The sequence below is a fragment of the Methylobacterium haplocladii genome, assembly GCF_007992175.1.
GTDB classification, from domain to species: Bacteria; Pseudomonadota; Alphaproteobacteria; order Rhizobiales; family Beijerinckiaceae; genus Methylobacterium; species Methylobacterium haplocladii.
Genome location: NZ_BJZT01000043.1, coordinates 1 through 52,526, shown reverse-complemented (window position 1 = coordinate 52,526; position 52,526 = coordinate 1). Strand labels below are relative to the sequence as shown.

General features: G+C 68.1%; 64 protein-coding genes and 2 tRNA genes (1 of these 66 running past the window's edge). 38 read left to right on the top strand and 28 right to left on the bottom strand.

Going from position 1 to position 52,526, the window contains the following annotated elements; translation table 11 throughout:
• Both MHA02_RS19435 and MHA02_RS19430 read right to left on the bottom strand, forming a co-directional pair.
• A protein-coding gene (locus MHA02_RS19435; protein ID WP_147081818.1) for a formylmethanofuran dehydrogenase subunit A crosses the window boundary here: on the bottom strand, positions 1-407 show its 5' end (the start). 1,237 nt of this gene lie to the left of the window's left edge; 407 of the gene's 1,644 nt are visible here — the first part of the coding sequence; its start codon is at positions 405-407; its stop codon lies beyond the left edge, outside the window.
• Entirely contained in the window at positions 401-1,477 is a 1,077-nt protein-coding gene (locus MHA02_RS19430; protein ID WP_147081816.1) for a molybdopterin-binding domain-containing protein, read from the bottom strand. The genes MHA02_RS19435 and MHA02_RS19430 overlap by 7 nt, the downstream gene beginning before the upstream one ends.
• A 383-nt stretch (positions 1,478-1,860) precedes the next feature.
• Here MHA02_RS19430 and MHA02_RS19425 point away from each other — a divergent pair, with 383 nt between their 5' ends.
• From MHA02_RS19425 to MHA02_RS19385, 8 genes are all read left to right on the top strand, one after another.
• Positions 1,861-2,862, top strand: coding sequence for a beta-ribofuranosylaminobenzene 5'-phosphate synthase family protein (locus tag MHA02_RS19425; RefSeq protein WP_147081814.1), 1,002 nt, complete (start codon positions 1,861-1,863; stop codon positions 2,860-2,862).
• A gap of 112 nt (positions 2,863-2,974) precedes the next feature.
• Complete coding sequence (locus tag MHA02_RS19420) at positions 2,975-3,868, top strand: NADP-dependent methylenetetrahydromethanopterin/methylenetetrahydrofolate dehydrogenase (protein WP_147081813.1); 894 nt, start codon at positions 2,975-2,977, stop codon at positions 3,866-3,868.
• Positions 3,869-3,882: 14 nt separating this feature from the next.
• On the top strand, positions 3,883-5,097 hold the full coding sequence (locus tag MHA02_RS19415) for an ATP-grasp domain-containing protein (RefSeq protein ID WP_174804691.1): 1,215 nt from the start codon (positions 3,883-3,885) through the stop codon (positions 5,095-5,097).
• Positions 5,027-5,998 (top strand): methenyltetrahydromethanopterin cyclohydrolase, encoded by a 972-nt coding sequence (gene mch / locus MHA02_RS19410; protein WP_147081811.1) that lies wholly within the window; start codon positions 5,027-5,029, stop codon positions 5,996-5,998. Before MHA02_RS19415 ends, mch begins: the two co-directional genes overlap by 71 nt.
• Before the next feature lie 235 nt (positions 5,999-6,233).
• Positions 6,234-7,151 carry an ATP-grasp domain-containing protein gene (locus MHA02_RS19400; protein ID WP_147081807.1) on the top strand — a complete coding sequence of 306 codons (918 nt, stop codon included), beginning with the start codon at positions 6,234-6,236 and terminating at the stop codon, positions 7,149-7,151.
• Positions 7,151-8,014: a triphosphoribosyl-dephospho-CoA synthase gene (locus MHA02_RS19395; RefSeq protein ID WP_147081805.1), complete on the top strand. Its 864-nt coding sequence runs from the start codon at positions 7,151-7,153 to the stop codon at positions 8,012-8,014. The genes MHA02_RS19400 and MHA02_RS19395 overlap by 1 nt, the downstream gene beginning before the upstream one ends.
• A gap of 232 nt (positions 8,015-8,246) precedes the next feature.
• Positions 8,247-8,759 carry a 5,6,7,8-tetrahydromethanopterin hydro-lyase gene (gene fae / locus MHA02_RS19390; protein ID WP_147081803.1) on the top strand — a complete coding sequence of 171 codons (513 nt, stop codon included), beginning with the start codon at positions 8,247-8,249 and terminating at the stop codon, positions 8,757-8,759.
• A 168-nt stretch (positions 8,760-8,927) separates the two neighbouring features.
• On the top strand, positions 8,928-9,890 hold the full coding sequence (locus MHA02_RS19385) for a UDP-glucuronic acid decarboxylase family protein (protein WP_147081801.1): 963 nt from the start codon (positions 8,928-8,930) through the stop codon (positions 9,888-9,890).
• 10 nt (positions 9,891-9,900) lie between these two features.
• On the opposite strand, the gene MHA02_RS19380 is transcribed toward MHA02_RS19385, so the two are convergent.
• Entirely contained in the window at positions 9,901-10,578 is a 678-nt protein-coding gene (locus MHA02_RS19380; protein WP_147081799.1) for a HisA/HisF-related TIM barrel protein, read from the bottom strand.
• Between MHA02_RS19380 and MHA02_RS19375 the strand changes: the two genes are divergently transcribed.
• Positions 10,577-11,659 carry a hydantoinase/oxoprolinase family protein gene (locus tag MHA02_RS19375; protein WP_147081797.1) on the top strand — a complete coding sequence of 361 codons (1,083 nt, stop codon included), beginning with the start codon at positions 10,577-10,579 and terminating at the stop codon, positions 11,657-11,659. The two genes, MHA02_RS19380 and MHA02_RS19375, sit on opposite strands and share 2 nt — an antisense overlap.
• A gap of 78 nt (positions 11,660-11,737) precedes the next feature.
• Here the strand turns inward: MHA02_RS19375 and MHA02_RS19370 are convergent, their stop codons facing one another.
• Complete coding sequence (locus MHA02_RS19370; protein ID WP_238180406.1) at positions 11,738-12,304, bottom strand: phospholipase A2 family protein; 567 nt, start codon at positions 12,302-12,304, stop codon at positions 11,738-11,740.
• 132 nt (positions 12,305-12,436) lie between these two features.
• Between MHA02_RS19370 and MHA02_RS19365 the strand changes: the two genes are divergently transcribed.
• Positions 12,437-12,619: a hypothetical protein gene (locus MHA02_RS19365; RefSeq protein WP_147081795.1), complete on the top strand. Its 183-nt coding sequence runs from the start codon at positions 12,437-12,439 to the stop codon at positions 12,617-12,619.
• 52 nt (positions 12,620-12,671) lie between these two features.
• Here MHA02_RS19365 and MHA02_RS19360 read toward each other — a convergent pair.
• A tRNA-Sec gene (locus MHA02_RS19360) sits at positions 12,672-12,764 on the bottom strand.
• Between the two features lie 200 nt (positions 12,765-12,964).
• Here MHA02_RS19360 and MHA02_RS19355 point away from each other — a divergent pair.
• Complete coding sequence (locus tag MHA02_RS19355) at positions 12,965-13,441, top strand: VOC family protein (protein WP_147081793.1); 477 nt, start codon at positions 12,965-12,967, stop codon at positions 13,439-13,441.
• A gap of 105 nt (positions 13,442-13,546) precedes the next feature.
• Entirely contained in the window at positions 13,547-14,314 is a 768-nt protein-coding gene (locus tag MHA02_RS19350) for a cobalt-precorrin-6A reductase (protein ID WP_147081791.1), read from the top strand.
• A gap of 193 nt (positions 14,315-14,507) precedes the next feature.
• On the opposite strand, the gene MHA02_RS19345 is transcribed toward MHA02_RS19350, so the two are convergent.
• Positions 14,508-15,104, bottom strand: a complete 597-nt coding sequence (locus MHA02_RS19345; RefSeq protein ID WP_147081789.1) for an NnrU family protein — start codon at positions 15,102-15,104, stop codon at positions 14,508-14,510.
• A 114-nt stretch (positions 15,105-15,218) separates the two neighbouring features.
• Here MHA02_RS19345 and MHA02_RS19340 point away from each other — a divergent pair, with 114 nt between their 5' ends.
• Positions 15,219-16,385, top strand: coding sequence for a hypothetical protein (locus MHA02_RS19340; protein WP_147081787.1), 1,167 nt, complete (start codon positions 15,219-15,221; stop codon positions 16,383-16,385).
• Positions 16,386-16,586: 201 nt separating this feature from the next.
• Here MHA02_RS19340 and MHA02_RS19335 read toward each other — a convergent pair whose 3' ends face one another.
• Together MHA02_RS19335 and MHA02_RS19330 are read right to left on the bottom strand one after the other, a co-directional pair.
• Positions 16,587-16,997 (bottom strand): hypothetical protein, encoded by a 411-nt coding sequence (locus MHA02_RS19335; protein WP_170249355.1) that lies wholly within the window; start codon positions 16,995-16,997, stop codon positions 16,587-16,589.
• 34 nt (positions 16,998-17,031) lie between these two features.
• Positions 17,032-18,057, bottom strand: coding sequence for a Y4kA family protein (locus MHA02_RS19330; protein WP_497801054.1), 1,026 nt, complete (start codon positions 18,055-18,057; stop codon positions 17,032-17,034).
• A 576-nt stretch (positions 18,058-18,633) separates the two neighbouring features.
• Here MHA02_RS19330 and MHA02_RS19325 point away from each other — a divergent pair.
• Positions 18,634-19,413 carry a lysophospholipid acyltransferase family protein gene (locus tag MHA02_RS19325; protein ID WP_147081781.1) on the top strand — a complete coding sequence of 260 codons (780 nt, stop codon included), beginning with the start codon at positions 18,634-18,636 and terminating at the stop codon, positions 19,411-19,413.
• Between the two features lie 284 nt (positions 19,414-19,697).
• Here the strand turns inward: MHA02_RS19325 and MHA02_RS19320 are convergent, their stop codons facing one another.
• Entirely contained in the window at positions 19,698-20,603 is a 906-nt protein-coding gene (locus tag MHA02_RS19320) for a LysR family transcriptional regulator (protein WP_147081779.1), read from the bottom strand.
• A gap of 95 nt (positions 20,604-20,698) precedes the next feature.
• Between MHA02_RS19320 and MHA02_RS19315 the strand changes: the two genes are divergently transcribed.
• Entirely contained in the window at positions 20,699-21,949 is a 1,251-nt protein-coding gene (locus MHA02_RS19315) for an MFS transporter (RefSeq protein WP_238180401.1), read from the top strand.
• Positions 21,950-21,997: 48 nt separating this feature from the next.
• Complete coding sequence (locus tag MHA02_RS19310; protein WP_147081777.1) at positions 21,998-23,335, top strand: MATE family efflux transporter; 1,338 nt, start codon at positions 21,998-22,000, stop codon at positions 23,333-23,335.
• A 77-nt stretch (positions 23,336-23,412) separates the two neighbouring features.
• Here MHA02_RS19310 and MHA02_RS19305 read toward each other — a convergent pair whose 3' ends face one another.
• From MHA02_RS19305 to MHA02_RS19290, 4 genes are all read right to left on the bottom strand, one after another.
• The gene (locus MHA02_RS19305; protein ID WP_147081775.1) at positions 23,413-23,694 is read right to left on the bottom strand and encodes a hypothetical protein; all 282 of its coding nucleotides are present in this window, start codon (positions 23,692-23,694) and stop codon (positions 23,413-23,415) included.
• A complete protein-coding gene (locus MHA02_RS19300) occupies positions 23,695-23,940 on the bottom strand; it encodes a hypothetical protein (protein ID WP_238180400.1) in 246 nt (81 codons plus the stop codon).
• Between the two features lie 144 nt (positions 23,941-24,084).
• Complete coding sequence (locus MHA02_RS19295) at positions 24,085-24,474, bottom strand: hypothetical protein (RefSeq protein WP_147081771.1); 390 nt, start codon at positions 24,472-24,474, stop codon at positions 24,085-24,087.
• Positions 24,475-24,606: 132 nt separating this feature from the next.
• Entirely contained in the window at positions 24,607-25,818 is a 1,212-nt protein-coding gene (locus tag MHA02_RS19290; protein ID WP_147081854.1) for an MFS transporter, read from the bottom strand.
• Positions 25,819-25,958: 140 nt separating this feature from the next.
• Here MHA02_RS19290 and MHA02_RS19285 point away from each other — a divergent pair, with 140 nt between their 5' ends.
• Positions 25,959-26,855, top strand: coding sequence for a LysR substrate-binding domain-containing protein (locus MHA02_RS19285; protein ID WP_147081769.1), 897 nt, complete (start codon positions 25,959-25,961; stop codon positions 26,853-26,855).
• Here MHA02_RS19285 and MHA02_RS19280 read toward each other — a convergent pair.
• A complete protein-coding gene (locus MHA02_RS19280) occupies positions 26,839-27,228 on the bottom strand; it encodes a tautomerase family protein (RefSeq protein ID WP_147081767.1) in 390 nt (129 codons plus the stop codon). The genes MHA02_RS19285 and MHA02_RS19280 overlap by 17 nt on opposite strands.
• A 180-nt stretch (positions 27,229-27,408) precedes the next feature.
• Between MHA02_RS19280 and MHA02_RS19275 the strand changes: the two genes are divergently transcribed.
• Positions 27,409-28,305 carry an HpcH/HpaI aldolase/citrate lyase family protein gene (locus MHA02_RS19275; protein WP_147081765.1) on the top strand — a complete coding sequence of 299 codons (897 nt, stop codon included), beginning with the start codon at positions 27,409-27,411 and terminating at the stop codon, positions 28,303-28,305.
• Positions 28,306-28,398: 93 nt separating this feature from the next.
• Here the strand turns inward: MHA02_RS19275 and MHA02_RS19270 are convergent, their stop codons facing one another.
• The 3 genes from MHA02_RS19270 to MHA02_RS19260 form a co-directional block, all read right to left on the bottom strand.
• Positions 28,399-28,782, bottom strand: a complete 384-nt coding sequence (locus MHA02_RS19270; RefSeq protein ID WP_147081763.1) for a hypothetical protein — start codon at positions 28,780-28,782, stop codon at positions 28,399-28,401.
• Positions 28,783-28,955: 173 nt separating this feature from the next.
• Positions 28,956-29,237 carry a hypothetical protein gene (locus MHA02_RS19265; protein ID WP_238180399.1) on the bottom strand — a complete coding sequence of 94 codons (282 nt, stop codon included), beginning with the start codon at positions 29,235-29,237 and terminating at the stop codon, positions 28,956-28,958.
• Between the two features lie 118 nt (positions 29,238-29,355).
• The gene (locus tag MHA02_RS19260; protein WP_147081759.1) at positions 29,356-30,030 is read right to left on the bottom strand and encodes an HAD family hydrolase; all 675 of its coding nucleotides are present in this window, start codon (positions 30,028-30,030) and stop codon (positions 29,356-29,358) included.
• Positions 30,031-30,164: 134 nt separating this feature from the next.
• Between MHA02_RS19260 and MHA02_RS19255 the strand changes: the two genes are divergently transcribed.
• From MHA02_RS19255 to MHA02_RS19240, 4 genes are all read left to right on the top strand, one after another.
• A complete protein-coding gene (locus MHA02_RS19255) occupies positions 30,165-31,544 on the top strand; it encodes a Wadjet anti-phage system protein JetA family protein (RefSeq protein ID WP_147081757.1) in 1,380 nt (459 codons plus the stop codon).
• Positions 31,537-32,172, top strand: a complete 636-nt coding sequence (locus tag MHA02_RS19250; RefSeq protein ID WP_147081755.1) for a DUF4194 domain-containing protein — start codon at positions 31,537-31,539, stop codon at positions 32,170-32,172. Before MHA02_RS19255 ends, MHA02_RS19250 begins: the two co-directional genes overlap by 8 nt.
• A gap of 184 nt (positions 32,173-32,356) precedes the next feature.
• Positions 32,357-32,641: a hypothetical protein gene (locus MHA02_RS19245; protein WP_147081753.1), complete on the top strand. Its 285-nt coding sequence runs from the start codon at positions 32,357-32,359 to the stop codon at positions 32,639-32,641.
• Positions 32,642-32,786: 145 nt separating this feature from the next.
• Positions 32,787-33,482, top strand: coding sequence for a GntR family transcriptional regulator (locus MHA02_RS19240; RefSeq protein ID WP_147081752.1), 696 nt, complete (start codon positions 32,787-32,789; stop codon positions 33,480-33,482).
• Positions 33,483-33,848: 366 nt separating this feature from the next.
• On the opposite strand, the gene MHA02_RS19235 is transcribed toward MHA02_RS19240, so the two are convergent.
• On the bottom strand, positions 33,849-34,667 hold the full coding sequence (locus MHA02_RS19235; protein WP_147081750.1) for an enoyl-CoA hydratase/isomerase family protein: 819 nt from the start codon (positions 34,665-34,667) through the stop codon (positions 33,849-33,851).
• Positions 34,668-34,849: 182 nt separating this feature from the next.
• On the opposite strand from MHA02_RS19235, the gene MHA02_RS19230 reads away from it, so the two are divergent.
• A complete protein-coding gene (locus MHA02_RS19230; RefSeq protein ID WP_238180398.1) occupies positions 34,850-35,335 on the top strand; it encodes a hypothetical protein in 486 nt (161 codons plus the stop codon).
• Here the strand turns inward: MHA02_RS19230 and MHA02_RS19225 are convergent.
• Together MHA02_RS19225 and tenA are read right to left on the bottom strand one after the other, a co-directional pair.
• On the bottom strand, positions 35,329-35,607 hold the full coding sequence (locus MHA02_RS19225) for a hypothetical protein (protein ID WP_238180397.1): 279 nt from the start codon (positions 35,605-35,607) through the stop codon (positions 35,329-35,331). The two genes, MHA02_RS19230 and MHA02_RS19225, sit on opposite strands and share 7 nt — an antisense overlap.
• A 103-nt stretch (positions 35,608-35,710) precedes the next feature.
• Positions 35,711-36,370, bottom strand: coding sequence for a thiaminase II (gene tenA, locus MHA02_RS19220; RefSeq protein ID WP_147081747.1), 660 nt, complete (start codon positions 36,368-36,370; stop codon positions 35,711-35,713).
• Between the two features lie 84 nt (positions 36,371-36,454).
• On the opposite strand from tenA, the gene MHA02_RS19215 reads away from it, so the two are divergent.
• The 3 genes from MHA02_RS19215 to MHA02_RS19210 all read left to right on the top strand — a co-directional run bounded on the left by MHA02_RS19215 (position 36,455) and on the right by MHA02_RS19210 (position 37,452).
• A complete protein-coding gene (locus MHA02_RS19215) occupies positions 36,455-36,661 on the top strand; it encodes a DUF1289 domain-containing protein (protein WP_147081745.1) in 207 nt (68 codons plus the stop codon).
• Between the two features lie 136 nt (positions 36,662-36,797).
• Positions 36,798-36,950, top strand: a complete 153-nt coding sequence (locus MHA02_RS22290; protein ID WP_170249353.1) for a hypothetical protein — start codon at positions 36,798-36,800, stop codon at positions 36,948-36,950.
• An 88-nt stretch (positions 36,951-37,038) separates the two neighbouring features.
• The gene (locus MHA02_RS19210; RefSeq protein ID WP_147081743.1) at positions 37,039-37,452 is read left to right on the top strand and encodes an FKBP-type peptidyl-prolyl cis-trans isomerase; all 414 of its coding nucleotides are present in this window, start codon (positions 37,039-37,041) and stop codon (positions 37,450-37,452) included.
• 3 nt (positions 37,453-37,455) lie between these two features.
• Here the strand turns inward: MHA02_RS19210 and MHA02_RS19205 are convergent, their stop codons facing one another.
• Positions 37,456-37,953 carry a DUF427 domain-containing protein gene (locus MHA02_RS19205; RefSeq protein WP_147081741.1) on the bottom strand — a complete coding sequence of 166 codons (498 nt, stop codon included), beginning with the start codon at positions 37,951-37,953 and terminating at the stop codon, positions 37,456-37,458.
• Positions 37,954-38,035: 82 nt separating this feature from the next.
• Between MHA02_RS19205 and otsB the strand changes: the two genes are divergently transcribed.
• Positions 38,036-38,791 carry a trehalose-phosphatase gene (gene otsB / locus MHA02_RS19200; protein ID WP_147081739.1) on the top strand — a complete coding sequence of 252 codons (756 nt, stop codon included), beginning with the start codon at positions 38,036-38,038 and terminating at the stop codon, positions 38,789-38,791.
• Between the two features lie 72 nt (positions 38,792-38,863).
• Positions 38,864-39,859: a glucokinase gene (locus MHA02_RS19195; RefSeq protein ID WP_147081737.1), complete on the top strand. Its 996-nt coding sequence runs from the start codon at positions 38,864-38,866 to the stop codon at positions 39,857-39,859.
• On the opposite strand, the gene MHA02_RS19190 is transcribed toward MHA02_RS19195, so the two are convergent.
• The 3 genes from MHA02_RS19190 to MHA02_RS19180 form a co-directional block, all read right to left on the bottom strand.
• Positions 39,860-40,345 carry an MmcB family DNA repair protein gene (locus MHA02_RS19190; RefSeq protein ID WP_147081734.1) on the bottom strand — a complete coding sequence of 162 codons (486 nt, stop codon included), beginning with the start codon at positions 40,343-40,345 and terminating at the stop codon, positions 39,860-39,862. It lies immediately after the preceding gene.
• A 116-nt stretch (positions 40,346-40,461) separates the two neighbouring features.
• Positions 40,462-41,256 carry a cobalamin-binding protein gene (locus tag MHA02_RS19185; RefSeq protein ID WP_147081732.1) on the bottom strand — a complete coding sequence of 265 codons (795 nt, stop codon included), beginning with the start codon at positions 41,254-41,256 and terminating at the stop codon, positions 40,462-40,464.
• Between the two features lie 5 nt (positions 41,257-41,261).
• Complete coding sequence (locus tag MHA02_RS19180) at positions 41,262-41,783, bottom strand: DedA family protein (protein ID WP_147081730.1); 522 nt, start codon at positions 41,781-41,783, stop codon at positions 41,262-41,264.
• 214 nt (positions 41,784-41,997) lie between these two features.
• On the opposite strand from MHA02_RS19180, the gene MHA02_RS19175 reads away from it, so the two are divergent.
• From MHA02_RS19175 to MHA02_RS19160, 4 genes are all read left to right on the top strand, one after another.
• Positions 41,998-42,462 (top strand): hypothetical protein, encoded by a 465-nt coding sequence (locus MHA02_RS19175; protein ID WP_147081728.1) that lies wholly within the window; start codon positions 41,998-42,000, stop codon positions 42,460-42,462.
• A gap of 116 nt (positions 42,463-42,578) precedes the next feature.
• Complete coding sequence (pdxY, locus tag MHA02_RS19170; protein ID WP_147081726.1) at positions 42,579-43,430, top strand: pyridoxal kinase PdxY; 852 nt, start codon at positions 42,579-42,581, stop codon at positions 43,428-43,430.
• 33 nt (positions 43,431-43,463) lie between these two features.
• Positions 43,464-44,384 carry a PhzF family phenazine biosynthesis protein gene (locus tag MHA02_RS19165; protein WP_147081724.1) on the top strand — a complete coding sequence of 307 codons (921 nt, stop codon included), beginning with the start codon at positions 43,464-43,466 and terminating at the stop codon, positions 44,382-44,384.
• Positions 44,377-45,093, top strand: coding sequence for an NUDIX hydrolase (locus tag MHA02_RS19160; RefSeq protein WP_147081722.1), 717 nt, complete (start codon positions 44,377-44,379; stop codon positions 45,091-45,093). Before MHA02_RS19165 ends, MHA02_RS19160 begins: the two co-directional genes overlap by 8 nt.
• Before the next feature lie 22 nt (positions 45,094-45,115).
• Here MHA02_RS19160 and MHA02_RS19155 read toward each other — a convergent pair whose 3' ends face one another.
• A complete protein-coding gene (locus tag MHA02_RS19155; RefSeq protein WP_147081720.1) occupies positions 45,116-46,072 on the bottom strand; it encodes a TAXI family TRAP transporter solute-binding subunit in 957 nt (318 codons plus the stop codon).
• A 79-nt stretch (positions 46,073-46,151) separates the two neighbouring features.
• Positions 46,152-46,502, bottom strand: coding sequence for a hypothetical protein (locus MHA02_RS19150; protein ID WP_147081718.1), 351 nt, complete (start codon positions 46,500-46,502; stop codon positions 46,152-46,154).
• A 455-nt stretch (positions 46,503-46,957) separates the two neighbouring features.
• Between MHA02_RS19150 and MHA02_RS19145 the strand changes: the two genes are divergently transcribed.
• The 5 genes from MHA02_RS19145 (at position 46,958) to MHA02_RS19125 (ending at position 50,762) form a co-directional block, all read left to right on the top strand.
• Entirely contained in the window at positions 46,958-48,514 is a 1,557-nt protein-coding gene (locus MHA02_RS19145) for a 2-isopropylmalate synthase (protein ID WP_147081716.1), read from the top strand.
• A gap of 101 nt (positions 48,515-48,615) precedes the next feature.
• Positions 48,616-48,691: transfer RNA gene (locus MHA02_RS19140), tRNA-Lys, on the top strand.
• 333 nt (positions 48,692-49,024) lie between these two features.
• Complete coding sequence (locus MHA02_RS19135) at positions 49,025-49,348, top strand: hypothetical protein (RefSeq protein ID WP_147081714.1); 324 nt, start codon at positions 49,025-49,027, stop codon at positions 49,346-49,348.
• Between the two features lie 230 nt (positions 49,349-49,578).
• Entirely contained in the window at positions 49,579-50,046 is a 468-nt protein-coding gene (locus tag MHA02_RS19130) for a MarR family winged helix-turn-helix transcriptional regulator (RefSeq protein ID WP_147081850.1), read from the top strand.
• Positions 50,047-50,303: 257 nt separating this feature from the next.
• Positions 50,304-50,762 (top strand): NUDIX hydrolase, encoded by a 459-nt coding sequence (locus tag MHA02_RS19125; RefSeq protein WP_147081712.1) that lies wholly within the window; start codon positions 50,304-50,306, stop codon positions 50,760-50,762.
• A 7-nt stretch (positions 50,763-50,769) separates the two neighbouring features.
• Here MHA02_RS19125 and MHA02_RS19120 read toward each other — a convergent pair whose 3' ends face one another.
• Complete coding sequence (locus MHA02_RS19120; RefSeq protein ID WP_147081710.1) at positions 50,770-51,741, bottom strand: ABC transporter ATP-binding protein; 972 nt, start codon at positions 51,739-51,741, stop codon at positions 50,770-50,772.
• Between the two features lie 13 nt (positions 51,742-51,754).
• On the bottom strand, positions 51,755-52,036 hold the full coding sequence (locus MHA02_RS19115; protein ID WP_147081708.1) for a hypothetical protein: 282 nt from the start codon (positions 52,034-52,036) through the stop codon (positions 51,755-51,757).
• 140 nt (positions 52,037-52,176) lie between these two features.
• On the opposite strand from MHA02_RS19115, the gene MHA02_RS19110 reads away from it, so the two are divergent.
• Positions 52,177-52,524 carry a DUF2293 domain-containing protein gene (locus MHA02_RS19110; protein WP_147081706.1) on the top strand — a complete coding sequence of 116 codons (348 nt, stop codon included), beginning with the start codon at positions 52,177-52,179 and terminating at the stop codon, positions 52,522-52,524.
• The last annotated feature ends 2 nt before the right edge of the window (positions 52,525-52,526 follow it).

Here is a 52,526-nt window from a genome sequence, read left to right as displayed (position 1 = left end):
GCGCCGCGGTCGAGCAGGGGGATGTCGGCGAGTTCGAGATGGGTGGCGAGGGCGTTCGAGGGGGGCAGGGCCGGCTCGACGGCCGTGGTGTAGCCCATACGCGCATAGTTCGCGCCGACCCACGAACCCGAGCCGCCGGCATGGGCGAAGGGGTGGCCGTTCGGGGCGGATTCACTGACGTAGAGCTCGGGCAGCAGCAGGCGGCTCATCACGACGTTGCCGCCGGCGATGTGCGAGTGAACCTCGACGCCGCCCGCCATCACGACGCAGCCCGCTGCGTCGATGGTGCGGTCGGGCTTGCGCTCGGAGGGGGCGACGACCCGGCCGTTCTCGATCCAGACGTCGCCGACGGCGTCGCGCCCGTCGGTCGGATCGACGACCCGGCCGCCGTGGATACGGGTCAGCATGAGGCGCCCTTCTCTGCGATTTTTTGGGAGATCCCGGCGATCACGCCGGCCGCCGTCGCGGCGACGGCGTTGCCGCTCGCCGGCACATAGCCGATGACGCCGCGGCGCTCGTTCCAGACGGCACCCCCGGCCGACGAGCCCGGCACGCCGACGGTGATGACGATCTCGGCGGTATCCGGCCGCGCGTCGGCGCTGTCCTCGCCGACGATGGCGATCGCGGGGAACTGCACGAGCCAGTCGGGGCGCGGCGCGGGGAGGGCGGCGAGCCAGAGGGCGGCATCGGCCTCGCCGTCGGCGACCTGGCGTGCGCTGTCGAAGCGCCAGGGATCGTGCTCGGGCAGGTGGCGGCCAAAACCGACGCGGGGCGCCTGCCCGGTGGTCCAGGCCGCGAGTTGCAGCACCGATCGGCCCTGGAAGGGATCGGCCAGTCCCAATGCGAAGAAGCGAGTCTTTTCGTTCAGGTCCTTGAGCAGGCCCTGCAGCATGTCCACGCCGGCTTCGCCGATCTCGCCCGCGTCGTAGATCACGACGCCGAACTTCGCGCTCGCGAGCTTCTGCGCAAGGTCTCCGAACGCTGCCTCGCCGGCGAGATGGCCGCGCACGAAGGCGCGGAGATGGCCGATGGCGACATCGAGCCCGACATTGCCGATGCCGTAGGCGACGTGCCGGCTGGTTCCATTCCGCGGCCCGCCCAGAGCAAGAACCGTACGCTCGTCACCCGCGGAGAGACCGCGCACGGGCTTCGTATCCGCGATTTCGGACACGAGGTCGCCGTCCCAGGGTCGGCTGCCGACGACGAGGACGGTGTCGGCACGTCCGAGCGTCTCGGGCGCCGTCGTGGTCAATGCTCCACCGGCACTCAGCGAACCGAGCTCGGCATAGAGGCCGGGACCGGCGACGGGGTCGAGCGAGGCGCCGATGCGGTCGGCGAGGCGGTAGGCGGCGCGAACCGCGGCGACGTCGGCGCAGAGCCCCGCGAAGACCGGCATGCGCGCAGCGGCGAGCAGAGCGGCGGCGGCCTCGACGGCGGCGTCCGTGTCGGCCGCGTCTCCCTTGACCCAGGCTGCCATGGTCCTCCCCGTCAAAACGTCGTCACCGACCATCTGGACGGGCCGGCCGAGCCAAGCCCGCCGCGAGAGGCACGCTGCGAAAAAGTCATTCCGCGACCGGCGGTCGGCAGAGCGGGCTTTTGCATCCGCGGATGACGTCCGGCAAGCCCCGCCGGGGAGATTTCGCAAGCGCGCGCCGTATGATCGGCGCGGGTCCGAGGCTCGAAGAGATCGGCCGGACGCAAGGATCTGCATCCGCTCCACAGGTGCGATCTTGGCCCATCGGACCGGTTGTTCCTGCGGCTCCCGCGTGGGACAAGCCCCGCGATATCGGCCGCTGCGACACCCTCGCCCGGCTGCGCTGGATAGTGAAGGGAATCGTCGTGGCCGAGTCCGCGGAGAGGATGGGCGCGAGCACGACGGGTTCGGTACGGACGCCGCAGGGCGGCGACGCGCGCCCCGGCGCTCCAGCCGTCGTTCGGGTACGCGCCCCGGCCCGTCTGCATTTCGGCTTCCTCGATATGCACGGTGGCCTCGGCCGCCGCTTCGGAAGCATCGGCCTCGCGGTCGATACGCCGGCCCTCCAGATCAAGGCGACCGCCGCCCCGCGGGCCTCCGCGAAGGGTCCGGAAGCCGAGCGCATCCGCTCGTACCTGCTCGCCGCGGCCGCCCACCTCGACGTCTCGGAGGCCGTGGCCATCGAGGTCGAGGAAGCAATTCCGGCTCATGCCGGCTTCGGCTCGGGCACCCAGCTCGCACTCGCCGTCGCCGCCGCCTTGGCCCGGCTCAACGGCCGCACCGTCGATCTTCTCGACTTCGCCGACGTGCTCGACCGCGGCAACCGCTCCGGCGTAGGCCTCGCGGCCTTCACCGAGGGCGGCCTCATCGTCGACGGCGGCCGCGACGGAACGGGCGCACCGCCCCCCGTCATTTCGCGCATATCCTGGCCCGAGGCGTGGCGGGTCGTCCTGATCCTCGACGAGGGTGCCACCGGCGTCCACGGCGGGCGCGAGTCCGAGGCATTCCGCGATCTCCCGCCCTTCGAGGAGGCCCGCGCCGCCGAGATCTGCCGGATCGCGCTGATGCAGGTTCTTCCGTCCGTGGCGACGGGAAATCTCGACGGCTTCGGCCGGGGGATCACGACGATCCAGGAGCGGATCGGAGACTATTTCGCCCCGCACCAAGGCGGCCGTTACGCCAGCGCCGACGTCGCACAGGTGCTGCAGGCGGTCGCTGCGCGCGGCGTCTCCGGCTACGGCCAGAGTTCCTGGGGGCCGACGGGCTTCGCGCTCATGCCCACCGAGCATGATGCTCAGGAGCTCGTCGCATCCCTGGATCGGCCCGGCCGCCTGCGCTTCGTCATCGCGAAGGGGCGCAACGAAGGCGCAACCGTTTCGGCGCTTTAGAAATTTTGTCTAGGGCGCTCAAGAATCCTGCGCTTGACCGGCGCCGGTCTCATCGGCTTTGCACGGCGCGCGGTTCGCGAGAGACGCGCCCGGGACAAGAGGACACTCGACCATGGCCCGCTCGATCCTGCACATGCTGACGCCGCTCAAGCACATGAGCCCGTTCGACGTGAACATGGCGATCGACGCCGGCTTCGAGACCATCGTCACCTACACCGAGGTGAACCTCGCCGACGTCGTCTCGCTGACCCAGGATTCGATCTTCTCGCGCGCGCCCGGCGACGGCGTGCGCACCGGCATCTTCATCGGCGGCAAGAACGCCGAGGACGCCCTCGACATGGTCGACCGGGCCAAGAAGGCCTTCGTGCCGCCCTTCGCCAACCACCTCTTCGCCGACCCGGCCGGCTCCTTCACCACCGGCGCCGCCATGGTCGCCGAGGTCTCCCGCGCCCTGAAGTCCAAGTTCGGCACCGACCTCAAGGGCAAGCGCATCGTCATCTTCGGGGGCGCCGGCGTCGTCGCCTACGTTGCCGCGGTGATCGGCGCGCTCGAAGGCGCGAAGTCCGTCCTCGTCGGCCATGACGGCGAGGAGCGCGTCTCCAAGATCGCCTTCACCATGAAATGGCGCTTCGGCATCGACGTCGACGCGGTCGACGGCACCACGCCAGAGGATCGCCGCAAGGCGATCGAGAACGCCGACGTGATCCTCTCGGCGGGCCCCGCCGGCATCCCGATCCTGTCGGCGACGGATCTCGAATCCGCGCCGAAGCTGCTCGTCGCCTCCGACGTCAACGCCGTGCCGCCGGCCGGCATCGCCGGCATCGACGTCAACGCCAAGGACGTGGCGCTCCCCACCGGCAAGGGGGTCGGCATCGGCGCACTCGCCGTCGGCAACGTGAAGTACCAGACCCAGTGCCGGCTCTTCCGGCGCATGCTGGAGGCGGACCAGCCGCTCTGCCTGGATTTCCGCGATGCGTACACGCTCGCGGTGGAGATCGCGGGCTGAGGGATACCGCTGCCATGCGGGAGGGCGACGCGGTCCTGATCGCGGCCCAGTCCGGGCGCGCGCTGGCGCAGTCCGCGCGCCGGGCGGGCTTGCGTCCCTACGTGCTCGACCTGTTCGGGGATGCGGACACGCTCGATCTGGCCGAGGCGCATCGGACCCTGCCCGGCCGCTTCGGCACGGGCCGGCATGGCACCGACGCCGTGTTGGCCGGGCTCAACGCGCTGGCGGGTCTTGTGGGCAAGCGCGTTTTCGGTGTGATCCTCGGCAGCGGCTTCGAGGGGTCGCCCGCGTTGATGGCGCGCATCGCCGCCCATTATCGGCTCGTCGGCGCAGGCCCTGGCACGGTGGCGGCGCTGAAGGATCCGATGCTGTTCGCAGCCCTCTGTGAGCGCCTCGCGATCCCGCATCCGCGGGTGACGACGGCGCCCGTCTCCAACCGCTATGCGTGGCTGACGAAACGCTCCGGCGGCTCCGGCGGCTCTCACATCCGCGCTGCCACGGCGGGCGCTGCTCCGCCCGGCCACTACTATCAGGCTCGCATGCGCGGCCGCGCTTGCGCCTTGAATTTTCTGGCCGACGGCCGCGACGTCGCCGTGCTGGCGCTCACCCAGCAGTGGAGCCGTCCGAGCGCGCTGCGCCCGTTCCGCTTCGCCGGAGCGGTCGCGCCGGGACGCGACGAGCCTTCGCACGTCTCACCAAACATGCTTGCCGCCATCACCGGCGCGGTTGCCGGCCTCGTCAAAGCGACGGCCCTGCGCGGCCTCGCCAGCGCCGACCTCCTCGTCGACGGCGACGCGTGGTGGCTGCTGGAGATCAACCCGCGTCCCGGCGCGACGCTCGACGCCTTCGATCGCCGGCCGACGCCGCTGCTCGCCGCGCATATCGAGGCAAGCCTCGGGCGCATGCCTCGGCTCGATGCGCCGCCGGTGGATGCGGCGGGCTCCGAAATCTGTTACGCGGCGCGGCGTTACACCTCCGTACCGCCGCTCGACTGGCCTGATTTCGCGCGGGACCGTCCCCGCGACGGCTCGTCCGTCGCGGGCGACGCACCGTTCTGCACGGTGACCGCGCAGGGGCCGGATACGGCAGCGGTCAGACACACGTTGCGAGAGAGGGCCGGCACGATCGCCGCCCTCCTCGATGGGAGAACCGAGAGTCATGGGTACCGATATCAAGCCGCCGAGCATCAACAGGCTGACGGCCCCGCTGATCGACCGGCTGGTCGCTGACGCCGACGTCCTGCGCCTCGCCGTCGCCCACGAGAGCGGCGCCCGCATGGTCGATGCCGGCTCGCAGGTGCGCGGCTCGCTCGAAGCCGGCCGCCGGATCGCCGAGATCTGCCTCGGCGGCCTCGGCACCGTCTCGATCGTGCCGACCGGCCCTGTCGCCTCCTGGCCCTACTCCGTCGTCGTCCACTCGGCCGATCCGGTGCTCGCCTGCCTCGGCAGCCAGTATGCCGGCTGGAGCCTCGCCGACGAGACCGGCGATTCCGGCTTCTTCGCCCTCGGCTCCGGCCCCGGCCGCGCGGTCGCGGTGGTCGAGGAGCTCTACAAGGAGCTCGGCTATCACGACTCCGCCGAGAAGACGGTGCTCGTCCTCGAATCCGCCAGCGCCCCGCCGGCCTCCGTCGTCGCCAAGGTCGCGGAAGCCACCAAGCTGCGGCCCGAGGACCTGACCTTCGTCTACGCCCCGACGCAGAGCCTCGCCGGCTCCACACAGGTCGTCGCCCGCGTCCTCGAAGTCGCGCTGCACAAGGCCCACACGGTCGGCTTCGACCTGCATGCCATCCTCGACGGCATCGGCTCGGCCCCGCTCTCGCCGCCGCACCCGGACTTCATCAAGGCGATGGGCCGCACCAACGACGCCATCATCTATGGCGGCCGCGTGCAGCTCTTCGTCGATGCCGACGACGCCGATGCCAAGCAGCTCGCTGAGCAGCTGCCCTCGACCTCGTCGAGCGATCACGGCTCGCCCTTCGCCGATATCTTCTCGAAGGTGAACGGCGACTTCTACAAGATCGACGGCGCGCTGTTCTCGCCGGCCGAAGCCATCGTCACGTCGGTCCGCACGGGCAGCACGTTCCGCGGCGGCCGGCTCGAGCCGAGCCTCGTGGACGCGTCGTTCTCGTAGGCGCGACGCGCTTCAACCCTTCCCCCCAACAGATCTCGGGCTTGCCCGATATCTGCACTTTGGAAGGATAAGTCGGGCAAGCCCGACTTGTACGGGGGGGTGCCCGCGGAGCGGGCAGGAGCGGGGTTGGCTCCGAACTTTCCGGATAGCGCGCTCCCCTCTCCCGACCTTCGCTGACGCGAAGGCCACCCTCTCCCGCAGAGGGGAGAGGGTTTGCGTTGAGGCTTGAAAACGAATGCGCATCGGGCTCGCCGCCGATAACGGCAACTGGCACAAGGGGCGGCTGCGCGGAGCCTTCGAATCCCTCGGGATCGAGCCCGTGCTGTTCTCCCTCGACGATGTCGCCATCGTCACTGGCGGCGGTGAGCCCCTGCGCGTCCCGGGCTTCGACGACGGACGGCTGCCCGACGGCGTGCTGCTGCGGACCATCGCCGGCGGGACCTTCGAGGCGACCACCATGCGGCTCGGCGTGCTGCACGCCCTGGTCTCGGCCGGCGTCACCGTCTGGAATTCGCCGACCGCGATCGAACGCTCCGTGGACAAGGCGGCCACCAGCCTCGCCATCGCCCGCGCCGGCCTGCCGACGCCGGACACTTTCGTATTCTCGAAGCGCGAGGCCGCCGGCGCCCTGATCGAGCGGGAAGCGCGACCCGGCAGGCCGATCGTCCTGAAGCCGCTGTTCGGCTCGCAAGGCGAGGGCCTGATGCTGATCGAGCGGCCGGAGGACCTGCCGAGCGAGGAGGCGGTCAACCGCGTCTATTATTTGCAGCGTTACGTCGCCCGCCGCGACGGCCTCTGGCGCGACTACCGTGTCTTCGTCTGCGAGGGCCGGGCCATCGCCGGCATGATCCGCGAGGGTGACGGCTGGATCACCAACGTGCATCTCGGGGGCCGACCCTTCGCCTGGGAGCTGCCGGCCAAGGCCGCGGAGCTCGCCGAAGCGGCCGCCGCCGCCATCGGCGTCGACTACACCGGCGTCGATCTCGTCGAAGACGGGGAGGGCGGCTTTCTGGTCCTGGAGGTGAACTCGATGCCGGCCTGGTCAGGCCTGCAGAAGGTCACCGAGGTCGACATCGCCGGCAGCGTCGTGCGCGGATTCCTCAACGCGCTCCACGCTGCCCGACCCCCGCGTCTGGTGGCGGCGCAGGAGTGATGGCCACACAACCAGACGCGCTCTCGGCGGAAGTGATCGCCGACCTCTACCGCGACGCCTGCCTCGCCGAGCTCGATGCTCTGAAGGTCGGGAACGTCCACGCCTATGCCGCCGGACACCGCATGGAAGTGGCGGATTTCGTCACCAGCGCCGAGGTCTCGGCTCCGCATCTGGCGAAGCATGGCGCGTCCGTCGGCGAGCGGGTACGCGGTGGCGTCGAGGCGACCATCGCTGCCGTCGGCCAGAACACCAACCTCGGCATTCTACTGCTCTGCGCTCCGCTGGCACGTGCAGCCGAGGCTCCGAACGGGCTCCGAAGAAGCCTGAGCCAGGTGCTCGACGCCCTCGATGAAAGCGACGGTACCGACGTCTTCGAGGCGATCCGCCGCGCCAATCCCGGCGGCCTCGGCAAGGCGGAGCGCCACGACGTCACCGCCGACGCCCCCCCGGTCACCCTACGCGCAGCGATGGCGGAGGCTGCCTCGCGCGATCGCATCGCCCGCGCCTACGTCACTGGTTTCGCCGATCTGTTCGAGGTTGGCCTGACCGCACTGATGGCAGCCCGCGCGCAGGGCCTCGACGCACCCTGGACCGCGACGGCGGTGCATCTCGCCTTCCTTCGCGAGATCCCCGACAGCCACATCGCCCGCAAGCACGGCCTCGAGACGGCCGAAGCGATCCGGCAGGAGACGGCCGCTACCCTCGGTACCCTCGACCTCCGCACGCAGCCTGTCGAAGCGCTCCTCGCCTACGACCGCAGTCTCAAGGCGGCCGGCATCAATCCCGGCACCAGCGCCGATTTCACGGTCGCCACATTGTTTGCCGACGCGCTTATCACGGCGCGGGGAGAGTGGCTCGGCTAGCGAAACGGCAAGGCACAAAAGGTTCCGGCTGCCATGCGCCGGAAGGGCAAAAAATTACCGATTTCAGAGCCTTGCGCGGGTTGTTCGGTGCGGAGGCTCGCTGTACGGTCCGCGCCGCTGTCCGGGATAACCGGCTCGGCTCCTGCGTCGAGCGCCGAGAACAAGGACGGCCTTAGGCTGCGCCCACGAGGGAGCGCGGCCTTTTTCCGAAGAATCCAGGGAGATCCCCCGAATGGCAACGATCAACAAGGTTCAGGTCGGCGAAGCGCTCGTCGGCGACGGCAACGAGGTCGCTCACATCGACCTGATCATCGGACCGCGTGGTTCGCCGGCCGAGACCGCTTTCTGCAACGGCCTCGTGAACAACAAGCACGGCTTCACCAGCCTGCTCGCGGTCATCGCGCCGAACCTGCCGTGCAAGCCCAACACGCTGATGTTCAACAAGGTCACCATCAACGACGCCCGTCAGGCCGTCCAGATGTTCGGCCCCGCCCAGCACGGCGTCGCCAAGGCTGTTCAGGACGCGGTTGCCGAAGGCACCATCCCGGCTGCCGAAGCCGACGACCTGTTCATCCTGGTCGGCGTGTTCATCCACTGGGAAGCGGCCGACGACGCCAAGATCCAGAAGTACAACTACGAGGCCACCAAGCTCTCGATCGAGCGCGCCGTGCGCGGCGAGCCGAAGGCTTCGGTTGTCACCGAGCAGCGCAACTCCGCGACCCACCCCTTCGCAGCGAACGCTTAGATCGGGGACAGTCCTGGGCAGAGTTCGCCTCCGCCCGCACCGCGGGGCCTGCTCCAGCGACTGGCCTCCATCTTCCTTGGACGCTAACGAGATCGGGACGGCGCAAGCCGTCCCTTTCTTTTTGCGCGGACGGCTGTTTCGGCCGGCGCGAGACATATAGCGGAACCGATGCAGAACGGGGGCGGCAAGAGAATTCTGATCACGGGCGGTGCCGGCTTCCTCGGCTCGCATCTCTGCGAACGGCTGCTCGCGGACGGCCACGACGTTCTCTGCGTCGACAATTTCTTCACGGGCGCCCGCCGCAACGTCGCTCATCTGCTGCCGAACGCGCGCTTCGAACTGTTGCGCCACGACGTGACCTTTCCGCTCTACGTAGAGGTCGACGAGATCTACAATCTCGCCTGCCCGGCCTCGCCGGTGCACTACCAGCACGATCCGGTCCAGACGACGAAGACGAGCGTCATCGGCGCGATCAACATGCTCGGTCTCGCCAAGCGGCTGAAGGTCAAGATACTTCAGGCTTCGACATCGGAAGTCTACGGCGATCCCGAGATCCATCCGCAGACCGAGGAATACTGGGGCAACGTCAATCCGATCGGCTTCCGCTCGTGCTACGACGAGGGCAAGCGCTGCGCCGAGACGCTGTTTTTCGACTATCGCAGGCAGCATCGGCTCGAAACGAAGGTCGTGCGGATCTTCAACACCTACGGGCCGCGCATGCATCCGAACGACGGCCGCGTGGTCTCGAACCTCATCATGCAGGCGCTGCGCGCCGAGGACATCACCCTCTACGGCGACGGTCAGCAGACGCGATCCTTCTGCTACGTCGACGATCTCATCGAGGGGTTCGTGCGGATGATGGGCACCGTGCCGAACGTCACCGGGCCGATCAACATCGGCAATCCGGTGGAGAGCACGATCCGCGAACTCGCCGAGACGGTGATCGATCTGACCGGATCCTCGTCGAAACTCGTCTACCGGCCGCTCCCCCCGGACGATCCGCGCCAGCGCCGGCCGGATATTTCCAAGGCGCGGGACGTGCTCGGCTGGGAGCCGAAAGTCGCGTTGCGAGAAGGGCTCGCCCGCACGATCGCCTACTTCGAGAGCCATTCCGCCGAAGCCCGGTCCTAAGCGTGGCCGCTTAGCCGCGGAGCGCCCCGTCATGGATGGCCGAAGCGACGAGCGCCCCAGCGGCGCCGAGCGCCTGCAAGGCCACGATGTCGTCCGGCCCGCGCACGCCGCCTGCGGCGTGGATGGACACGGCGGGGGCCAGGATGATCGCCCGGGTCAGCGCCGCGTGATCCGGTCCCCCCTTGGCCCCAACGCTCGCAAGGGTCATCACGATGACATCGCGGGGCCAGCACGATGGATCGGCGTGCAGTTCCTGCGGTCCGAGCAACGCGCCGGCCCGACTGTCGAGAGAGAGCACGGACCGGTCACCGAGCGCCCGAACCAGAAGAAGATCGGTCTGGCTCTCGCTGCCGATCACCGGCCGCCCGAGGTCCTCTTCGAGGAACGACCCGACGCCCGCCAGATTCGAAAATCCGGCATCGACCCACAGCGCGACGTCGGGACAGGCCAAGCGAATCGCCCGGAGGCTTGCGAGGTCCGGCGCGCGGCCCTCCACGATGGCGTCGAGGTCGGCGACGTAGAGGATCCCGGCCGGGTATGCGGCGAGCAACCCGCAGGCGATATCGGCGGGCGCCGATCCGCTGGCCAAAGGGGTACGGATCGGGGCATAGGCGTCGCGGTCGCCCGCGCGGGCACGCACCACGCAGCCGCCGCGCAGATCGATCACCGGGATCACCCGGAACGTCATGTTGCCCCGCTTCCCTGGCGAGACCCCCGTGAGCCACGCCCCAGACGCCTCGAACCCCAAGAAAATCGGGTGGGATCTCGGGGGGGTGCATGTCAAGGCGGCGCTTGTCGAGGGCGGACGCGTCCGTGAGGCCGTGCAGGCACCGTGCAAGCTCTGGCGCGGCATTCCTGCTCTCGACGAGACCTTTTCGGGCTTGCCCGTATGGGCGCGGGGCGAGGCCGACCACGCCGTCACCATGACGGGCGAGCTGACCGACTGCTTCAAGGACCGCGCCGACGGTGTGGCCCAACTCGCCGCCTGGGCCGCCGCGAACCTGAAGGGCCGCGTGCGGATCTATGCCGGCCGCTCCGGATTCGTTGCGCCGGAGGCCGCCGAGGTCCACGGCGCCGACATCGCCTCGGCGAACTGGCACGCCACCGCCGCGCTGGTCGGTCGCCACGTCCCCAACGCGCTGCTGGTCGATATCGGCTCGACCACGTCGGACCTCATCCCGATCGTCGACGGCCGGCCCGCCTCGACCGGCTACAGCGACGCCGAGCGCCTGGAGACGGGCGAGCTCGTTTATTCCGGTGTCGTCCGCACCGCCCTGCCGGCGCTGGCGACGCACGCGCCCTGGGCAGGCCGGCGCACCGCCCTCATGGCCGAGTCCTTCGCAACCACCGCCGACATCCACCGCCTCCTCGGCGATCTCCCCGAGGGCGCCGACCAGCAGCACAGCGCCGATCTCAAGGGCAAATCGATCGCCGAATCAGAGACGCGCCTCTCCCGCATCATCGGCCGTGACCATGCCGAAGGTACGTCCAAGGAATGGCGCGCGCTCGCGGCATGGTTCGCCGAAGCCCAGCTCCGCCCCCTCCACGACGCTGCCGCGACGCTGCTCTCACGAAGCGATGTTTTCGCGGAATCGCCACTGGTGATCTGCGGCGCAGGCGCCTTCTTGGCGGAGCGTCTCGCTCAGCGCATCGGCCGCACATGTCGCGCTTTCACCGACGTGATTGCCGATGGTCTCACTGACCGCGGGGCCGATTGGGTCTCGACTTGTGGGCCGGCGGTGGCTGTCGGGCTGTTGACCGGGACCTGAGCGGGTCTCCAAGATAGCCACTGGTCCCGGTCTTGTCATCGCGAGCGTTGCGAAGCGACCCTCGGCCGCCTCGCTGCACTACGGCCCCCGGCACGCCATCACGCCCGCGGCCTCCACGACGCTGAGTGCCTTGCGCCGGACGTCGAGCGCGATGCCCGGCCGGTCCGCAACCAACGACGCCTCGCGCCCCAGAACCCGATCGCAGGCGCAGGAGGCGTACCCGGCCGCATCGTAGCAGGCGTCGTGGCTCATGCAGGCCGCATCGAGGTCGTCGGTGGGCGGCAGGCCTTCGCCGCGCTGGCCGGCGCCGCAATAGTTGCCGTGGAACAGCTCGGTGCCGGCCAGCACGTTGGCGAGGTTGCTGCTCGGCTCGCGCGGCGGTGCATCGGCTCCGCCGGAATTAAGGTCGTTGGCCGGACCGCCGGCCTTCGCGCCGGAGCCGCGCAAGGCCTTCGGGATCACCGAGCTCGATCCCGGCTCGGCTAGGCTCTCGGCATTGCGCGAATTCGGTTCGGACAGGTCCGGCAGCGGCGGCGGAGGTCCGGTGATCGCAGTCTCCTCGGTGGCCGATGGCGCCTCGGTCTGAGCCAGTGCACCGGAGGCGACGGTCAACAAGGCTAAGGCGAGCAGGGACTTGAACAGCATCACGGTGGTTGCACTCGCTTCGACCGGACCAGTAAGCCCCAGCTCGACAATCCGGTTCCGCCCATGCTTTGCGAAAGCCGTCACGGCGCGAGCTCGCACCGTTCCCACCCTCCACGCACGAGGCCCCCGCGCATGAGCGCTGCCAAGAAACTCGTCCGCATCCTGGCCACCCGCAGCGGCGAGGCCATCGAGCTCGCCTTCGCCACGGAAGGTGGTGGTACCGTCAAGGTGCTGGCCAGCGAGGAGCAGATCGATCAACTGGTCGACGAGCTGGAGGATATCCTGAACTCGCCGTCGGATAGCGATGACGCGTGAGACCGTGGCTTGAGCAGGCGAACGCCTTCGCTCATGCAAGGCTATGACCGGTTGGCGGAAGCGGATGGGAATCGAACCCACCGTACGCTGTTGGCGTACCACTGGTTTTGAAGACCAGGAGGGCCACCAGACCCCGTTCGCCTCCACCGACGGTGATAGCAGCCCTGCCCGGTGGCCGGCAATCGCTTTGGCTTGCGCGCAACCTAAATTTGGCCAGCCCTATGGTGGCGGGTTGCCGCAGGATGGCGTCCCGCGCCGCGTACTGCCTCGCTTTTTCGAATCGCCGAAAGGCGGCACGCTACGGCAAGTCCGAAAATCCGAATCGGCTGGAAGGGAGATGCCGCGATGTCGAAGGTCAGGACCTGCCTTTGGTTCGACAAGGATGGTGAAGCGGCCGTTCGCTTCTACGTTTCGATCGTCCCGGATTCTTCCGTCGAACATGTCCAGCGCTCGCCGGGGCCGTGGCCGGGCGGGCAGGCCGGCGATGCCATCGTGGTGAATTTTACGCTCGGCGGCCAGAGCTTCCAGGCACTCAACGGCGGCCGCGCAGCCGATTACGGAACGGCCGCTTCCCTCTCCGTCTCCTGCGCCGACCAGGCCGAGGTCGACCGGCTCTGGACCGCGCTCACCTCCGATGGCGGCTCGGAGATCATGTGCGGCTGGCTGCGCGACCGCTGGAGCGTTCCCTGGCAGATCGTCCCCGACATGCTCCCGCGCCTCCTGGGCGATCCGGACCCCGCCGTGGCAGCCCGCGTCTTCACCGCGATGCAGGGCATGATCAAGCTCGACGTCGCGGGGCTGGAGCGGGCAGCGGCTGGATGACCGGCCGAACGCCGGAAATCGAAAGAACCGGAGGACTCAAGCTGGACCACGGCGCAAATTCCGTGAGACAGCACCGCGAACCAGAGATAGGTTTGAGGACTTCACATGGGTTCGGAGCAGGACGGGGCGGACCGCCTGCCGGTCCTCATCCTGGGGGGGACGACGGAAGCCTCGGCGCTGGCGCGCGCTTTGGCCACCGCGCCGCGACTGGCGCTGACCCTGTCGCTCGCGGGACGCACGCTCAATCCGACACTGCCTAGGGTCCCGACACGGCTCGGCGGGTTCGGCGGGGCTGAAGGTCTGGCGGCCTGGATCGCCGGGCATCGCATCGCTCGTGTCGTGGACGCCACCCACCCCTTCGCCGCACGAATTTCGCGAAACGCCGCGACGGCCTGCGCCCAGACCGGCGTCATGCTGCTCGCCATACGTCGTCCGCCCTGGGACCGCATGGAGGGAGATCGCTGGATCGAGGTCGACGACATGGCGGCGGCGGCCGCCGCGGTCGGATCCGCACCGCGGCGCGTCTTCCTCACCATCGGCCGCCAGGAACTCGGCGCGTTCGCCGCCGCGCCGCAGCACGATTACGTCGCGCGAACCATCGAGCCCATCGGCGATGCTTTGTCGGTTCCAAGGCTCACGGAGATCACGGCGCGTGGGCCATTCACCCTGGCGGACGAGATCGCGTTTCTGCGCGAGGCCGGCATCGAAGTGCTCGTGACCAAGAATTCGGGGGGGACGGCGACCTCGGCAAAGATCGCAGCGGCCCGCGAGCTCGGGCTTTCCGTCATCATCCTTCGGCAGCCGAACATGCCGGACGTGCCGTCCGTGCCCGCCGTCGAGGGTGCGATTGCGTGGCTGAGCGGCTGCGTCTGAGGGTCGGAGCGTTCGGATCCGCTTCGCCTTCGCAGGTCCGGCTACGCCACCCCGGGCGAGGTGAGCTTCACCCAACGCCGAATGGCGGAGTCTCCCTGGTTCCGGTGGCGCAGCCGACGTCTTGTGAGAGATACTCGCTCACGATGTGGCTCCGGATTGGTTCGGCCTCCCCTCGGAAGCACCGAGGTGGGTCTCAGCCCTGTCCCGGCCACGCCGCGACGCCGATCAGGATCGGGTGGAGGAAGCGCGCGAAGAGGAACCACACGGCCGTTCCGGCGACCACGGCGACGATGTCCCGGGTCCAGCCCGCCGGTGCGGGTTTCGGCAACTTGCGCGCCGGCTCGTCGGCGCGGCGCTTCAGGCTGATGCGGGCCGCCACCGCCCATGCCAGAAAGCCACCGAACAGCAGGATCGAGCCGAGATCGCCGTTGGCCAGCAGATGCGCCGTCGCCCAGATCTTGATCGCGAGCAGCATCGGGTGCTTCACAGCCGCTTGGATGTGGCTCGGCCGCGGCCCCATCGCGGCGAGGCTGATGAAGGCGAACAGCGTCAGCGTGAGCGCGAGATGGCGCGTCCAGACCGGCGGATCCCAGACCGGGATCATCCCCTCCGCCCGGTAGAGGCCGAATCCGTAGATCATCAGCGCGAAGCCGAGGAGCGACAGGATGGTATAGGCCCCCTTGTAGCGGTTCTCGCCGAGGCGGCCGATCAGGTCGGCGCGGGGTCGGCGGAGCATGGTGAAGGCGTGCGTGCCGAGAAACAGCACGAGGCCGAGGATCAGGATCGCCATGGTTGTCCTAAGGGAGCCGTCGAATCCGTGGATGTCGGCCAACGCTGGGACCGTACCGAACCACTCTGTAATGATTCAAGACTGCTTTTTGGGGACGAAGTCCAGGCCGCTCCGATGATCCCACGCGTCTGTCTCACCCTCCTGGCGCTCGCCGGCCCCGTGCACGCGGCCGGCGATCCGCCGCTCTCGGCGCTGACGCTGGTCGGGCCGCCGATTCCGGTCTTCGTCGCCTCCCGCGATGCCTGCGACGGGGCCGACGTACCCGACGCACCCGCCCGCGCGTTTCGCGATGCGACGGGAGCGGTCGCTCTCTACGGGATGCACTACCGGAACCGGGCCCTGCGCGGCCCGGACCTCGACCACCTCAAGATCGACTGCCGCATCGTCCTCGATTCCGGCGAGCGGCCCGATCCGGCCGCCTACGACGACCGTTCCTGGATCACCGCGACCTGGACCGAGGACGGCAAGACCGTCGCCGCGCTGCTGCACCACGAATACCAGGCCAACGAACACCCGGGCCGCTGCCGCTCCAAGGTCTACATGGAGTGCTGGTACAATACCGTCCTCGGCGCCAGCTCGACGGATGGCGGCCTGACCTTCACCCGAAAAGCTCCGCCCGTGGTGGTGGCCGGCGCGCCCTTCCGCCAGGAAATCGACCAGGGGCGGCACCGGGGCTTCTTCAACCCCTCCAACATCTTTGCCGACGGCCGCTACCGCTACTTTTTTGCGTCGACCACGGGCTGGAACCAGCCCAGCAGCAGCCAGGAGCACGGCGTCTGCCTCTTTCGCACAGAGACGCCCGCCGACCCGTCGGGTTGGCGCGCCTGGACCGGCACCGCCTTCAAAGCCGCTTTCCCGGACCCGTACCGAACGGCACGGACAGGCACCGACACCTGCAAGCCGATCGCTCCGTTCCCCGCCCCAGTCGGCAGTGTCGTCCGTCATCGCACCAGCGGCGCCTTCATCGCCGTGTTCATGGCCAAGGCCGGGGACCGTTTCCCCCAGTCCGGCTTTTACTGGACGACCTCGCGCGACCTGCTGACCTGGGACGAGCCGCGGCTGCTGCTCGCCGGTGCGACGCTCTATGACGACCCCTGCCAGGCGGCCGGTGGGCTGATCGCCTATCCAGCACTGCTCGACCCGGCTGCGCAGGGGCGGAATTTCGACAATATTGGGGATACGGCCGCGTTGTTCTATGCGACGCTCGTGACGAAAGGCTGCGAGATTACCTCGGACCGCGATCTCGTCCGGCGGGCGGCGGCGATCAAAGTTTGGCCGTGACGAGCCCGACCCTACGACCCTAAGACGACAGTGTTTGCTATCGTCTAGGAAGGCTCGGGCCGCCGACGCGCAGGGTTCCTGATCGAGGATCGGTTTCCCACACCTGTTTTTCGGCATCGGGCCGTCGATCCGGTGCCCGACGTCAATACAATCTGGCGACTCTGCCAAGCGCAGACAGGCATCGTAGCGGACCCCAAACGACTAGCCTCCGGGGGGCGGATCCTTCCATGGATACTGCCCTCCCGGAGCGCTTCGGTCGTCTTCGACCACATTTGCCTCTAGCGTCGATTGCCCCGTCGCACGCGAGGGCTTCGCGGCTGCTGGATTCTTGAGGAAGATCCCGCCACCCTCCCAACTCAAAAGCGACGAAGCGAGCGCGCTGCGGTCTGCATTTGTTTCGCTCGCCACATGATACTTGAGAGCGTTCACCAAATCTTCTGGAACATCGAGCGTAAAATCATTCAAATATTTATCTTTGACTTCGTCGAATTTCGTCCTGCGTGCAAGGTAGACCGCAAGCTCTAAAAGATCGGCGGCATTGATGCGAACCGTTTTGTTTATGGCGATGAACTTCACCTGTATTTTCCGTTTACCGATGCGTTTTACCGTCATCATATTGCTCCGCTTGTACGATTGATAGCATTGGCTACGGAGAGATTCGATTAAGCGCACGTGGAATTGCGATGATTGAATTCTGAGTGGAATAGTCGCGTTGCTGATTGAGTTCCTGAGAAGCAAGAATATCTACGTTATTTGAAGCTCGGCCGATCCTTGCGATTTGATTTGCGCGTGCCGTCACAAATCCCCCTTTCGAGGGCTCAAGGCTAAGTAGAATGATGACCTTATGAAGATCCGTGCGATTGTTCTCATTCGTGAATTGGAGGAACGTCGGCGTCAAGCGACTTACGACAGGATTCAAAGCGATTCCGGGATTAATATTTGCCGTGACCTTCGTTGTGAATGTGACGGTGTCCGCAACAGTCGGGATCAGCGGCTTTTCTTTGGAGCCAGTTAAATTACCCGACTTGTTGAGGTCGAGAAACGTCTTTACCAACTCCTGGATTCTCGTCGTGCCGGCAATGGGATAGTGCCAATTGGGCTCGTACGGCTGAAAACTCTCGCAATATTTGTGGAATTTTTCCGACTTTATAAAATCCTCAAAGTTGTCAAAAATTCGAAAATTGCGCTCAACCTCGCGGGTCTTCTCGTCCTTGAACGTCAAAGGAACCTTGTCCTGTTGGCCAAAGCTGTTGCCAACAAAATCAAGACCCGCACCATGATTATTGACCTCGGTGTTATCCAAGGTAAAATCATAACTGAACGAAGTTCTGGAAAAAAAATTTAAAGTTCTTCTAATTCCTGGATTGAGTTTTTTCCAGTCAAGCTCGTAGAGATACATAAAGTATTTGCCTGTAGCCGGATCTTTGGTGTAAAGCCTACGGGTCAGCTCGGCTCCCGTCATCGTCCCATAAGCCGGTACGTCGTCGTAGAGGTCGAACTGCTTGAACACGAACCCCCGTGCCGCATATCGGGTTTCACATCTTATATGCTGGACGATCTCATAAGTATTAAGGCCCGTCGTATCAGTGACCAATGGATATATTGAACACGCGGATACGTTCAATGCTAATACCAACGTCACTACACGGGCTAAATTCAAACAAGTCCACATAAGATAGCCCGAATTGCTAGAGCCGCCACGCGTTGATTTCCGTATCTTAAGATCGTTGAAGCATAAATTTTCGGTTCAGTCTGATGCAGTTTAGCAACATGAGATATGCGTCGATGTGATTTTCATCGAAAATTCTCCAACTTAGAACACCTAGCATAAATCAATATATTTATATAATATTTTGGATACTTGTTGCCAAACTAAGAAGAAATGCCGTCATTTTGCAAATTAAATATCCGTGGATAAATAATAAATAAGCATATATATGCAAAAATACTGACTGCTGCTTTATCAGCCATAGGCCTATTTTGGCGTGCTTTATTTTTTGCATTCAGAGTCAGAAGCCAAGGATTTCCTCTCTGCCTACCTCGTAAGTCAACGCGACGTTCCGACGCCGAACTCGATTGCCGCCCGGCCCCACCGCATCGTCAAGCGCCTGGTCCGCTAAGGCGACACGCGGCAGAGGCTCGGCACCCGGGACCGCGCGGTTGACCGGCGCCGGAAGCGCCGGATTCCGACGGTGGCGATGCGGCACGCCCCGCGCTACAGCGGATGGACGCAGGGTGTCAGGTTCCGATGGTCGTCGTCCGCTCGCTCGCCTTCAACATTCTCTTCTACATCGCGACGGCCGTGATCGCGCTGGTCGGCCTGCCTGTTCTCGTCTCGCAGAAGGCGACCCTGCGATACGCGCAGTTCTGGGGGCACGTGTCGATCTGGCTGCTGCGGGTGGTGGCCGGCACGCGGGTCGATTTTCGCGGGATCGACGCCCTGCCGAAAGGCCCGCTGGTGATCGCGGCCAAGCACCAGTCGACGCTCGAGACGCTGGCGCTGACGATCCCCTTCGAAAAATTCACCTACGTGCTCAAGCGCGAACTGATGTGGATCCCACTGTTCGGCTGGTATCTCGGCCGCTCCGGTATGGTGCCGATCGATCGCGCCAAGGGTGCTCGCACCATGGCGAAGCTCAACGAGGCCGCGGCGCAGGCGATCCGCGAGGGGCGACAGCTCATCATCTTTCCCGAGGGCACGCGCCGCGCCGCCGGGGCGCCCTCCGCCTACAAACAGGGGCTCTCGCATCTCTACGTGGCGCTCGGCGTGCCCTGCGTGCCGGTGGCGCTGAATTCCGGCCTGTACTGGCGCCGCCACAGCTTCTGGCGGCTGCCGGGGACTTGCGTCATCGAGTTTCTGCCCCCGATCCCGCACGGCCTCGGTCGGCCGGAGTTTCTGGCGGAGGTGCAGGCCCGGATCGAGACGGCCTCGAATGCGCTGCTCGTGGAAGGCCGGGCGGATCTGGCGGAGCAGGGGCTGCCGGCGCCGGTGTTCGATGGGACGGGGCAGGGGTCCGGGGCGGTTTGAGCGGTTTTCGGCTTGGCGCCGACGCCGTTCAACCGAGGGCCGCAACAGAATCGGCAACCTCCACGATCCTCATGCTGAGACGCCCGCGCCAGCGGGCCTCGAAGCACAGTCAAGGCTGATCCAAAACGCGGACGCATCGTTTGGCTCGAGCCTTGGTGGTTATCCAGACTGCGTCCGGCAGCACGCACGAGTAACGATTATAGCAGGACCGTCGGCCGTGCTTCGAGGCTCGCTGCGCGAGCACTTCAGCATGAGGGGCGTCGTGGATTGCAGGACCGTATGGATCAGCTCTGCTTTGGCGGCTGTCCCATCTCCGCCCGCAACCCGTCGCGAAACAAGGCGATCGGCCGGCGCAGGCGGCCCGTGGCCGGGCGGTGGACCAGCCAGGAGCGGATCTGCGGGGCGAAGTTCTGCACGGCAACGATCCGGATACGGTCGCGGAACGGGCTCTGCGCGAGTTTGCCCGGCGTGACGATCGCGAGGCCCATGCCGCGGGCTACCAGCGAGAGCCGGAGATCGACGCTCGGCGCCTCGACGCCGACCGTAAGGCTCAGGCCCTCGGCCTCCATGCGCCGGCGCAACGTCGTGCGGAAGCCGCAGCCGTCCTGGCTGGTGACCCAGGGGTGGCGGGCGAGGTCGGCGAGGGTGGCCGCCTCGGGCAGGTCTAGGGCGCGCCCGGCGACGACGACGACCGATTGGGTCAGAAGCGCCTCGGCCACCAGATCCTCGGATGGGCGGCCCGATTCGGGCAGGGTGATCGCGGCCGCGTCGATCTGGTTTCGCGCGACCTGCTCGATCAGCAGCGGCGACCAGCCCGATGTCAGCCGAACGGTGAGGTCGGGGAAGGTCTCGCGCAGGGCATCGATCGGCGCTGCCAGGGCCGCCTCGGACAGGTCGATCGTGACGCCGATTCGCAGCTCGCCGCGAATCGCCCCGTTCGGCGAGGTGCCACTGCGCAGGTCTTCGATCGACTGGATCACCCGGCGGCCGTGCTCGTAGGCCTCCCGGCCCGCCTCCGTCGGGCGCAGCGGCTTGGCCGGTCGCTCGAACAGCTGGATGCCGAGCTGTTCTTCGAGGTTCTGCACCCGCCGCGTCACGCCGGGCTGAGTCAGGTTCAGCCGGGCCGCGGCAGCCATCAGCGAGCCGGTCTCGACGACGGCCAGAAAAGCCTCGAGGTCGTTCGTGTTCATGCGAGAACCGCATGTTGTGGTGAATGATTATTGATTTGTATCATAGATCCCTCTGCCGCACATCCCTCCCATCGAGACATCGACAGGAGGGAGCGATGACAGCGACCGTGCACGGTCTGGCCCGGGGCCGCCCGGCGCCGCCGGCGATGGTGGCCGGCGGGCAAGGCATTCCGCGGGGGACCGTCTGGTTCCTCGCGATCTCGGTCGGCGTGATCATCGTGGACCTCACCGCGCCACAGACGCTGATCGGGGTGATCGCGCCCGACCTCGGCATCGCGGATGGCTGGGCCGGCCTCGTCGGTACGGCCAGCCTGCTCGGCTACGCGGCCGGGCTGTTCTTCCTGGTCCCGCTGTCGGACAAGATCGAGAATCGCGGACTCGTCATCGGGATGCTCTCCGTCGCGGTTCTCTCCGCCGTCGGGGCCGCCCTGGCCCCGACGGCCCTGCCGTTCCTCGCCCTGCTCTTCGTGCTCGGCGCCGCCTGCTCCGCCATCCAGGTTCTCGTGCCGATCGCGGCCGCGATGGCACGGGAATCCGAGCGCGGCGAAGTGGTCGGCGACGTGATGAGCGGGCTGATGGTCGGCATCCTGCTTTCCCGCCCCCTCGCCAGCCTCGTCGCCGACGCCCTCGGCTGGCGCGCTTTCTACGTGCTGTCCGGGGTGAGCATGGCCGTGCTGATCCCGCTGATGCGCACGCGCCTGCCGGTGCGCCGCCCGGAGACGAAGGCAGGTTATCCCGCCCTGGTGGCGTCGCTCTGGTCCCTCGTGCGGGCCGAGCCCGTGCTGCGCCGTCGCTCGCTGACGGCCGCCCTCGGGATGGCCGCCTTCACGGTGTTCTGGACGGCCATCGCCCTGCGGCTGTCGCAGGCGCCGTTCGGGCTCGATCAGCGCCACATCGCGGTGTTCGCCCTCGTCGGCGCCAGCGGTGCGATCGTGGCGCCGCTCGCCGGCCGGGCCGGGGACCGCGGCTGGACGCGTCCGCTCAGCATCGCGGCCCATGCCGTGACGATCCTCGGCTTCGGCTTCGCGATCTGGGCCGACCGTCTCGGCGGCCCGTTCTGGTGGCCGCTGGTGCTGCTCGGGCTGGCGGCGATCGTGCTCGATATCGGCGTCTTCACCGACCAGACCCTCGGGCGCCGGGCCATCAACCTCCTGGCACCGGAAGCGCGGGGACGGCTCAACGCGCTCTTCGTCGGCATCTTCTTCCTCGGCGGTTCGGTCGGTTCGGCGGCGGCGGGATATGCCTGGGCCCAGGGCGGCTGGCCGCTGGTCTGCGCCGCCGGCGCCGGCTTCGGCGCGCTGTCGCTGCTCTCGGACTTCGTGGGCGACCGCGCATCGGGGGGATGACGGCCGCAGGCTTGCGGAGCCGCGGCACGGCTCCGCATAAGCCCGGGCATGATCCAAGCCGCCACGCTGACGCCCCTCACCAATCGGCGCATCCTGGCGCTCGCCATTCCGGCAACGCTGGCAAGCGTGACGACCCCGCTCATCGGCTTCGTCGGGGCGACGGTGATCGGGCGGCTGGGCGATGCGGCTCTGCTCGGTGCCGTGGCGCTCGGCGGGGTGGTGTTCGACGCGATTTTCTGGAGCTTCGGGTGCTTGCGCATGGCCACAGCCGGGCTGACGGCGCAGGCGGTGGGCGCGCGGGACGATACCGAGGTTGCGCGCACGCTGGCGCGCTCGCTCGCGGCCGGTGCCCTCATCGGCCTCGTCCTGGTCCTGGCGCAGATCCCGATCGCGGCACTCGTCGCGCTCGTCAGCGGCGCCAGCCCGGACGTGCTCATGGGGCTAGCGATCTACTTCCACATCCGCATCTTCGCGGCACCGTTCACGCTGGCGAACTACGCCATCCTCGGATCCGTTCTCGGGCGCGGGCGGACGGATCTCGGGCTGCTGATCCAAGTCGCGATCAACCTCACCAACATCGCCCTGACGCTGGCGCTGGTGATCGGCTTCGGGCTCGGCATCACTGGAGCCGCCATCGCCGCCCTGATCTCGGACGTGGCCGGGACGGCGCTCGGCCTCGCCGTCGTCCACCACCTCGGCACCCGGCCCTTCGCGGTGCGCCGGGCCGACGTGCTCGATGCGGCAGCTCTGGCGCGGACGCTCAAGATCAATGCCGACGTGCTGATTCGAACCCTCGCCCTCGTCGCGGCGATCGTGCTGTTCGCCGCAATCGGTGCGCGCTTCGGCGACGTCACCCTCGCGGCGAATGCCGTGCTCTGGAATCTCTTCCTGATCGGCGGCTTCTTCCTCGACGGCTTCACCGTCGCCTCAGAGGCGGCTTGCGGTCAGGCGGTGGGCGCGCGGAACCGCCACGCTTTCGCGGTCGCCGCGCGGCTCAGCCTGCTCTGGAGCCTCGGCTTCGGGGTCGCGGTGAGCGCGTTGTCATACGCCGGCGGCAGCGCCTTCATCGATACGGTGACGACGAATCCGGAGGTGCGCCTCGCGGCCTACGGCTATCTGCCGCTCGCGGCAGCGGCGCCTTTCTTCGCGGCGCTGCCCTTCGCCATGGACGGCATCTTCGTCGGCGCGACCTGGACCCGGGCGATGCGCGACCTGATGATGGCGGCCGTCGTCGCCTATCTGCTGGCGCTGGTCGGCTTCCAGGCGCTTGGCTGGGGCAATGCCGGACTTTGGGGCGCCTTCCTGTTGTTTCTCGCCGCCCGCGGCATCGGGCAGGCGATCGTCTATCCGAGGCTGAGCCGCCGGACGTTTCCCGACGACGCATGAACTCGAGTGCGCATGAAAAAGCCGCCCATCGAAAATGGGCGGCCCATCGTCAGGCGGAACCTCAAACCGGCAAAGGATCAGTTCCGGGCGGCCATCATGTCGTGGGAGAGCACTGCAAGCTTGCCGATGAGGCTGGCGACGTCGCCGTTGGTGCAGGACCACTGCGTGCCGATGGCGGCGCCGTCATTGGAGACGGAGACCACGGCGACCGAGCGGAGCTTGCCTTCGCGGGCGAGCTGGAGCTGGTCCTGCAGGACCTGGATCACGGAGGCGACGTTCTCGTCGGCCACCGCCTCGGCGGCGCTGATCGGGAACCGCAGCACGGCGGCGTCGGAGAGGATGCGATCGGGCTTGGACATTCAGGCGACTCGTCGGGGCTTGAGTTGCGTCTGACCGAGCGGACCTGCCTGCAGGCGCTCGACGAGGGAGGCGAGAGAATCGGGAAGCGCGGCATCGCGCTCCACGGCGAGGGATTTTCCGATGGCCATGGCGACCCCTTTGGTCACCCGGGCGATGGAGAGACCGCCTTGATCGCGGGTCCCTCCGAAAGACTGTGCCGTGTGGAGCGGGCGGGACTGGAGGAAGCTGGCGGCGGGATCGATCATGGCATCGGGGCTCGCTGTCGCTTTCGTTGAGCGATCCTGCGCCGGGCATCGCGTCATGAAAATGGCGGCGCGGTGGTCATGCTTCGTCATTTCGCCGGGTGTGATTTCTATGAGACACGCCATTGGGCAAGCGATACCGCCGGCTCATTTCGGATCCTGCCAGCCGGTAGCGCGCGGACTCTGCGTGCTGCCGGTGGTCTCCGTGCGGGGCTGGAGATCGATCTCGGAGACGGGGCGAGGGCGCGCCACGGCCGGGCCCCGCTCGGCAAGGTGCGCGCGCTGCACCACGGGGCGATCGGCGCGCCGGCGATAGGCGGAACGGGAGCGGCGGGCGTAGCGCGAGCGCGTGCTCGGCGTATTCGAGCCGATGAAGCCGCCGGCCACGGCGCCGACCACCGCGCCGACAGGGCCACCGACGAGGGCGCCGGCCACCGCGCCGGTGCCGACCCCGACCACCGTATTGTCGGCGGCCGTCGCGGCGACCGGGACCGACAATCCCGCCAGCAGGACCAGACCGAAGCAAGTTCTTCTCAAGGCGACCGCCCTCCGACCAAATCGAAGCCGTCGTGTCGCGTGGGATCGTGACGAAACATTGACCGGCAATGCTTGGCCGGACGCAATCAAATCTCGGCCGTGCTGAAAAAGGCACAGCACAATCTTTAATGCTTACGCTTCTTCTCGCGCCCCGATCGCCGACAGGGCCCGTCCGAGGACGAGCACCAGCGGAACGATCGCCAGCGCCGTCAGCGCTGCGGCCAGGACGCCGACGGTCTCGCCGGTGCGGTCGGCCAAGGCTCCGTAGGCGATGGGGGCGAGGCCGCCGGAGCCGATCACCGCCGTGTAGAACAGGGCGAAGGCGCGGCCGACGTCGCCGCTCGGCGCGAGTTCCGGCACCGTCCCGTAGAGCACCGACGAGGTGCCGTTGAGGAACACGCCGATCACCGGCAGCACCGCGAGGGTGGCGGTCAGCGGCAGGGGGATCGTCACGGCGATCAGAAGAGCGGTAGCGAGTTCGGTGGCGACGACGCTACGGACCACGCCGAGACGCGCGCCGAGCCAGCCGCAGGCCGCCTTGCCGAGCGCACCGCCGGCGAAGACGAGAGCGAGACTCAGACCCACCATCGCCTGATCGCCCCCCTTGGCGTGGAGCAGGAACGGCAGGAACAGCAGGTAGCCCATGCGCGTCGCGGTATCGAGCGCGCCGACGGCAAGCAGAAGCCGGAAACCGCGGCGATCTCCTGTACCTGCACGCGCACCGGCTTTGTCCTGGCGGACCGCGATCCGGCGCGGCAGGACCGGCAGCAGGGCGGCGGCGACGGCGACGCCCACCAGCGCCATCAGGCCGCCGACGGTGCGCCAGGCGAGCAGTCCCAGCAGCAGAGCGACGACGACGGGAAACACGGCTTTGCCGAGGTCGCCGGAGAAATTGTAGATCCCGAGCGGCCCGCGCGCGGCGTTGCCATAGGCCTGGGTGACGAGGAGCGAGCCGCGCGGGTGCTGGATGCTCGATCCGATACCCGCCAGCGCCAGCCCGGCACAGAGCCCCCAGAAGCTCCCCGTCAGCGCCATCACGCCGAATCCCGCCGCCGCGACGAGCGTGGAGAGAACGAGCGCCATGCGGATGGGCCAGCGGGCCACGAGGCGGTCGGCCGGTACCTGCAGGCCGCCCATGGTGCCATAATAGAGGCTGCGCATTGCAGCGACGCCGGCATAGGAGAGGCCGAACTCGGACTGCCAGACGGGCAGCAGCACGTAGAGCAGATCGGTGTAGCCGTCGTGCAGGGCGTGAGCGAGACAGGCGCCGGTGAGGCTGCGGCGCTGATAGACCCCGCCGGTCCTCGTGTCGTCGGGCGACGACAGCAGCTGCGATCCGGCCAACGGTAGCGTTCCGCTCACGCTCGCATTCCTTTCCGCGTCCGAGCACCCTGGTCTCGGACCCTACACCCGTGAGTTTCCGGCGATCAGACGCTATCGTCTCGCGATACGTGTGAGCCGTTCTCACGGATCGAGGTCCCGCGATGCGCCGATTACCGCCGCTCCATGCGCTCCGCGTGTTCGAGGTCGCCGCGCGCACCGGCAGCTATGCCGCCGCGGGCACCGAGCTCGGGCTGACGCATGGAGCGGTCAGCCGACAGATCGCGGCGCTGGAAGCCTGGCTCGGGCAGCGGCTGTTCGTGCGCGTCGGCCGGAGCATGGCGGCGACGCCGGCGGCGCGGGCCTTCGCAGAGGAAGTGAGTTTGACCTTCGACCGTCTCACGGAGGCGGCCGAAGCCTGCGGCCGGACGGAGGCGCGGCGCGTGATCCGCGTCAGCGCTCCCTCGACCTTCGCCATGCGTTGGCTGATTCCGCGGCTTGACCGTTTCCGGGCGGCGCGACCGGAAACGGAGGTGACGGTCGCGACCACGACGACGCTGAACGACGCCCTGCGCGGCGGGTTCGATCTCGCGATCCGGCGCGGGGAGGAGCCTTGGCCGCAGTTCCGCGCGGTGCCGTTCCTGACCGAGACCGACACGCTCGTCGTCAGCCCGACGCTGGTGGCGACCGCGCCGCTGGCCTCGCCCATCGACCTGTCGCGGCACGTGCTGCTCGCCACGGAGACCCGCCCGAACGACTGGTCGGAATGGCTTGCCGCTGCCGGGGCGCCGCGCATGGCCGGCGCGCGTCGGCGCGTCTTCGACCACTTCTTCGTGACGCTCCAGGCTGTGGAGGACGGGCTCGGTCTCGGCATCGGGCCGTTCCCGGTGCTCGCGACCGCCGTTGCCGCCGGTCGGCTGGTCGCGCCGTTCCCGGAGATCGGCGTCGCCCGGCCCGGCTACGTCGCCCTGACGCCCTACGATGCCGACAAGACGCCCTCGCACGCCGCCTTCGTCGAATGGCTCGTAGAGGAGGGCAGGGCGGCTACAATTCGCCCGTGAGGAACTGCGCGCGGCCGTGGCCGAAGCTCCAGTCCTCGTCGGTGTTCTCGACGGTGGAGACCATGACGTCGGCCGGGGCGATGCCGCAGGCGGCCTGCAGCTTCTCGGTGAGGAGGCGGTAGAACAGTTCCTTCTTCTCGCGCCCACGCGGCCGGGTGGTCATCTGTACCACGACCACGTCCTTGGTACGGGGGATGCCGAGGCCGGTGTCCTCGACGATCATGCGCGAGGGCTTGTGCTCCGTGACGATCTGGTAGCGGTCGCCCGAGGGCACCTGGAAGGCCTCCAGCATCGCCTCGTGCGCGGCGTCGAGAAGCGTCTTGAGTTCGGCCTTGGAACGGCCCTCGATGAGATCGAAGCGGAGCAGCGGCATCGTCGGACTTTCGGCACGGGATGGATCGGAGCGCGGCCTAGCCCATGCGAGGGCTTTACGGCTAGCCTGAGCCGCGAGAGACGCTTTCGCATCCTGTCGCGTTTTTCGCATTTCATATTCATAAGGGCCGCCAGGGGCGGTGCCGTGCCCGATTTCGCGCACCGCGAGAAGGACTCCGCGATGACCGATATCCGCCTCCGCCGCAGCGTCCTTTACATGCCCGGCTCGAATCCGAGGGCGTTGGAAAAGGCCAAGACGCTCCCGGCCGACGCGCTCATCCTCGACCTCGAAGACGCGGTCTCGATGGAGGAGAAGGATCTCGCCCGCGAGCAGGTCTGCGCCGCGGTGAAGTCCGGCGGTTACGGGCACCGGGAACTCATCATCCGGGTCAACGCGCCCCAGACGCCCTGGGGCGAGAAGGATCTGCGCAAGGCGATCGAGGCGAAGCCCGACGCGATCCTGATGCCGAAGGTGTCCTCGCCCGCCGTGCTGGAGAGCATCGCCGATCATCTCGAAGCGCTGGACGCGCCCGAGTCGATCGCGATCTGGGCGATGATCGAGACGCCGGCGGCGATCCTCAACATTAAGGACATCGCCAAGGCGCGGCGGGACCGGCGCACCCGGCTGACCTGCTTCGTGCTCGGCACCAATGATCTCGCCAAGGACACCTGGGCGCAGCTCGTGAAGGGCCGCGTGCCGATGCTGCCCTGGATGATGTTCACCCTCGCCGCCGCCCGCGCCGAGGGGCTGACCATCCTCGACGGTGTCTGGAACGACATCGGCGACCCGGAGGGCTGCCGCGAGGAGTGCCGTCAGGCGCGCGACCTCGGCTTCGACGGCAAGACCTTGATCCATCCGAACCAGATCGAGCCGGCCAATACGTCGTTCGCACCCACCGAGGAGGAGGTGCGTCGTGCCCGCCTCGTCATCGAGGCGTTCGAAAAAGAAGAGAACGCCAAGCGCGCCGCGATCAAGGTCGAGGGCCGCATGTACGAACGCCAGCACCTCGGCATGGCCACCCGCGCCGTGGTGTGGTCGGAGGCGATCGCGGCGCGGGATGCGGAGTCGCGCGGGTAAAGCCACCGCCGTCGCCGCGGACCGGTTCGCACAAGAACGGCCGCACCTGATGGCGCGGCCGCCGTTCGTCACGATGCCCGAAGCCAGTCGAACTCAATCGTCGTAATCGTAGCCGCCATAGCTCGGGCCGCCCCAGGAATAGCCGCCGGGGGCATAGTCGTAGGTCTCGCGGACCACGCGGCGGGTGCGGTAACGCGGGGCGTAATAGCCGTCGTCGTAGCCGACGCTGCGGTAGCCGCCGGCATACCCGTCGTCGTAGCCGTCATAGCCGTAGGCCGGACGGGCGTAACCGTAACCGCCGTAGCCATAGCCATAGCCGGAGGTGGCTGCGCCGAGCAGCGCACCCGCCGCGAGGCCGCCGACCACGCCGGCCGCGACGGCCCCGCCACCGCCGCGCCAGCGCGCTTCCGCGCCCGTCGACGTCAGGGCGCCGACGCCGAGCACCGCTGCTGCGGAGAGAACCGCGATCGTCTTCATGGAACTGCTCCTCAATCCTTGAGATCGCTGGCACGTGCCGTGCGATCCGATGGCCTCTAACGACGCAATCCCGTCGAGGGTTCACGCGCCGCATGCGTCCTAGGCCGGTCCACATACGAAAACGGCCGCGCCCGGGGGGCACGACCGCTTCCGATGCAAAGTTCGCCAGGGGCTCAGTAGCCGTTGTCGTAGGTGTCGTAGCCATAAGCCGGCCGGCGGTAACGCTGACCCTCGTAACCATAGCCGGCGCCACGATATCCACCACGATAACCGTCGTCGTACCCATAGGCCGACCGGCCGTATCCGTTCCCATAACGGGAATTCGCCGCCCCGGCCGCAAGTGCGCCGACAGCGAGGCCTCCGACGACGCCGGCTGCGATTGCGCCGCCGCGTCCACGCGCTTCGGCGCCCGTGGTGGCAAGCGATCCGGCACCGATCAGGGCCGCGGCGGTCATGACTGCGATTCTCTTCAAAACAGGCTCCATTCGATCGACCCGCAAGGGGTCACATGAGGAGCCAACGAGGTGCGCCGCGATGGGTTCAATCCGAATCGGCGACGTCCCGCCGCACCCATCAGCGCCGCCCGCCGACCTCGTCGAGATGCTCGAGCAGGTCGGCCGGGTCGTCGTAGACGCGGACCGCGCCGGAGCGTTCGAGCTCGTCCGTACCGTAGCCGCCCGAGAGCAGGCCCACGCCGAGACCGCGGCAACGGCGGGCGGCGAGCATGTCCCAGATCGAGTCCCCGACGATGACGCAATGCTCGATCGGCTTGCCGAGGCGCTCGGCGGCCGCGAGGAAAAGGTCGGGATCAGGCTTGGCGTACTTCACCATGTCGCGCGTCACCACCGGGACCTTTTCGGGGTCGACCCCGAGGGCGACGAGGTTGTGGCCGGCCGTCTCCATCCGACCGCTGGTGGCGATGGCCCACGGAATGCCGCTGTCGGTGAGCGTCGCCAGGAGTGCCTTCGCCCCGGGCAGTGGCACGACGCCCGGCGACAGGCGGCCATACGCCTCCATGTGCAGGCGCCGCAGCCGGTCGACGCGCTCCGGGGTCATGTCGAGGTCAGTCTCGCGCAGGAGCTGGTTGGTGAACAGGCCGCCGCTCATCCCGATCTTGCGGTGGATGCGCCAGACCGAGAGCGGAATACCCTCAGCGTCGAGCGCCTCCTTCCAGGCCAGCACGTGCTGGTAGACGCTGTCGACGAGCGTCCCGTCGAGATCGAACAGGAAGACGGTCTCGATCCGCATGGCGCGCTCCGCTGCTTCAACGGGGGATAACGGCTCGCCGCGGCGTCCGATGCATCGGAAAAGGCAGTCCGGCCCGACCTCGCTCCCTTGACCCGCCAGCGCGCCCGGGCTTGTCCTCGCGTCCGGTCACACCGATGCTCTTCAGCCACCTCTCACACGACCTGTTCAAGCCGCTGGCCTCGCCGAGCCGGGCCTTCAACGCGGCCTTGCTGCTGCACGTCCGCGAAAAGCTGTTCGGCGACACCATGGAGCCGCTGCGCAAGAGCGAGTTCCTGGCGGCGATCGGCGATTTCTGCGCCGGCTGGACGCAAGGCGAGATCGCCGACGACGAGACCACGCCGGTCGATCCGGTGGAGCGGCGCTCGGCGGTCTACCGGCGCTTCCTCGATGCCGGATGGCTGGTGGAGCGGCGCGAGCGCTACGTGCCGGTGGTCGATCTCGATCCACAGGCGCGGCTCCTGCTCGAGGAGCTCGCCCGGCTCGATCGCGGCGAGACCCGCTCCTATGGCGGCGCGGTGCTCGACGTGCTGGGTGCGCTGGAGAGCGCTACGGCGAACCCAGCCGAACGCTCGGAGGCATTGAGCAACGCAGCGAAGGCGGCCCGCGACTTCCTGGGCCATTTGCGTGGCCTCGCCGGCTCGATGCGCAAGATCGAGGAACGTATTCTCGCCGAGGACGACCTGCGGGCGGCGTTTCGCCTGTACTTCGAAGAGTTCGTCGAACGGCATCTCGTCAGCGACTACCGGACCCTGCACACCCGCTTCAACCCGTTCCGCTTCCGCTCCGGAATCGTCCGCGAGGCGGGGCGGGCGCTGCGCGATCCGCTGACAGTGAGGGCGCTGGCGGAGGGAGCCTGGCGCGAGGGCAGGGCCGCGGGGCTCGATGCGGCCGAGCGGACCGTGCGCGGCGAACTCACCGAAATCCTGGCGATCTTCGAGGGACTCGACCGGCATCTCGACGTGGTCTCCGACATCGTCGCGCGCATGGAGCGCCGCATCGCCGCCGCCGTGCGTTACGAGGGCAATCGGGATTCCGCCCGGATCGAGCGCACGGCAGCGGCCCTGCGCGCCGTCGGATCGGTCGCGGGTGTCGCGACGGCACCGCCGCCGCCGATCCTGTCGGGTCGGATGCCCCTCGGGCCGCCGCATCTCTACGCCCCGCGGATGAAGCGGCGCGCCATCGTCACCGAGCCGCTGCCGGATGCGACGGGCGATCCGGCCATCGACGCCTTCGTCGAGGCGAAGGACGAGTTCCGCCGCCGCACGACGGTCACGCCCGAATCCATATCGGCGTTTCTGGACCGCCTGCTCGCCGAGGGCCGTCCCATCCGCGGCTCGGGGATCCGGATCTCGGACGTCGACGCCTTCGTGATCTTCCAGCGGCTCCGCGAGATCGACGTGCTCTTCGACGGGGCACTGGCTGGACGCTACCGCCTGTCGCGAGTCGAGGGCCGGATCACCAACGGCTGGCTCGACTGCCCGGATTTCGCGGTCGAACGGGCGCAGCATGTTTGAGCCGTTCCGCGCCATCGTCGACGGCGACGAACCGCCGCCGTCCAGTACACGGGCGCCGAGCGAGGAAGACCTGACACGGGCGCTTCAGGTGCTCATCAAGGTCCAGGTGATCTACGCGGACACGCCGGGCATCGGCCGGTCGTACGAGATCGCGCGGCACTACGCGCCGTTCTTCCGCGATTACTTCGCCTGTCTCGGCTACGTCTTCGAGGTCTCGCACCGCGATCAGATGGTGTTCTTGCGCGTACCGTCGGAAGGGGCGCGGCACGACGCTGCCGCGGAACGCCTGCGCAAGGACGAGACCCTGGTTCTGCTGGCCCTCCGGCTCGCCTACGAGGAGGGGCTGAGGGACCATCGCGTCACCACCGACGGCGTGGTCGAATGCACGACCGACGACATCGCCGAGTCGATACGCACCGCCGCCCGCTGCGATCCGCCCGAGGAGACGCGCCTCGTCGACATCCTCCGCCTGTTCGCCCGCAAGGGCGCCGTGCGGCTGGGCGAACGCGACCGCACCGAGCGCGTCACGCCGCTGATGGTCCTGCCCGGCATCGCCGTGCTGTCGCCGGATGCCTGGATGGATCAGGTCCAGGCCTGGGCCGCCTCCGCCGGCGACGCGGAGGCGTGATCCAGCGCGCATTCCGGCTGCGAACGATCATCGCCGCCCGATCCCGAATTCCGACATCATGTCCCACGAGGCTTCGGCCTTCCGGCGCGGCGTCCGATCGCGGTTCGAGGTGTTGCCCGAGCGCACCACGGCTGACGACCGATCCAGGCTATCCTACCGGGCAACCGACGAACGGGCTCATCCCATGCGACGCATCCTGGCCGGCCTCGTTCTCGTCCTGCTGCCGAGCTTCGCCTCCGCCGAGTGCATGTGCACGTGCGTGCGCGGCAAGGCGGTGCCGATCTGCCAGCCGCAGGCGATGGTGGAGCCGATCTGCCAGCAGGTCTGCGTCGACAAGATCGAGCAGTCGCTGGGCGTGCTCGGGGGCGGCGGGGCGGGAGGCGGCGGCGTCGGGGGTGGTCTCGACGCTCTGAACGGCGCGGGTAACGGGATCGACCGCTCGACCCTGAATTCCCTGCTCGGCCGCTAGGGTTCCCATCGGCGAGGCTCACTGCGACTTTTCATGTGGTCGCAGGACGCAATCACGGGTAGTTGCCTCGACACGCATCGGGGCCAAGCCTAGAATCGCCCCGAGAAGGCGATTTTCGAGAAACCCGCCAAACTCTTATGGGCCTATGAACAAGATCGAGCCCGGCATCGGCATCAACCGGCGCTACCTGCACGACGAGGTGGCCGACCGCATGCGCGAACTCATCCACAGCGGTGAGATGGAGCCGAAGGCGCGCGTCAACGAGAGCGAGCTGACCGAGCGCTTCGGCATCTCGCGCACGCCGCTCCGCGAGGCGATCAAGATCCTCGCGACCGAAGGCCTGCTGGAGCTGCTGCCGAACCGGGGAGCCCGCGTCGCCAGCATCTCGCAGACGGAGATCGAGGAGATGATCGAGGTGATCGCCGGGCTGGAGGCGACCGCCTGCGATCTCGCCTGCCGGACGATCACCGATGCGGAGATCGCCGCGATCGAGGCGAAGCACGCTGCCATGGTCTCAGCCTGGACGGCGCGGGAGGAGGCCGAATACTTTCGCCTCAACCGCGAGATCCACGAAGATATCATGCAGGCGAGCCGCAACGCGACGCTGCAGTCGATCTATGCCGGCCTTTCCGGCCGCACCCAGCGCTCCCGCTACCGCGCACACCAGACCGACGAGCAGTGGGCTCGGGCCGTAGAGGAGCACGAGGGTATGATCCCAAGGCTTCAAGCCCGGGACGGCGAAGGCCTCGCCAAATTGATGCGCGAGCACATCCGAGCCAAGAAGCCGGTGATTGCTGCAACCTACGGTGAGTTGTTGGACGTCGCCGACTTGGCGGTCTGACTGCCCTGAGCCAAGCTGCCGGCTGGACGTGGTCATAACCGGCTCGTCCACGGCAAGCATGAGCGGATGGAGGCCGACGCCAGCCGAACGGCCAGCCGACCCGACCGTCTGCATTCGTTGGTTGGTGCTGCTGTTGCGGCCGCCGGGGTACGGTCATCTCATAACGTCGCCGGTGCGCGTCTCCTTTCTTCCCAGATAGGGTTGCGGGCTACCATGGACCTTGGGCTTACCCGAGATCCGATCCCCGGTGCCGAAGTCAGCCAGGTGCGACCTGTGATGTCGGCAGCGCGAGTCAGCCGCCGTTGGCGAGGGCGGCGCGCCGATGTCTCACAAACGCGCTTCGGCTCTGCCTCCGCTTCCTGCAGCTCAGCGCCCTTCCCATTGCGGCTTCCGCTTGGCCAGGAACGCCTCCATGCCCTCGCGAAAATCGCGGCTCATGTAGGCCATCAGGATGAGATCGTCGCCGGGCCGGGCTTCGCCCTCGGTGGCCTGCGCTTCCTCGGCGAGGCGCCGCAGGCCTTCCTTGGTCGCCTGAAGGGTGAGGGGGGCATGACCGGCGAGCAGGCTCGCGAGATCCGTCGCGCGCTGGGCGAGCGCGGCGGCATCCGCCACCACCTCGTTAGCGAGGCCGATGGCGAGCGCCTCCTCCGCGCCGACGAGGCGGGCGGTGAACAGGATGTCCTTGACGCGCGGGGCTCCGATCAGCGCCGACAGCCGCTTGAGGTTGCCCATCGACAGGCAGTTTCCGAGCGTCCGCGCGATCGGGAATCCGAAGCGCGCGTCGCGGGTGGCGATGCGCATGTCGCAGGCGGCCGCGATGGCCGCGCCGCCTCCCGTGCAGGCCCCGGCGACGGCCGCGATGGTCGGGACGCGCAGGCGCTCAAGCGTACCGAGCACCCGGTCCATGAAGCGCTCGTAGCCCAGCGCGTCTTCGGCAGTCTCGAAACTGCGGAACTGCACGATGTCGGTGCCGGCCGCAAAGGCTTTCTCGCCCGCACCCGTGATGATCAGCGCCCTGATCGACCGGTCCTCCTCGATCCGCCGGCACAGCGTGATCAGGCCCTCGTACATGGCGAAGGTTAGCGCGTTGCGGGCCTGCGGCCGGTTGAGCGTGATCCGGGCGATGCCCATCGCGTCGGTGGCGAACTGAAGTTCGTCGGTCGGGGTGGGATCGGGGGCGCTCATCGCGGCATTCCTCGATGGTGGTCGGGCGGTCTCGGGATGACCCTGTCGCGCGATTGACCATCGACGATCAAGCCGGCGCTACCGGTTGCATCGTCTCTTGACCGTGGCCTTCCGATCATTTCTGCAGTCCCGCGTTCATGCTACCTCCTCTGCCGGGACCGGAAAGAATTGGCGCTGTAGGGATGACGAGCGTGAGAGCGACGACGATCGGGTTCATCGCGGCCGGCATGCTCGCCGGTCTCGCCGCCGCTCCGGCCCAGGCGGAGTGCGTGCGCAGCATTGTCAACAAGTCGGCGCTGACGGCGCTGGTGCGCCGCGACGGCGGCCCCTGGGTGACGGTGCCGCCGCACCGTTCGCAGGCGATCCGCTTCTCCGAGCCCGGCTCGGTGGAGTTCGCCCTGGTCTGCGGGCGTCCGGGCTACGGCGCCTCCGACGCGGGCGCCGTCTATCGCGGCTCCGTCAGCTACACGGCGATCATCGACCGCTGCTACTACGAGATCGGCACCGGCTTCTTCGAAGACCAGCTCGGCCCGGGCTTCTTCCCCGGCACCAAGGACACGGCGCCGCTCACGGTGAACGTGCCCCGCCAGGGCGACGTGGTGATCGGGCCGCGGATCGACGCGCGCTGCCCGGCCATGCTGCAGGACGGCCTGCGCGCCCGCTACTGACGCGGGGGCCGCGCCCGATGGTGCCGGACGCGAGGCGTCGGCGCGACCTGCCGCGGTGCGACGGCGGTGCCGTCATGTGCTGCGACGATGCGGCGGGCCTGCTCGACGCTCATGTCGCAGGCGCTCGTCATGCCCTGAAGGGCGCCCAGCGCGCGGTTGTATTGGGGAAGGTTGGTGCAGCCTGGGCCGCCGCCGCCCTGAGCCGAGGCCGCCGCAGGCAGCGCGATCGTCGTCACCAGAACCAGGACCATCGCTCGGCTTCGCTTCGACATGGCGCGACCTCCTCGCCGATGGCACAACGCAAGTCTGCTCCACCAACCGGTCATCCGCTGCGTTGGCTCCGTGCCGCCGAGCCAGCGCGTCATCCACCTCGGTTCACACCGGCCAGCCCGCCTCGCAATAGGCCGAATCCCAGAACATCCATTCGAGCTGCGCCGCTCGGGTGAAGCTCGCGTGCATCGCGGATCGTTCCCGGGCACCGGCCTCGGCCGCGACCCGATCGGTCACCGCGATCATCGCGTCCACCGCCTCGGAAAACTCCTGGCCGGCATAGGTGTCGATCCAGGCCCGGTAGGGGTTGTCGGCGGCGGCGCGGGAATGAATGTCGAGGCCGATCTCGCGGTACATCCAGAAGCAAGGCAGCATCGCTGCCAAGTGCACGGCGAGCGGTTCGCGGAAGCCGCTGGCGAGCAGAAAGCAGATGTAATGGTGCGCGGCCGGCGTCGGCGGGGTCGCCCGAACCTCGTCCGCCGACACGCCGAAGCGTCGGAAGAAGTCGGTGTGCAGCCCCCGCTCCACCGCGATGGCGGCCGTCGCGGCGACGGTGAACTGCACCACGTCGTCCGGGCCGTCCGACTTGGCGGCCGCGAGCGCCAGAGCCTGCGCGAAGGCGACGAGGTAATGGGCGTCCTGGATCATGTAATGCCGAAAGGCCGGCATCGGCAGCGTGCCGGCGGCGAGCTCGCGGTTGAACGGCAGGGTGCGGGCGGCTTCGTAGAGCGGGGCATTGCGTGCCCAGGCGTCTGTCGAGAACAAGGGGCTGACTCCTTCGTGCGGCTCGCCGGCCGGCGATGACCACGCGCGTTGCGCCGAGGATCGGACCGGGAGGGTCCTGCTACCATGAAGACAAACGACCCCTGCATCAGTCTCTGCCAGTTCGACGGCCGGACCGGCTGGTGCCTGGGCTGCGGCCGCACGCTCCCCGAGATCCGCGCATGGCGCAAGCTGACGCCCTATCGGAAGACCGCGCTCAGGCGCGAGCTGCCACGGCGGGTCGAGCAGGTCGGCGGCGAGGCCTCGGCCGTCGCGTTGCTCCGCAAGGGCTGACCGGACGGCGCCTCGACTGGTGTTCCAATGTGCGCGCCAACACACCCCAAAGCGTCAAGCTGCTCCAGACAGGGTGCGGATGTCAGTAGCGGTTGCGAAGTCAGTCGCTGCGAGACGGGCCAGCGAGGAAGTACCGATGACGTCGAAGGTCTCGTTCCGCTGGCTGGTCACGCTCTTCGCCTTGATCGCACCCGCCGCCCTCGGTCCAGCCAGGGTCACCGGCCGGCCCGAGGAATCGCCGGCCCGGCAGGAGGCCGCCTCCGGCGTGGTCTTCCGCCACTATCTCTGACGCGCATGTCGATCCGCCCGGTTGGGTCTCGGCGCCGGTCCGTGTTAGGCCCCCGGCCGTTCAGCAGCAGCCAGGACATCAACGATCCATGCGCTCGATCCTCTTCGCCGGAGCATTCGCCCTCGCCATGACCGCATCCGCCTCAGCCGCCCCCGTCACGCTTCCTTCGGGCCTCGCCTACGTCGACGAGGTCGTCGGCACCGGCGCGGAGGCCAAGCCCGGCCAGCAGGTCAGCGTGCAGTACACGGGCTGGCTCGACGACGGCGGCAAGAAGGGCAAGAAGTTCGACTCGTCGCGCGACCGCAACCAGCCCTTCGCCTTCCCCCTCGGTGGCGGCCAGGTCATCAAGGGCTGGGACGAGGGCGTCGCCGGCATGAAGGTCGGCGGCAAGCGTACCCTGACCATCCCCGCCGCCCTGGGCTACGGCGCCCGCGGCGCCGGCGGCGTCATCCCTCCCAACGCCACGCTGATCTTCGACGTCGAACTGCTCGGCGTTAAGTAAGCCCTACCAGCCCATCGTCCCCGGCCCGCCCTTGAACGGGCCGGCGACGTCGGGCGTGACCCAGCCGCCGTAGAAACCGCCGGGCTGCGGCTCGGCGCGGACGTCTCCGACGAAGCAGGCCTCCATCGGGCCGGCATAGAAGGCCACCGCCCCGGCGATGTCGCGAAACCCGGGCGTCGGATCGGGATAGGCCCAGGCCGCCCCAGGCAGGTCTTGGACGCCAACCGTGACGTCGAACATCACGGCGCGGCCCTTCCATTCGCAGATGCCGGCGCGTTGCCCCGGCCCGAGGACGCCTTCGGCCACCGCGTTTCTCGGAAAATAGTAGGTCGGCGGGTGGCTCGTCTCAAGGACGCGCCAGCCGGAGAGGGTGTCGGCGATGGTCCGACCGCCGAGGATCACCCGCAGGCGCTGCGTCACGCGCTCCAGCCGCGGTGGTCGGGGATAGTCCCAGACGCTTTCCTGGCCGGGCAGGAGTGGTGTCGGAACGGGTCTGAACATCGCGCGCGGAACCTCTCCGGGGATTGCCTTCCACAGCCTGCGCCCAAGCTAGGGAAACAGCCAGCCGGGGAAAGGACGCAGCGTGAGCGACTCCGACGACTTCGCAGTGTTTCTCGACTTCGACGGGACCCTCGCCGAGCTCGCGCCGACCCCCGACGCGGTGCAGGTCGACCCGACCCTGGTGCCCAATCTCGAGAGCCTGAAAGCGCGCCTCGGCGGCGCCCTCGCGATCGTCACCGGGCGGCCGGTGAGCGTCATCGACGTGTTCCTGGCGCCCTCCCGCTTCGATTGCGCAGGGCTGCACGGAGTCGAACGCCGTGTGGACGGCCAGCTCAGCGGCGGACGGCCCGAAGACCATCCCGACCTGCGGGCCGGCGTCGAACGCCTGAAGGCGGAGACGGCCTCCCTCGATAAGGTCCTGATCGAGGACAAGGGCGCCTCGGTCGCCGTGCATTGGCGCCTCGCCAACGCACGGGACACCCAAACCGCCGAAGCCTTGGTGAGGGCGCTCGCGACCGAGCTCGGTGCGGCCTATCGGCTGCAGCTCGGCAAGGCGGTGGGCGAGATCGTGCCGGCCTCGGCCACCAAGGGCCACGCCATCCGCGCGCTCATGGAAAAGCCACCCTATGCGGGACGCCGCGCCATCTTTTTCGGCGACGACAAGACCGACGAGCTCGCCTTCGAGGCCGTGAATGCCGACGGCGGGGTCAGCGTCCGCATCGGCGACGAGGACACCATCGCCGCCTTGCGCCTCGCCGCGCCGGCGGACGTGCGTGCGCTCATCGCGTCATGGGCCGACGGTGCGCCGATCGATCCGGCTGCACTGCCGGCGGCCTGACGCGAGACGTCCCCTCTGATACCGTCGCCGATGCCGGCCCGGCCGGCGCGCGATCCCTAAGACGGCCACGCCATGTTCGAATTCCCGGTCCTCGTCGGCGACATCGGCGGCACGAATGCCCGCTTCGGGGTGATCGCCGAGCGGGGCGCGCCTCCCCGCATGCTCTCGCACGAGCCGACCCGCGGCCATCCCGACATCGGCACCGCGATCCGCGCCGCACTGGAGAAGGGCGGCAACCCCGAGCCGCGTTCCGCCATCCTCGCCATCGCCGGTCGCGTCGACGCGCCCTCGGTCCAGCTCACCAATGCCGATTGGGTGATCGCGGCTGCCCGGATCGGCGCGGATTTCGATCTGTCGCGGGTGGTGGTGGTGAACGATTACGTGCCCGTCGCGGCCGGAGCCGCCGGCATCGCGCCGGGCGACCTCGCGCCGATCGGTACCGCCACCCATCCGGGCCGGGGCGCCCGCCTCGTTCTCGGCCCGGGCACCGGCTTCGGCGCCGCGGCGCTCGTGCCCTACGAAGACCGCCTCGCCATCGTGTCGACCGAGGCCGGCCACACCGATTTCGGTCCGGTCGACGACGAGGACTTCGAGATCTGGCCGGGCATCGCGCGCCTGGAGGGTCGCGTCACGGTGGAATCGCTGCTCTCGGGACCGGGGCTCGCCCGCCTCCACGCCGCCGTGAAGCAAGTTCGGGCCGGCGGCGAAGGATCGCCCATCGACCCGGCGACGGTCACCGAGACCGGCCTTTCGGGTGAAGACCCGCATGCCGATGCCGCAATCCGCCTATTCGCGAAATATCTCGGCCGGGTCTGCGGCGACCTCGCCCTGACCTTCCTGGCTACCGGCGGCGTCTATATCGGCGGCGGCATCGCCCCGCGCATCCTCACGGTGCTGAACGACGGCACCTTCCGAAAGACCTTCGAGCACAAGCCGCCCTTCGCCGCGATGATGCAGACCATCCCGACCAGCGTCATCACGGTGCACGACCCGGCCCTCAACGGGCTCGCCGCGCTCGCGAGCGAGGGCGACCGGTTCATCTATCATGGGCAGAACTGGCAGGGGTGATCAGAGCGCCCCGTCCTTCACCCGCCCCGGATCGGCCAGCGCGTGCAGCAGCGCCGCCGCCGAGTGGGCGAACCGGAGCGTCACCGCCTTGCGCCGCGCGCCGCTGAGCGTGTGATCGGCCGGTATGCGCAGGATCGCCGCACCGAATGCGTCGGCGACGATGAGGCCGCATTCCTCCGGGATCAGGCTCTCGGGCACGGTCTCGGGGATCGCGAAGAAGAAGCGGTCGCAAAAATCGCGGTAGTCCGGCCATTTCCGGTCGGCGCGGAAATCGGCGACGCTCGACTTGATCTCGACGATGCTCAGCCGACCGGCCGGGCAAAGCGCGATCACGTCGGCGCGCCGGCCGTTCGCCAGAGAAAACTCCGGGAGCGAGACGCAGCCCAGCTCCGAAAACAGCCGGCGCACCCCGCGCTGGACATGCAGCGCGGTCGCCGACTGGCGGCGGTCGGGAGGCAGGACGGCGTAGGCGAGGGCAGCGGACATGGGCGGCAGAGTTGGGCGGCGGGGCTGACCCGGGGTCGCCCGACTGAATCAGCTGCGGCCCGGCTTGTCATCCCCCAGTGTCACGCAGTGTTTCACGTAAAACATTTTTTCCTATCTTAGGCATGCGGCCACGCCATCGTCAGCGCCGCCCGGATCGCCGCGAACCCGTCCGTCAACGCGGCCGGCCCCGGCTGCAGGATCAGCGGCGACTTGATCTCGTGGATGCGCCCGGATGCCACGGCAGGAATCGCGTCCCAGCCCGGCCGGGCGCAGATACGGGCGACGTTCACCTTCTTGCCGCACCAGGAGGCCAGGATCACGTCCGGCGCCGCCGCGATGACCTGTTCCGCGGTAACGATGCGGTCCTTGGCGGCCTGCGCCTGGGCGAGATCGGGAAACACGTCGTCGCCTCCGGCGGCGCGGATCAGATCGGCGACCCAGCCGATGCCGGAGATCATCGGCTCGTCCCACTCCTCGAAATAGACGCGCAGCCGCGCACGCCCCCGGCTTTCATCTGCGGCGCTGGCGAGGCTCCGCGCGTAGCCCTGCGCCAGTGCCTCGGCCTTCTCGGGGGCGCCGACCAGGGCGCCGAGCGTGCGGATCATCGCGAGGCAGCCGGCGACGTCGCGCTGATTGAACAGGTGTACGGCGATGCCGGCGCGGGCGAGATCGGCGACGATGCCGGCCTGAAGATCGGAAAACGCGAGGACGAGGTCCGGGTCGAGCGCCAGGATCTTGGGCAAGTCCGCGCTGGTGAAGGCCGAGACCCGTGGCTTCTCCTTGCGGACGCGAGCCGGGCGCACGCAATAGCCGGAGACGCCGACGATGCGGTCTTCCTCGCCCAGCAGATAGAGCGTCTCGACAGTCTCCTCCGTCAGGCAGACGATCCGTTCCGGGGGAAACCGCCGCATGGCGCCTACCCCTGGAACCAGCTGATCAGCCCCGCGCCGGGCGCCAGCAGCACGAAGGCCCAGACAGCGGCCGAGAGCACGTTGGCGATCTGGAACGGGATCCGGTCGACCCCGAAGATGCCGGCGATGAGCGGGATCACCGCGCGCACCGGCCCGAAGAACCGCCCGATCGCCACCGCGCCCGCGCCCCAGCGCCGCAGGAAGTCCTCGGCGCGGCGGGTCGGCTCGGGGTAGCGGCTCATCGGCCAGAAGTTTTTCGCGCCCTCCTTGTAGTAGCGGCCGAACTCGTAGGAGAGCCAGTCGCCGAGCGCCGCGCCGATCGCGGCGGCGGTCACCACCGGCCAGAAGGCGATGTCGCTCGCACCGATCAGCGCGCCGATGCCGAGCAGGATCACGGTGGCCGGCACCAGCAGGGACAGGAACGCCACGGACTCCCCGAAGGCGAGAAGCCCCGCGATCAGCGGCGTCCACGCCTTATGCACCTCGACGAAGGCGAGCGTGGACTGGCGGAGGGCGTCGAAATCCATGGAATGGGCTCTGGCGATGGAGGCCTCCATCTGGCCGGGAGCGTGGCTAGGGACAAGGGCTTCGTTGCACGAACTCCATCGGTTCGCTTCAGGGCGCTCTCGTGTGCCAGCCGGAGACGATTCGCCTGCGAAATTTCAACTGATCCAACACTAAGCTGTTGCACATAACCCGATGATTTGCACGATGTGCCGTAGGCACTCGGAGATGCGGAGAATGATCGTGGATGTTCGAGCGTCCCGGAATTTGCACTGCGCTTGTCTCTTTTTAATGTTCTGCAATAGCGTCGGCCCTATCGGATTAGTGGGCTCGGCATTTGGTCAGAATAACAAACGAGCAGATTTGATTGCTCTCGTGAAGAAAAAGGTTGGGCGCGTAACGGATCTTCAGGTCAATCAATTTTTTGGAGATTTTAGCGGCGACGGACGTGATGACGCGCTTGTTGTCGCATACTACGCCAGCAGGGGTGGCGGAAATTCTTTTGAGATCGCGGTGATGCTCTTCGAAGCTGTTGGATCGGGATTCCGATACCTCCGCGACGTGCCGAACGTGTATGGCGAGTCACCGCGCGGCGCGACGTTCCAGCGAGGTCAAATCAAGGTCACGCTGACAACCCTGGGCCCGAACGACGCTCGTTGCTGTCCGTCGGTGCCGAAGGAGTACACGATCCGCACTCCGTGACGTGCTGTTGACGAAGGCGCAGCGAGAAGCCCTTGGAGATGCGCGTTTCGCATGCGCATGCGTTAGCAGGCGATCTCGGCTATCAGGCGTCAGCCTCGTTCAGCGGCCGGAGCGCCATGAAGGTTCTCTCCATCCAGTCTCACGTCGCCTACGGCCATGTCGGCAACGCCTCGGCGGTGTTCCCGATGCAGCGCATGGGCGTGGATGTCTGGCCGATCCATACGGTACAGTTCTCCAACCACACCGGTTACGGTGCCTGGCGCGGCCGCGTCTTCGACGGGCCGGCCGTGGCGGAGGTTGTGCAGGGCATCGACGAGCGTGGGGTGCTGGGCCGTTGCGACGCGGTGCTCTCGGGCTACATGGGCGCGCCCGAGATCGGCACGGCGATCGTCGAGGCCGTGGCGAGGGTGCGGGCCGCCAACCCCGATGCGCTTTACTGCTGCGATCCCGTCATCGGCGACACCTATTCCGGCGTTTACGTGAAGCCGGGTATCGCCGACTTCATGCGCGACCGGGCGGTGCCGACCGCCGACATCGTCACGCCGAACCAGTTCGAGCTGGATCTGCTCTCGAGCCTGCCCACCGGCACGCTGCGCGAGGCCAAGACGGCGGCACGGGCCGTCCAGGCTCTGGGGCCGCGCGTCGTTCTGGTGACCTCGCTCGCCACCGACGCGACGCCGCCGGACGCCATCGACATGCTGGCGGGGGAGGGCGGCGCGTTCTGGCGCCTGCGCACCCCGCGCCTCGACCTCAAGGCCGTGAGCGGCGCGGGCGATGCCATCGCCGCGCTCTTCCTCGTGCACTACCTGCGCTCCGGCTCGGCCGCGACGGCGCTGGGCATGGCCGGCGCCTCGATCCACGGGCTCCTGCGCCAGACGGCCGAGGCCGGCTCGACCGAGCTCCTCACCGTCGAGGCCCAGGACGAGTTCGTGAGCCCGAGCGTGGTGTTTCCGGTCGAGGCGGTGTGAACTGACCCGTTCGACCCGAGCCGAGGAGCCTTCATGATCCGCCGCCGCTTCGTCACTCTCGACGTCTTCACCGAGACACCGTTCGCCGGCAACCCGCTGGCCGTGGTGCTCGATGCGGAGGGACTGAACGATGCGGCGATGCAGGCGATCGCGCGGGAGTTCAACCTGTCCGAGACGGTGTTCGTGCTGCCGCCCGAAGAGCCCCGTCACCGGGCGCGGCTGCGCATCTTCACGCCGCTCGCCGAGTTGCCCTTCGCCGGCCACCCCACCGTCGGCACGGCGGTGTTGCTCGCGCTGAAGGATCGGGCCGCACACAAGGGTGAGAACCACGCCGACGCCACCGCCTTCGGACTGGAGGAAGGCATCGGCATCGTCCCCTGCGTCGTCGAGAGCGGCAAAGGCCGGGGTCGCGCCCGCTTCAAGGTGCCGAGCCTGCCGACCTTCGCCGGTGACGGGTTGGAGGCGAGTATCCTGGCGCAGATGCTCGGCCTGGATCCGCAGGAGATCGGGTTTTCGCGGCACAGGGCGAGCCGGCACGGCGCGGGCGTGCCCTTCACCTTCGTGCCGATCGCCACCCGCGACGCCCTCGACCGGGCGAAGCTCGACATCGGCGCCTTCGATCGCGCGTTGGCGGCGGCCAAGACCGGCGCGCTCTACCTCTACACGCCGGATCCCGGCCCCAACGGCCGGCGCTACCAGGCGCGGCTGTTCGCACCGCATCTCGGCGTTCCGGAAGACCCGGCGACGGGTTCGGCCGCCGCGGCCTTCGCGGGCGTGCTGATGCAGTACGAAAAGCTCGGCGACGGCACCCACGACGTCGTCCTGCGCCAAGGCTACGCCATGGGCCGCCCGAGCGAGATCTCTCTGCAAGCCGTTGTCGAGACCGGCGCCCTGCGCTCCGTCGAGATCGGCGGTGCGGCCATCGTCGTCAGCGAGGGCGCGCTGCTTGTCTGAGCACGCGCCGCACGGCTTCACACGCACCCCGCTCGCCACCGTCTCCGCCCGGCTCGTCGCGCATGACTGGGCCTGGGCGCGGGACAACGCGCACGCCATCGACCGCAACTGGCAGCGGCGCCTCGCCGAGAGGCCGGCGATGTTCGACGGGCCGGTCCTGCTGAGCCAGGGCTGCACGATCCGCGGCGATGCCTGCGAGGTGGCGTTCTTCGAGACGCGCTTTTCGCGATTTATCGCGTTTCGCGATGCCGGCTCGCCGGACGCGAACGTCTTCAACGCCTTCTCGGCGATCGTCTCGCGAACGGCGGACGGTGCGATCCTTCTGGGCCAGATGGGACCGCACACCGCCAATGCCGGTCAGGTCTATTTTCCCTGCGGCACGCCCGACCGCGACGACGTCCGCGCGGGCGGCCTCGTCGACCTCGCCGGCAGCGCGACGCGGGAATTCTTCGAGGAGACGGGACTGTCGCTGCCGGACGGTGCAGCGGATGCGCCGTGGATGCTGATGCGCGGCGAGGGCCAACTCGCCTTCCTGAGGCCGGTGCGCTTCGCCTTGGGCGCGGACCAGCTCTTGGCACGCATCGAGGCCTATCACGCGCAAGAGGACAAGCCGGAACTCGCGCACATGGTCGTCGCGCGCGGCGCGTCGGACATCGATCCCGAGCGGATGCCCGGCTTCGTGCGCAGCTACCTGGAATCGGCCTTCTGACGCGCGGGACGCTACTGTCGCGTCACGGTATCGAACCGACCTCCCTGAGGTAATCGACCGTGGCAGGGTGCAGCCACTCGACCCTCGTGGCCGACGGAAGGTTCCGCGGGTCGCTCTCGCCCCCTTGCGCGTAGAGCCGCGCCAGGGTGGCCCTGCCTCGGTCGAGCGCACGAAGGAGGCGCGCGACGATGGCCGCGTCCAGGCCGGGCTTCCCCATGACGAAGCTCCAGGAGCCCACCGTCTCGATCGCCGCATCCTGGCCCTTGAACGCGCCGGCCGGCACCGTGAGACGCCGGAGCGATGGGCGCAGCGACAGGATGGCAGCGACGGCCTCGGAGGCCGGCCCGAAAAAGCGTGCGCCGCCCGGCGCATCGGCCATCGTCTTGAAGCCCGGCCAGCCGACGCTGCCGCCCCAGAGCGCTGCCGCCTTGCCTTCGAGAACCAGCGGCGGCCCGTCGCCGGCCCGATCCAGCAGGATCGGCGCGATGTCGCGGTCGGGATCGATGCCGGACCCCTTGAGCACGGTGCGGCCCATCACCGTGAGACCGGACGCGCGCGTCCCCAGGGCCACGCTCCTGCCGCGCAGGTCCGAGACGCTCCGGATCGGACTGGAGGCCGGGACCACGAACAGCCCCGGCGTCGTATCCACCGGCGCGACAATCGTCGGTTTCGGGCCATCCGCGGCCTGTTCCGCCAAGGCGTCGTAGGCGTACTCGCCCTGGACGAGGGCGAGATCGAGCTTGCCCTCCTTGAGCAGAACGAGGTTTTCCGTTGATCCCTTGGTGGTGCGCAGGGTGATCGTGAGCGTTGGATCGGCCTCGTGGATCGCGGCGGCGAGCGCCTCGCCGTAAGCCGGAAATCCGCCTCCGGGCGTCGCCGTCCCGAGCACGACCTGAAGCGCGGCTGCGGTCGATTGCGCCTGCGCCGTCGACAGCATCGCCAGAGCGCAGAGCATGACGGACGTGAGGCGTTTCGACATCGTCGACCCAGCGCTTGCGGAACGATCGATCGTCGTCCGGCGACCGAGCCTCTGATGCGGGGCGAGCACGCTACGCCGGCTAGCGATAGCCGTAGCGCGCCTTCGCCGCGGCGAGCAACCGGAGCCCATCGGCGCTCCGTCCGGCAGAGCAGGCGGTTGCAGCGGCGTCGAGGTCGGCGCTGAAGCGCTTGCCGACGGCAGCGTTCAGGTTCTCGGTGGCGATGTCGCTCGCGACGAGAGACTGGGTGTGGGCGATGGTCGGGCCGCAGCCGCTGCCCTTGGGCAGGTCTGCGACGACGGGCGCGGCCGGCTCGGCAGGAAGCGCCGCTGCGGCGGTCGGTCCGGGCACGCTCGACAGGCTGTTGCAGGCGCCAAGCGAGGCGGCGGCCAGGAGGGCGGCGAGGGCGAGGCCGGGATTGCGGATGGACATGGAAACGTCTCCGGAACAGCGAGGACGCGGAACGAACGGTGCGGGAAGCTGAGCCGCGGCGAGCACACGGTCAATCGCGGGCGGTCCGCACGATATGACTTTTCCGGAGGATGCGGCCGGCACGCATCACTCGGCAGCGGCAGCGCGCTTGTCAGGCCGCGGCGCCGAAGCTAGACACGTCGCTCAGGGATCGGCGACATGCCGATTTGCCCCCCTCGAGGAGAACCGAGCCGTGGCTTTCGCCGGCTCAGCGCTGACGATGCCGGACGCCGCTTCCGCGGCGCCGAGCGCGCGCGCCGAAACGCTTCTTCTCGCAGGCCTTCTCCTTACCCGCCCCTGAGGGCCGTCCGGGCGTGGCCGCCTGGGCCTTCAGGGGACGCGCTTCGGACAACCGATCCCGGGTTTCGGTGCCTCTCCAGCGATGGGGACGCGCATCGTGAGAAGGCAGAAACGACATGACCAGCAATTCCGAGAAGGACCGCGTCGTCATCTTCGACACGACGCTGCGCGACGGCGAGCAGTGCCCCGGCGCGACCATGACCCTCGACGAGAAACTCGCGGTGGCCGAGCTGCTCGACGCGATGGGCGTCGACATCATCGAGGCCGGTTTTCCGATCGCCTCGAACGGCGATTTCGAGGCCGTCTCCGAGATCGCGCGGCGCACCAAGCGCGCCACCGTGGCCGGCCTCGCCCGCGCCATCCCGGCCGACATCGCGAGGGCCGGCGAGGCCGTTCGCCACGCAGCGCGGGGACGAATCCACACCTTCGTCTCGACCTCGCCGATCCATCTCGCCTACCAGATGCGCAAGACCGAGGACGAGGTGATCGAGATCATCCTCAAGACGGTGGCACAGGCCCGCGACCTCGTCGAGGACGTCGAATGGTCGGCGATGGACGCGACCCGCACCGGCATCGACTACCTCTGCCGCTGCGTCGAGGCGGCGATCCGCATGGGCGCCACCACGATCAACCTGCCCGACACCGTCGGCTACGCCACGCCGGACGAGTATCGCACCATGTTCCGGCAGGTGCGCGAGCGCGTCCCGAATGCCGACAAGGCGATCTTCTCGACGCATTGCCACAACGACATCGGTCTCGCGGTGGCGAACTCGCTGGCCGGCATCGAGGGGGGCGCCCGGCAGGTCGAGTGCACCGTCAACGGCATCGGCGAGCGGGCCGGCAATGCGGCTCTCGAAGAGGTCGTGATGGCCTTGCGCACCCGCGGCGACGTGATGCCATTCGAGACCGGCATCGACACCACGATGCTGACACGTGCCTCGAAACTCGTCAGCCACGCCACCAATTTCCCGGTGCAGTACAACAAGGCCATCGTCGGCCGGAACGCCTTCGCGCACGAGAGCGGCATCCACCAGGATGGCATGCTCAAGCATTCCGAGACCTACGAGATCATGACGCCGGCCTCCGTCGGCCTGACCAAGACCTCGCTGGTGATGGGCAAGCATTCCGGCCGCGCCGCCTTCCGCTCGAAGCTGACCGAGTTGGGGCTGTCGTTGTCCGACAACCAGTTGCAGGACGTGTTCGAACGCTTCAAGGCGCTCGCCGACCGTAAGAAGCACGTCTACGACGAGGACATCGAGGCGCTGGTGGACGAGAACCTCGCCACCGCCCACGACCGCATCCGCCTCGTCTCGCTCTCGGTAGTCGCCGGCACCCGCGGTCCGCAGCGGGCAACGCTCAAGATCGAGATGGACGGGCGCTTCTTCACGGAAGAGGCCGACGGCAACGGCCCGGTCGACGCGGTCTTCAACGCGATCCACGCGCTGGTGCCGCACGACGCCGTGCTCGAGCTCTATCAGGTCCACGCGGTCACGCAGGGCACCGATGCGCAGGCGGAGGTCTCCGTGCGCCTCAAGGCCGGCGAGCGCTCGATGACCGCCCGCGGCGCCGATCCCGACACCCTGGTGGCCTCTGCCAAAGCCTATCTCTCGGCATTGAACAAGCTCTCGGCGACCTCCGTGCGCCTGCATGCACAGCACGCCGCGACGGTGTGAAGAAAACTCGGCCGTCGGGGGTGGACAGCCTCCGGCGGCATTGCTATCAGCCCCTCACTCGCGGGGGACTGGTGACCCCCACGGCGTCGCTGCAAAGCGATGGGCGCATAGCTCAGTTGGTAGAGCAGCTGACTCTTAATCAGCGGGTCCTAGGTTCGAACCCTAGTGCGCCCACCAATCCTTCATTACAGTCTGCTGATCGCTGGCGTGCCCCCCATGGCGCGTCGCTTGGTAGAACTTTCGCCAGAATTTCTGTTTACCGATAATCTCTATGCACTGCTGGGCATCTCTTTGCCGTTGCTGTCCGTTCGGGTCCGTTCTGACTGATACTGTCGCGTCCGTTGGGGACTGCCCGCGTCCGAGCGATCCCGCCGCAGCGCCATAACCGGAGGCGGCCGTTGCGCCTAAGCCGTGGCGCGGCACCGGATTTCGATGGGCATTCGTTCCCTGCCTCGACAACGTGAGCGCGGCTAACGCGACGTCAATTCGCTCAATCCCAAGGGGACGTGCATGCGCGATCTGACCCAGGACGACGAGCGGGCCGTCGAGCGCTTGAGCTTCTACATGCTGAAGGAAGCCTACGGTGCCATCGCTTCGGTCCTGGCGAAGCGCGATCCGGATACGGCCGCGACGCTGTTCGACAGGATCGAGACGCAGATCGCGGGTACGCTCCATCGCATCGACAGCCAGCAATCGGAGGGTGCGGCATCGACCGAGATCGCCACGGCGATCGCTGAGACCCTCGCTCCGATCCTCGACGAATGCCACGGTCGCGATGGCGGGCTCGGGCCGAAGCTGCCGACGAGACCCTCCGCGCCGACGAATGCGCCCTGACGCGGATCCGGCGCGGTTGCGATGCCCCGCTGCGATGAGGACAGAGCGACGCATCGACAGGACATCCTGGCGTGATTACGAAAATATTCTCGGGAGATTTGTGCATGGATCTCACGGTCTCCCATCCGCTATCGTGCTATGATTGCGATGCGGCAGAGTTCTTATAGGGATCGGCGCTCGCCCCCGTTGCACCACCGGGCGAGGGCAGGGGGTCCAACGGCATGGTGAGTATGGTGAACGCGCCGACCGAGCAGGCTGGAATTCTCCGCGATCCCCTCCTGCTGGACAACCAGCTCTGCTACGCCCTGTATGCAGCGGCCCACCGCATGACCAAGTCCTATCGGCCGATGCTGGAGCGGATGGGTCTCACCTATCCGCAATATCTCGTGCTGCTCGTGCTCTGGGAAACGGACGGCGTGACGGTATCGGAGATCGGCCGGCGGCTGCGGCTCGATTCCGGGACGCTGACGCCGGTGCTGAAGCGCCTGGAGACCGCGGGTCTCGTCGTGCGCAACCGCCGCCGCTCGGACGAGCGCGAGGTCGAGATCGCCTTGACGCCGAACGGACGAGACCTCCGCGCCGAAGCCGTCTCAGTCCGTCAATCCGTGATGTGCCAGCTCCATATGTCGGAGCCGGAGATCCAGGCCATGCGCGCCGATCTCAATGCGCTGATCGAGAATCTCAGCACCGCTCCCTGAGCAGGCCGAACCGTTGGCCACGCTGCACCGGCGCGATCGGTCGGTCGCGAATTGGCCGACGACGCCCGAACCGTCACCGGCTCGTCGCGTTGGTGGCCATCATGGTCGATCCGTGCGCATCGGAAATGCTTTGCCAGATAACTTTCGCCTTGAGCGCCCGCGCCGGCATCGGATAGTGAACGCGCCGTGACATCCGCGATGCCCCGACCCGCTCCGAGGGAAGCCGAGCCGCGACGGCTGATCAGCCGCGGCCCGGCATGACGTCGAGCCCGATGGACATGGTTTCCGAACCGCGGCGGCAGGTCGGCGCGCTTCCGTTCCGACGCACGCCCGAGGGCGGATTCCTGATCTTCCTGATCACGTCGCGCGAAAGCCGGCGCTGGGTCATACCGAAAGGTTGGCCGATGAAGGGCCGCAAGCCCTACGAGGCCGCCGCCCGCGAAGCCTACGAAGAGGCCGGACTCGTGGGCCATATCGGCAAGCGTCCGCTCGGTTTCTACCTCTACGACAAGCGCCTCAAGAGCCGTGATTCCGTGCTCTGTCAGGTCAAGGTGTTTCCGCTGGAGGTGCGCAAGCAGCTCAAGGCGTGGCCGGAGAAGGATCAGCGCGAGGGCTATTGGTTCTCGCCCTCCGATGCGGCCGAGGCGGTCGCCGAAGCCGGCTTGTCCGGCATCATCCGCGCCGCGTGCAAGAAGGACCCCAGCATCGCCGGCTGAGGACTGCTCAGACTCCCCCGGATCCTGCGACGACCGAGCCCTCGGCCCCCTCCCGCGCCGCCGCCCGGATCGCGTCGAGGGTGAGCAGCCGCGGCGGGCCGTCGCCGTCGAGCGCGAGCCGCGTCGCACCGGTGGCGAGCATCAGCCCGAGGGCATCCCGCAGCGAAAGGTCGGCGCTCACCCGCGCCGCATCAGTCTCGAAGCCCGCCTCGGCGACATCGGACGCCGCGACAAGGGCGAGGCGGCGCAGGATGCGGTCGTCGCCGATGAAGTCGGCCACGAAAGCGTCGGCGGGTTTGGCCAGAAACCGCTCCGGCGTATCGGATTGGGCGATGGCGCCGTCGCGCATCAGCACGATCCGGTCGCCCATCAGCAGGCCCTCGGCGAGATCGTGCGTGACGATCATCACCGTCTTGCCGAGCCGGGCGAGGATCGCACCGATCTCGCTCTGAAGGCGGCCTCGCGCCACCGGATCGACGGCGCCGAACGGCTCGTCCATCAGCAGCACCGGCGGATCGGCGGCCAGCGCGCGGGCGACGCCGACGCGCTGGCGCTGGCCGCCGGACAGCGCGTCCGGGCGTCTGTCGCGGTACTCACCGGGATCGAGCCCGACGAGATCGAGCATGGCGTCGACCCGCTCGCTGATGCGCTTGCGTGGCCAGCCCAAAAGTTCGGGTACGGTCGCGACGTTCTGGGCGACGGTGCGGTGGGGAAACAGGCCGATCCCCTGCAGCACGTAGCCGATGCCGCGGCGCAGGGTCACCGGATCGACGTCGACCACGTCCCGGCCATTCACGAGCACCCGGCCAGAATCAGGCTCGATCAGCCGGTTGACCATGCGCAGGGTCGTGGATTTGCCGCAGCCGGAGGGGCCGAGCAGCACGCAGGTGGTGCCCTCGGGCACCGTGAGGTCGAGATGGTCGACCGCCGGGCGCGCGGTGCCGGCGAAGCGCTTCGAGACGCCCTCGAAGCGGATCACGCGCGAGGCACGATCAGCAGCCCGAGCAGATCGACCCCATGGTCTTGCGCATCTTCGAGTCCCAGGCCTTGTTGCGGGTGTCGGCAGCCTTCTGCGCCTTCGACATCTCTTCGGCGACGGAGGGCTTCAGGGCGCCGGGATTGGCAGGCGGCATGACCCGGCCGGTGGGCGCGATGTTGCGACTGGGGCTTGGCGACGGCGGCACCACGGGGCCTGGAACCGTCTGTGCCAGAGCGGGCAGTGCGAACACGGATGCGGCGAGGATCAGTGAGGATGCTCCGAGATGGCGGCGCATGACATCGTTTCCGAGAGGTGACGCACGGCAGCCGCGTCATCGGCGGTGCCGGCATCCGATGATCCGAGAGTGACATCGGGGCCGGCCGGTCGCAAGCTGGACCGGACATGCCGACGGGGCCACACGGGACGAATACTGCGATGAGTAGCGCGCAGAACACGGCCGGCGTGCCGCGCAACCGGCGAGAGGCCATCGCCGGCGCCCTGGCCCGGCTGGCGCCCCGTCTTCCGGATTTCGAGGCCGAGGCCGCTTTGGAGCGCGCCCTGTCGAGCCCGGGCCTGCACGGGGCCGCGCCGGAGACTGCGGCATGGCTCGCCCTCGTCGCCTATGCCCGCCATGTCTTCACGGATTACGACGCACTGCTCGCGGAGGATTACGACCGCGACAGCGCCCGGCATTTCGTTCTCGACGACCTGAATGCCGTGCTCGCGGAATGGGGCTGCCGCCGACAGGTCTCCGAGGAGATTGAAGAGGGCGACGACGGCTAGTT

Excerpts from the sequence above, each read along its gene's own strand:
- MHA02_RS19430 (WP_147081816.1), bottom strand. The coding sequence starts at position 1,477 with ATGGCAGCCTGGGTCAAGGGAGACGCGGCCGACACGGACGCCGCCGTC.
- MHA02_RS19425 (WP_147081814.1), top strand. The coding sequence starts at position 1,861 with ATGGGCGCGAGCACGACGGGTTCGGTACGGACGCCGCAGGGCGGCGAC.
- MHA02_RS19420 (WP_147081813.1), top strand. The coding sequence starts at position 2,975 with ATGGCCCGCTCGATCCTGCACATGCTGACGCCGCTCAAGCACATGAGC.
- MHA02_RS19415 (WP_174804691.1), top strand. The coding sequence starts at position 3,883 with ATGCGGGAGGGCGACGCGGTCCTGATCGCGGCCCAGTCCGGGCGCGCG.
- mch (WP_147081811.1), top strand. The coding sequence starts at position 5,027 with ATGGGTACCGATATCAAGCCGCCGAGCATCAACAGGCTGACGGCCCCG.
- MHA02_RS19400 (WP_147081807.1), top strand. The coding sequence starts at position 6,234 with ATGCGCATCGGGCTCGCCGCCGATAACGGCAACTGGCACAAGGGGCGG.
- MHA02_RS19395 (WP_147081805.1), top strand. The coding sequence starts at position 7,151 with ATGGCCACACAACCAGACGCGCTCTCGGCGGAAGTGATCGCCGACCTC.
- fae (WP_147081803.1), top strand. The coding sequence starts at position 8,247 with ATGGCAACGATCAACAAGGTTCAGGTCGGCGAAGCGCTCGTCGGCGAC.
- MHA02_RS19385 (WP_147081801.1), top strand. The coding sequence starts at position 8,928 with ATGCAGAACGGGGGCGGCAAGAGAATTCTGATCACGGGCGGTGCCGGC.
- MHA02_RS19375 (WP_147081797.1), top strand. The coding sequence starts at position 10,577 with ATGTTGCCCCGCTTCCCTGGCGAGACCCCCGTGAGCCACGCCCCAGAC.
- MHA02_RS19380 (WP_147081799.1), bottom strand. The coding sequence starts at position 10,578 with ATGACGTTCCGGGTGATCCCGGTGATCGATCTGCGCGGCGGCTGCGTG.
- MHA02_RS19370 (WP_238180406.1), bottom strand. The coding sequence starts at position 12,304 with ATGCTGTTCAAGTCCCTGCTCGCCTTAGCCTTGTTGACCGTCGCCTCC.
- MHA02_RS19365 (WP_147081795.1), top strand. The coding sequence starts at position 12,437 with ATGAGCGCTGCCAAGAAACTCGTCCGCATCCTGGCCACCCGCAGCGGC.
- MHA02_RS19355 (WP_147081793.1), top strand. The coding sequence starts at position 12,965 with ATGTCGAAGGTCAGGACCTGCCTTTGGTTCGACAAGGATGGTGAAGCG.
- MHA02_RS19350 (WP_147081791.1), top strand. The coding sequence starts at position 13,547 with ATGGGTTCGGAGCAGGACGGGGCGGACCGCCTGCCGGTCCTCATCCTG.
- MHA02_RS19345 (WP_147081789.1), bottom strand. The coding sequence starts at position 15,104 with ATGGCGATCCTGATCCTCGGCCTCGTGCTGTTTCTCGGCACGCACGCC.
- MHA02_RS19340 (WP_147081787.1), top strand. The coding sequence starts at position 15,219 with ATGATCCCACGCGTCTGTCTCACCCTCCTGGCGCTCGCCGGCCCCGTG.
- MHA02_RS19335 (WP_170249355.1), bottom strand. The coding sequence starts at position 16,997 with ATGACGGTAAAACGCATCGGTAAACGGAAAATACAGGTGAAGTTCATC.
- MHA02_RS19330 (WP_497801054.1), bottom strand. The coding sequence starts at position 18,057 with ATGTGGACTTGTTTGAATTTAGCCCGTGTAGTGACGTTGGTATTAGCA.
- MHA02_RS19325 (WP_147081781.1), top strand. The coding sequence starts at position 18,634 with ATGGTCGTCGTCCGCTCGCTCGCCTTCAACATTCTCTTCTACATCGCG.
- MHA02_RS19320 (WP_147081779.1), bottom strand. The coding sequence starts at position 20,603 with ATGAACACGAACGACCTCGAGGCTTTTCTGGCCGTCGTCGAGACCGGC.
- MHA02_RS19315 (WP_238180401.1), top strand. The coding sequence starts at position 20,699 with ATGACAGCGACCGTGCACGGTCTGGCCCGGGGCCGCCCGGCGCCGCCG.
- MHA02_RS19310 (WP_147081777.1), top strand. The coding sequence starts at position 21,998 with ATGATCCAAGCCGCCACGCTGACGCCCCTCACCAATCGGCGCATCCTG.
- MHA02_RS19305 (WP_147081775.1), bottom strand. The coding sequence starts at position 23,694 with ATGTCCAAGCCCGATCGCATCCTCTCCGACGCCGCCGTGCTGCGGTTC.
- MHA02_RS19300 (WP_238180400.1), bottom strand. The coding sequence starts at position 23,940 with ATGATCGATCCCGCCGCCAGCTTCCTCCAGTCCCGCCCGCTCCACACG.
- MHA02_RS19285 (WP_147081769.1), top strand. The coding sequence starts at position 25,959 with ATGCGCCGATTACCGCCGCTCCATGCGCTCCGCGTGTTCGAGGTCGCC.
- MHA02_RS19280 (WP_147081767.1), bottom strand. The coding sequence starts at position 27,228 with ATGCCGCTGCTCCGCTTCGATCTCATCGAGGGCCGTTCCAAGGCCGAA.
- MHA02_RS19275 (WP_147081765.1), top strand. The coding sequence starts at position 27,409 with ATGACCGATATCCGCCTCCGCCGCAGCGTCCTTTACATGCCCGGCTCG.
- MHA02_RS19270 (WP_147081763.1), bottom strand. The coding sequence starts at position 28,782 with ATGAAGACGATCGCGGTTCTCTCCGCAGCAGCGGTGCTCGGCGTCGGC.
- MHA02_RS19265 (WP_238180399.1), bottom strand. The coding sequence starts at position 29,237 with ATGACCGCCGCGGCCCTGATCGGTGCCGGATCGCTTGCCACCACGGGC.
- MHA02_RS19260 (WP_147081759.1), bottom strand. The coding sequence starts at position 30,030 with ATGCGGATCGAGACCGTCTTCCTGTTCGATCTCGACGGGACGCTCGTC.
- MHA02_RS19255 (WP_147081757.1), top strand. The coding sequence starts at position 30,165 with ATGCTCTTCAGCCACCTCTCACACGACCTGTTCAAGCCGCTGGCCTCG.
- MHA02_RS19250 (WP_147081755.1), top strand. The coding sequence starts at position 31,537 with ATGTTTGAGCCGTTCCGCGCCATCGTCGACGGCGACGAACCGCCGCCG.
- MHA02_RS19245 (WP_147081753.1), top strand. The coding sequence starts at position 32,357 with ATGCGACGCATCCTGGCCGGCCTCGTTCTCGTCCTGCTGCCGAGCTTC.
- MHA02_RS19240 (WP_147081752.1), top strand. The coding sequence starts at position 32,787 with ATGAACAAGATCGAGCCCGGCATCGGCATCAACCGGCGCTACCTGCAC.
- MHA02_RS19235 (WP_147081750.1), bottom strand. The coding sequence starts at position 34,667 with ATGAGCGCCCCCGATCCCACCCCGACCGACGAACTTCAGTTCGCCACC.
- MHA02_RS19230 (WP_238180398.1), top strand. The coding sequence starts at position 34,850 with ATGACGAGCGTGAGAGCGACGACGATCGGGTTCATCGCGGCCGGCATG.
- MHA02_RS19225 (WP_238180397.1), bottom strand. The coding sequence starts at position 35,607 with ATGTCGAAGCGAAGCCGAGCGATGGTCCTGGTTCTGGTGACGACGATC.
- MHA02_RS19215 (WP_147081745.1), top strand. The coding sequence starts at position 36,455 with ATGAAGACAAACGACCCCTGCATCAGTCTCTGCCAGTTCGACGGCCGG.
- MHA02_RS22290 (WP_170249353.1), top strand. The coding sequence starts at position 36,798 with ATGACGTCGAAGGTCTCGTTCCGCTGGCTGGTCACGCTCTTCGCCTTG.
- MHA02_RS19210 (WP_147081743.1), top strand. The coding sequence starts at position 37,039 with ATGCGCTCGATCCTCTTCGCCGGAGCATTCGCCCTCGCCATGACCGCA.
- MHA02_RS19205 (WP_147081741.1), bottom strand. The coding sequence starts at position 37,953 with ATGTTCAGACCCGTTCCGACACCACTCCTGCCCGGCCAGGAAAGCGTC.
- MHA02_RS19195 (WP_147081737.1), top strand. The coding sequence starts at position 38,864 with ATGTTCGAATTCCCGGTCCTCGTCGGCGACATCGGCGGCACGAATGCC.
- MHA02_RS19190 (WP_147081734.1), bottom strand. The coding sequence starts at position 40,345 with ATGTCCGCTGCCCTCGCCTACGCCGTCCTGCCTCCCGACCGCCGCCAG.
- MHA02_RS19185 (WP_147081732.1), bottom strand. The coding sequence starts at position 41,256 with ATGCGGCGGTTTCCCCCGGAACGGATCGTCTGCCTGACGGAGGAGACT.
- MHA02_RS19180 (WP_147081730.1), bottom strand. The coding sequence starts at position 41,783 with ATGGATTTCGACGCCCTCCGCCAGTCCACGCTCGCCTTCGTCGAGGTG.
- MHA02_RS19175 (WP_147081728.1), top strand. The coding sequence starts at position 41,998 with ATGATCGTGGATGTTCGAGCGTCCCGGAATTTGCACTGCGCTTGTCTC.
- pdxY (WP_147081726.1), top strand. The coding sequence starts at position 42,579 with ATGAAGGTTCTCTCCATCCAGTCTCACGTCGCCTACGGCCATGTCGGC.
- MHA02_RS19165 (WP_147081724.1), top strand. The coding sequence starts at position 43,464 with ATGATCCGCCGCCGCTTCGTCACTCTCGACGTCTTCACCGAGACACCG.
- MHA02_RS19155 (WP_147081720.1), bottom strand. The coding sequence starts at position 46,072 with ATGTCGAAACGCCTCACGTCCGTCATGCTCTGCGCTCTGGCGATGCTG.
- MHA02_RS19150 (WP_147081718.1), bottom strand. The coding sequence starts at position 46,502 with ATGTCCATCCGCAATCCCGGCCTCGCCCTCGCCGCCCTCCTGGCCGCC.
- MHA02_RS19145 (WP_147081716.1), top strand. The coding sequence starts at position 46,958 with ATGACCAGCAATTCCGAGAAGGACCGCGTCGTCATCTTCGACACGACG.
- MHA02_RS19135 (WP_147081714.1), top strand. The coding sequence starts at position 49,025 with ATGCGCGATCTGACCCAGGACGACGAGCGGGCCGTCGAGCGCTTGAGC.
- MHA02_RS19130 (WP_147081850.1), top strand. The coding sequence starts at position 49,579 with ATGGTGAACGCGCCGACCGAGCAGGCTGGAATTCTCCGCGATCCCCTC.
- MHA02_RS19125 (WP_147081712.1), top strand. The coding sequence starts at position 50,304 with ATGACGTCGAGCCCGATGGACATGGTTTCCGAACCGCGGCGGCAGGTC.
- MHA02_RS19115 (WP_147081708.1), bottom strand. The coding sequence starts at position 52,036 with ATGCGCCGCCATCTCGGAGCATCCTCACTGATCCTCGCCGCATCCGTG.
- MHA02_RS19110 (WP_147081706.1), top strand. The coding sequence starts at position 52,177 with ATGAGTAGCGCGCAGAACACGGCCGGCGTGCCGCGCAACCGGCGAGAG.